The sequence below is a fragment of the Enterobacter sp. genome (assembly GCF_977039595.1).
Genome location: NZ_CDRQYH010000029.1, coordinates 1 through 48,506, shown reverse-complemented (window position 1 = coordinate 48,506; position 48,506 = coordinate 1). Strand labels below are relative to the sequence as shown.

The window sequence follows — 48,506 nt, the reverse complement described above, 5'->3', positions numbered from 1 at the left end:
GTAGCTGAACAGGAGGGACAGCTGATAGAAACAGAAGCCACTGGAGCACCTCAAAAACACCATCATACACTAAATCAGTAAGTTGGCAGCATCACCCAAAACGGCTTTCTTATACCTGTTTAATAAAATTTTAATAATCACACAACTGAATCATCCCGCTACTTCCCCCACATCAAAACGACATTGCCCTTCTCTCTGCGTTAAAATGCTGTATTATGCAAACCATTGCGACATTTTGCAGGAATGTACCCCCATGCACAAAACCGCTCGTCAACGCTACGTTCTGGATATCCTGAGCGAGCAAGGCCAGGCCAGCATCACCGAGCTGGCCGAAAAGCTGCAGGTTTCAGCCGATACCATCCGTCGGGATCTGACCGACCTGGAGAACCAGGGGCTGGCGCAGAAGAACCACGGCGGAGCCATCGCGTTGAATCTCTCCGCCATGAACCGTCAGGGCCGCAATACGCTGCTGCCGGAGACCAAACAGCGCCTGGGTAAGCAGGTCGCACAGCAGGTTCCACCGGGCTCCACCCTGTTTCTGGATGCCGGGAGCACGGTGATGGCCGTCGCCACCTTTCTTCAGGGGCCGCTCACCGTCATTACCACGTCACTGGATATCGCCCAGCACTTTAGCGACCGGGAAGACGTTGAGCTGATCCTGCTCGGGGGGAAATGGGACCACCAGCAGCGCCTGTTTGCCGGAAGCGCCACGTTATCTTTGCTGTCCCGCTATCGGGCAGATATTGCTATCCTCGGGGCGTGCGCCATTCATGCCGAACTTGGGTTGAGCGCCGGTAAAGAAGCGGATGCCGAGGTTAAACGCGCAATGCTGGACGCAAGCCACGTGCACTGGATTGTCGCCGATCATCTGAAAATTAACCGCTGCGAGCCGTATCTGGTTTCCGGGTTATCCAACATTCAACAACTCTTTTTAGATCGTCCCTGGCCTGAGCTTGGGGACTCTGGCGCATTGCAGGTCACGGTGTGCGCGAATTAACGTGGAGAAGGTCATGAGTAAAGTTCAAACAATCAACATTGCGCTGATCGGGTATGGATTTGTCGGGAAAACCTTCCATGCCCCGCTGATCCAGTCTGTGAACGGTCTTAAGCTGGCAGTTGTCTCTTCTCGCGATGAAGAGAAGGTAAAACGCGATCTGCCGGACGTACAGGTGGTCGCCACCCCTGAAGAGGCTATTCAGCATCCTGATGTTGACCTAGTGGTGATTGCCTCCCCCAACGCCACGCACGCCCCGCTAGCGACGCTGGCTCTGAACTCTGGTAAACACGTGGTCGTGGATAAGCCTTTCACCCTCGACATGCAGGAAGCCCGCGACCTGATTGCGCTGGCGGAGGAAAAGCAGCTGCTGCTCTCCGTCTTCCACAACCGCCGCTGGGACAGCGATTTCCTCGGCATTAAGCAGGTTATTGAGCAAGGCACGCTCGGCAAGGTCAAACACCTTGAATCGCACATTGACCGCTTCCGCCCGGAAGTGCGCGTGCGCTGGCGCGAGCAGAATGTCCCTGGGAGTGGCCTGTGGTTTGACCTGGGGCCTCATCTTATCGACCAGACGCTACAGCTCTTTGGCCTGCCGCAGTCGGTTCAGGGGAATATCGCGACGCTGCGCGACGGCGCAGAAATTAACGACTGGGCGCACGTGGTCTTAAACTACCCGGAGCATAAGGTGATTCTGCACGCCAGCATGCTGGTGGCAGGCGGTACGGCGCGCTTTGCCGTTCACGGGGACAAGGGCAGCGTGGTGAAGGCCAGAATCGATCAGCAGGAAGCACAGCTGCTCTCTGGGGTGATCCCCGGCAGTGAGTCCTGGGGCGAAGACAGCGACAGTATGGTGTTCTTCGGCGCTGACGGCGCGCCGCAGACGATCCCTACCCCAAAAGGCGATCAGCGACAGTACTATATTAACGTGCTTGATGCGCTACGCGGGGAAATCGCCAATCCTGTCCATCCTGTTGAGGCATTAGCGGTGATGGCCGTCCTGGAAGCGGCGGTGAAGTCGTCGGAGACGGGGTCAACTCAGGGGCTGGCGTTAACTGCCGAAGAGCGTGCTTTGCTGGGTTAAAAAACAAGCCGGGTGGCGCATCGCCACCCGGCAAGCGTTTAAGACTACGAACGCTTTTTCGGCATCATGCGCAGAAGGGTATTATCTTTCCAGAAATAGTGGTGCATCAGCGCCGCCGCGGCGTGCAGGCCAATCACAAAATAGCCCAGATTTGCCAGCGTTTCGTGCCACTCTTTCAGCACATCAACCAGGTCAAAATTTGACTCTGCCGCATGCGGCATCGCCAGGCCAAAAGCAAACCAGTCGCTGCCCCGGTTATACATCATCACAATTCCAATCAGCGGCAGCGCAATAAACAGCAGATACACCACCAGATGCCCCAGATGGGACATCCCCGTCACCATCGCTTTTGGCTTCGGTTGAATCGGTGGCGCGCGGAACTTCAGACGAACCAGAAGACGGGTCACCATCAGCACCAGGATACTGATACCGCATGAGACGTGGATCATGTTGATCGCCGGGCGCGCGGTGCGCGGGAAGAAACCTCTGAACTCCATGGCGCAGTAGGCGACGATGATTAACAGAAACACCAGCCAGTGGATGCCGATTTGCAGGCTTGTATATTTAGTGCGCATGTGATTTCTCGATTAAAAACAGTTACCGCGCCAACATAATCCCCTTTCCTTAAAAATTCATTAACTTTTCTGTATGGTTTTTCAAATACTTCCTCCCGCATGAAGCATCTTCAATTGCCGCCCTGCCCGTGATGGTCTAAGCCTGGATGAGTTCAAACTGTCGCATCGACACGTTTACAGGAGAACACCATGAGTAAAATTGGCATTAACGGCTTTGGACGCATTGGGCGCCTTGTACTGCGTCGCCTTCTTGAAACCCAGGACAGTAATACCGTCGTCGCCATCAACGACCTCACCTCCCCGAAAGTGCTGGCCTACCTGCTAAGGCATGATTCCAACTACGGTGGCTTCCCGTGGAGCGTGGACTTCACCGAGGATGCGCTGATTGTGGACGGTAAAACCATTGCGGTGTACGCCGAGAAAGAGGCGAAGCATATTCCGTGGAAAGCCGCAGGCGTGGATATCGTCGTGGAGTGCACCGGCTTTTATACTTCTGAAGAGAAATCACGGGCGCACCTGGACGCCGGCGCGAAGAAAGTGCTGATTTCTGCGCCTGCGGGTGACATGAAAACTATCGTCTACAGCGTTAATGACGACACCATTGACGCCAGTGATACCATCATCTCCGTCGCCTCCTGCACCACCAACTGCCTCGCTCCGCTGGCGAAAGCCCTGAACGATGCGTTTGAAATTAAGGTGGGCACCATGACCACCATTCACGCCTATACCGGTACGCAGGCGCTGGTAGATGGCCCGCGCGGGAAAGACCTTCGCGCCTCCCGAGCGGCGGCAGAGAACATTATTCCGCACACCACGGGTGCCGCCAAAGCCATTGGCCTGGTGATCCCTGCGCTCAGCGGCAAACTTAAGGGCCACGCGCAGCGCGTGCCGGTAAAAACAGGTTCGGTAACCGAGCTGGTGGCCATTCTGGGCAAGAAAGTCACCGTTGAGGAGATTAACGCCGCGCTGAAAAAGGCGACGCAGGGCAATAAATCGTTTGGGTATACCGACGAAGAAATTGTGTCGTCAGATGTGATTGGCTCGCACTATGGTTCGGTGTTTGACGCCACGCAGACGGAGGTGTCAGAGGCGGGAGAACTTCAGCTGGTGAAAGCCGTTGCCTGGTATGACAACGAATACGGTTTCGTCACTCAACTGGTGCGGACGCTGGATAAGTTTGCGGCGCTGTGATTTTTTCCCCTCATCCTAACCCTCTCCCCATTGGGGCGAGGGAATTGTTCCGTGCTCAGATGATTTTTCGCGTCACCTTCAGGACCGGATCCTGCTGCAGCTGTTTCCATGCGGCCATGACGGCCTCGGGGAATTCAACGTGAGCAATATAATCCCGCCCGGCCGGGCCATAGCCGTTGGCGTCATCATACAGGCGCGGCAGTTCCCCAAGAACCAGAGAAAGATAGCGGTCAACGGGCCACAGCCCGGTGTTGCCCTCACCGAATTCCACGCCCTCTTTTCCGTTTTGCAGCGTTGGCGTAAACCCGGGATGGCTTGTCCACTCCGGTGACTCGGACTCATCCCGACAAACGCGGGCAAACGTCGCCATCGTGCGGCGCTGCATCGTCGGATCCTGCACCACCAGCACCCGCCCGGTCGTTCGATGACGCTGTTTCAGCATGTTCCAGCTAAAGCGCGCGTTTTCACCGCAGTTGGTGGATTGATCCTCAACCCACAGATGCCCCTGCGGGATCTGCCAGAACTCCCGCGCAATGTCGGCAAGAATGCTTGCTTCGGCCCGCCCTGCGACCGGTACGGTGTGGTAACGCGGATGACTGGCGATGGCAGCATATAAAAAGGTGGTCGAATGCCCGATGCCGCCGCTAATCAGGAGCGGGATTTCTCTCTGAGCGGCAATACGGCAGGCCGCGTCAATGGTTGGGATCACCGCGTTTCCAGCCAGAATCACCGCATCTATCTCCGGGGCCTGACGCGTCACGCTCAGTTCGTCCTGCGCCAGCCATACGCCGACAGTATTGATGGCCGCCAGCGTGGCATCCGCCAGAAGGGGAAAATGGGGCTGAACCATGATGAACTCCTCACGTTGTTGAAGCGCCGAATTTATCATTTTCTGAAATAACCAGAAACATCCAAAAATCATCGGGTTGCACCTGCCTATTATGCTTTTGATTTCCAGCCTTACAAAACATTGTATTGTGCAGACGTTATGTAAAAGCACCCGGCGCTGCTTATTTCACCGTGATCTGACCAGTTTTATCCCCCCTTCGCTTGCCAAAAACAACATCCAACCCTAAGTTGCTTAACAATTTCACAACCTTTTTCATCATCACAGGTTGCACCTGAAGCGCGCCAGGTGACACCTCTCTCTCATCATCAACGTGGCGGGGTTTCAGGTCATGACAGAACATGAAAGTACGACGACGGTATTACGAAAAAATAAAAAGGTATTAATTGCCAGCCTTACCGGGAGCGCCATTGAATGGTTTGACTATTTTCTCTACGGTACGGCGGCCGCGCTGGTCTTCAATAAGATCTTTTTCCCGATGGTCGATCCGGTGATCGGTCTCATTCTCTCGTATCTCTCTTTCTCATTAACCTTTTTTATTCGCCCCATTGGCGGGGTACTTTTCGCCCATATTGGCGACCGCATCGGACGTAAAAAAACCCTCGTTCTAACCCTCTCACTAATGGGAGGTGCAACCGTCATGATTGGTCTGCTGCCCACGTATGAGATGATTGGCCTGTGGGCTCCCGCTCTGCTGATCCTGATGCGTATCATTCAGGGGATGGGCATCGGCGGTGAATGGGGCGGCGCGCTGCTGCTGGCCTATGAATACGCGCCAGAAAAACGTAAAGGCTTCTTCGGCAGCATTCCGCAAGCGGGCGTTACCATCGGCATGCTGATGGCAACCTTTATCGTTTCGCTGATGACTCTGTTCAGCGAGGAGGATTTTCTCTCCTGGGGCTGGCGTATCCCGTTCCTGCTGAGTTCGGTTCTGGTGTTGCTCGGCCTGTGGATCCGCAAAGATATTGATGAAACGCCCGATTTTAAGAGAGTCAAAGCGTCCGGTCAGGTGGCTAAGGCCCCGCTGCGCGATACGCTGAAGCATCACTGGCGTGAAGTGCTGATCGCCGCCGGTCTGAAGGTGGTTGAAACCGCCCCCTTCTACATCTTCTCTACGTTTGTTGTGAGCTATGCCACCAGCACGCTGACCTATCAAAAATCACAGGCGCTTGAGGCCGTGACGCTGGGAGCTCTGGTAGCGACCATTATGATCCCGCTGATGGGGCTGCTCTCCGATAAGGTAGGCCGTCAGCGCATGTACGCAATCAGCGTCTTCGTGCTGGGCTTGTTTATCGTACCGTGGTTTATGCTGCTCAATACCGGTACAACCTGGGGCATCGTGCTCGCGACGGTCATCGCCTTTGGCGTGCTGTGGGCCCCTGTCACGGCGGTGCTCGGCACGCTGTGCTCTGAAATTTTTAGTGCAAACGTGCGCTACACCGGCATTACACTCGGGTATCAGCTGGGTGCCGCGCTGGCCGGCGGTACCGCCCCGCTGATTGCCACCGGCCTGCTGGCAAAATATGACGGCGACTGGGTGCCGGTGGCCTGGTATCTTGCCGTCACGGTAACCATTTCCTTAATCGCGATTTTCTGCGCCTGCCGCGTTAAGCGTGCAACACTCATCCAGGCGCAGCCCGAACGTCTCTGACCGTTCCCGGCCCGTCCTGCGGGCCGCTCTTTTTCCTTAAATTTCCCTTCACCATTTGATTAACATGCGTAAATCATATTCACTTGAATTATCATTTGCGGCAGACGTAGAATCGCTAGCCCGCTAATTATTCAATCATTTCTAAGGTAAACGACGTTATGCGCCTGCCCGAACGCGACCCTTATGCTCCTCGCGAGTGGCAGCCACATGAGAAACCCGCCCTGCTGGGTTCGCCCTCCACGCCCGAACACAGTACGCCAAAACGCATTGCCTACGGCGTCGTGGGCCTGCTGGTCTGCCTGACGGGGGCGCTGGGGAATGCGGTGGTGACCGCCAACCTGCAAAATTTGCAGGGGACATTCGGCGCCTGGTCGACCGAAATCGCATGGCTGCCCGCGGTCTATGTGATGACCAACATCTCCATTAACCTGCTGCTGGTCAAATTCCGCCAGCAGTACGGTCTGCGCGCCTTTACGGAAGGGTTTCTGGTGCTGTACGTGCTGGTCACCTTTTTCCACCTGTTCGTTAACGATCTCAGCTCGGCGCTGATGGTTCGCGCCGCGCACGGCATGGTGGCCGCCGCGCTCAGCTCGCTGGGGATTTATTACCAGATCCAGGCCTGGCCTGCGAAGCACCGCCTGAAGGCGCTGACCATTGGCATCACCGGGTCGTCGCTCGCCATCCCGCTGGCGCGCCTGTTTTCAACCGAGCTGCTGCAGCTGGACGAGTGGCGCGGGCTCTATTTCTTCGAGCTGGGGCTGGCGCTGATCTCCCTGGCCTGTGTGATAGCCTTAAAACTGCCGCCGGGCGACCGGCGCAAGGTATTCGAGAAAAAAGACTTTATCACCTTCTTTTTAATGGCCCCCGGGATGGCCCTGCTCTGCGCCGTACTCTCGTTAGGCCGCCTTGACTGGTGGTTCGAAGCGCCGTGGATTGGCTGGTCGCTGGCGCTATCGCTGGTGCTGATTGTGGCGGCCATCGTCTTTGAACATAACCGCACTAACCCGCTGCTGAACACCCGCTGGCTGTCGAGCGGCAGCATCGTCCGCCTGGGGCTGATTATGCTGCTGATCCGTATCGTGCTGGCAGAGCAAAACACCGGTGTCATCGGCTGGCTGCAGTACGTAGGCTTACAGAACGAGCAGATGACGCACCTGGCGTGGTCTATTTTCGCTGGGATCGTCTGCGGAATTGTCACCAGCTGTCTCACCATCAAGCCGACGAAACTGGCGTGGCCAATCATCACGTCTCTGGCGCTGATGATTGTTGCCTCGCTGCTGGACAGCCAGTCCAACAACCTGACCCGCCCGGATCAGCTGATGGTAAGCCAGTTCCTGCTGGGATTCGGCAGCGCCTTCTTCCTGGCGCCCGCCATGCTGGCCGCCATTGGCGGCGTGATCGCCGACCCGCGCAACCTGGTCAGCTTTTCGGTGATGTTTGGCATGAGCCAGAACCTCGGCGGCCTGCTGGGCTCCGCGATCCTCGGCACCTTCCAGACCTGGCGCGAGAAGTACCACTCCAGCCTGCTGGCGGACCAGCTCACCACGCTCAACCCGCTGGTCAACGAGCGAATTCAGCTTTATACCCAGATGTATAAAAGCCTGATTGGCGACAGCGCGCTGCTGGGAACGCAGGCGATAACGCAGCTGCAAACGGTCACAACGCTGGAGGCGAATATTCTGGCTTATAACGATACTTATCTGCTGACGGCGAGCATCGCTGCCGCCACGCTGGTCTGGATTTTATGGCGCTTGCTGCGCCTGCGCATCACTGCCCGTCTGGCGCTGAAGAACGCCACCGGCAATAAATAATTGAAAGAGTTCTGGAGAGTTTATGAGTCAGCAGGATGCCGCCAAAGAGCAGGCCAACACCCGCAAAAATGTGCGCATTGTTTCCGTTTTCACCGCCGCCGCCATCGGTATCGTCGGCGTGCTGGTGATCCTTTACGCGTGGCAGCTGCCGCCGTTCACCCGCCACGCGCAGTTTACCGATAATGCCTACGTGCGCGGTCAGACGACGTTTATAAGCCCGCAGGTAAACGGCTATATCACTGAGGTCAAGGTTCAGGACTTTGAGCAGGTCAAAAAAGGCGACCTGCTGGTGCAGATCGATGACCGAATCTATCGGCAGCGCGTGCATCAGGCCGAGGCGCAGCTGGCGATGAAAATTGCCGCCCTGAATAACAACCTGCAGCAGCGTAAAAGCGCCGAAGCCGTCATCGCCAAAAATGACGCCGCGCTGAAAAATGCCCGCGCCCAGAGCCTGAAAAGCCAGGCGGATTTAAAGCGGGTGAAAGAGCTGACTTCCGACGGCTCGCTTTCCATCCGCGAGCGCGACGCGGCGCTTGCCAGTGCCGCCCAGGGCAGCGCCGACATCGACCAGGCGAAAGCCGCCCTTGAGATGTCGCGTCAGGATCTGCAGACGGTGATTGTGAACCGCGGCGCGCTGGAGGCGGATGTCGAAAACGCAAAAGCGGCGCTTGAGCTGGCGCAGATTGACCTGCAAAACACCCGCATCATCGCCCCGCGCGACGGCCAGCTCGGCCAGATCGCCGTGCGTCTCGGGGCGTATGTGACCGCCGGAACCCATCTCACCACCCTTGTGCCGCCTCAGCACTGGGTCATTGCGAATATTAAAGAGACTCAGCTCGCAGAGCTGCGCGTCGGCCAGCCGGTGAAGTTCACCGTAGATGCCCTGAACAACAAAGCGTATCAGGGCCGCGTGGAGAGTATTTCCCCGGCGACCGGCGTGGAGTTCAGCGCCATCACGCCGGACAACGCCACCGGCAACTTTGTCAAAATCGCCCAGCGTATTCCGGTGCGTATTGAGGTGCTCGGTAAGCCTGAGGACTCCGCCCTGCTGCGTCCGGGCATGTCGGTACAGGTGACCATTGATACGCGGGAGGCGAAGTAATGATCCTTCGTCCGATTGCCGCGCTGGCGGCGGCGGTCATGCTGGCCGGATGCCAGTCCGTCGACGTAAAACCGGCGCAGCCGACGCTGCAAATTCCTGCGCAGTGGCGCACCGTCTCTGGCCCTGCCAGCCCGGCGGAGCAGCTCTGGTGGCGCAATTTTCATGACAACCACCTCAACCGCTATGTGGATCAGGCGCTTAAGAATAACAGCGACGTGCTGATCGCCCGCGAACGAATTAACGAGTATCAGGCGCGGGTCTATGCAGCTGACGGGAGCCTGTTTCCTTCGCTTGACGCGGGCGTAACCGGGACGCGCGCCCGTTCGCAGTCCGCCGCGACCGGACTGCCGGTCTACGGCACTCTGTACAGAGGTAGCCTGACGGCGAGCTATGACGTGGATATCTGGGGCGTCAACCGCAGCACGGCCAATGCCGCCGAGGCTTCGCTGGCGGCGCAAAAAGCCGCCGCCGCGGCCGCGGATTTGACCGTCGCGTCTTCCGTTGCATCCGGCTACGTCACCCTGCTCTCGCTTGACGAACAGCTGCGCGTGACCGAATCCACCCTGAAATCGCGCGAAGAGGCGTTTAACCTCGCGAAACGTCAGTTTGAGACGGGCTACAGCTCGCGCCTGGAGCTAATGCAGTCGGATTCCGAACTGCGCTCAACGCGGGCGCAAGTTCCCTTGTTGCAGCATCAGATTGCGCAGCAGGAGAATGCCCTCAGCCTGCTGCTGGGAAGCAATCCTGGCGCGGTGGCTCGCAGTGAACGCTATGAGACGCTGACGCCCCTGAAGCTGCCGTCACAGCTGCCTTCTACGCTCCTGAACCGTCGACCAGATATCGTTCAGGCCGAACGACAGCTGGTTGCGGCGGATGCCTCGCTCGCGGCGTCGCGCGCCAGCCTGCTGCCGTCGATCAACCTGACCGCCACCGGTTCGGTACAGGATCGCACCCTTTCCGGCCTGCTGGACAACCCGCTTCAACTCTGGAGCGTCGGGGGCAGTATTCTCGCCCCGCTGTTGAACCGCCAGGCGTTGAATGCGCAGGTGGATATTTCTCAGTCCCAGCGTAACCAGGCGCTCTACGCCTATGAAAAAACCGTGCGTAACGCGTTTGCCGAAGTGAACAACAGCCTTGATGCGATAAGTCGCTATCAGGAACAGCTGACGGAGCTGCTTGCCCAGCAGGAGGTGGCCCAGGAGACGCTGCGCATTGCGCAGAACCGCAATCGCAACGGCTACTCCTCGTATCTTGACGTGCTGGACGCCCAGCGCACGCTGTACTCGGTTCAGACCAGCGTCGTGCAGGTGAAAAACAACCTGCTGCTGGCGCAGATTGATTTGTACAGAGCGCTGGGCGGCGGCTGGAATAGCGCGTAAACCCGGTTTGGGCGCTGATGCCCTCACCCCGGCCCTCTCCCACAGGGCCAGGAAGAAAACCCAAGGAGTCAATCTATGCAACAAAAATGGTCTGCCGTAGATAATTACATGATTTCTTCTCTTATCTCTGACGATGACGTACTGAATCAGGTTCTGGAAAACAACAAACGCGCCGGGCTCCCCGAGCACGACGTAGCGGCCAATCAGGGGCAGCTGCTGGCGCTGTTCGTGCGCATGACGCAGGCGCGGCGGATACTTGAGATCGGTACGCTGGGTGCCTACAGCTCAATCTGGATGGCGCGTGCGCTGCCGCCGGACGGTAAGCTGATTACGCTTGAGGCCGATCCCACGCATGCCCGCGTTGCGCGCGAGAATATTCAGCTTGCGGGGTTAAACGAACGCATTGGATTAATTGAGGGCCCGGCGCTGAGTTCGCTGGAAAATTTCGGCAACGTTCCCCCGTTCGACCTGATCTTTATTGATGCCGATAAGCCAAACAATCCCGGCTATCTGGAGTGGGCGCTGCACTATTCCCGCCCCGGTACGGTGATTATCGGCGATAACGTGGTGCGCGATGGCGAGGTCATTAACGGGCAAAGCGACGACGCGCGCGTGCTGGGGGTGCGGCGTTTTATTGAGATGATAGGGGATAATCCGCGTTTAACCGCCACCGCGCTGCAAACGGTGGGGGTTAAGGGATGGGATGGGTTTACGCTGGCGATTGTGAACGGGTGAAAATTGTGCGGGCTGATGCCCTCACCCCGACCCTCTCCCACAGGGAGAGGGAGAAAACCGGGCAAGGGTTTTAAGCTGAAATCTGCTCCATCGCCTGCAGAATACGCTTATCCGAAATCGGATACGGCGTACCGAGCTGCTGGGCAAAGAAGCTGACGCGCAGCTCCTCGATCATCCAGCGGATCGCCTGCACGTTTTCATCGTCGCGGCGGGCAGGCGGCAGTTTGTTGAGCCACTGCTGCCACGCCTGCTGGACGCTCTCCACTTTCAGCATCTGCGCGCGATCGCGGTGCGGATCGATGGCCATCTTCTCCAGCCGTTTTTCAATCGCCTGCAGATAACGCAGCGTATCGCCGAGACGATTGAAGCCGTTGCCGGTCACAAAGCCGCGGTAAACCAGGCCGGCCATCTGCGCCTTCACGTCTGACAGCCCGAGCGCCATGGTCATATCCACGCGCCCCTTCAGGCGCTTGTTGATATTGAACACGGTGGTGAGGATCTGCTCCACCTGCTTCGCGATGTCCACCACGGTGTCGTTCAGCTCCGCGCGCACCTTTTCATGCAGCTGGGCAAAGCCCTCTTCCGTCCAGACCGGACCGCCCGCCTCGTGGATCAGTTTGTCCACGCCGCAGGAGATGCAGTCGTCAATCAGATCCAGCACCTTGCCGTACGGGTTAAAGTAGAGCCCCAGCTTAGCCTTGTTCGGCAGCTTCTCGTGCAGATACTTGATCGGCGACGGGATATTAAGCAGCAGCAGGCGACGCAGCCCGCGCCACATCATCTGCTGCTGTTCCTGCGGGTTATCAAACAGTTTGATTGCCACGCTGTCGCGCTCGTCCACCAGCGCAGGCCAGGCTTTGACCTTATAGTTGCCGCGCTTCTGCTCGTAGCTTTCCGGCAGCTGACCAAAGCTCCAGATATGCAGCCCGCTCTGCTCGATGCCGTCGTCGGCCACCGCAGAAAGCGTCTCCTGAACTTTCCCTTTCAGGGACTCTTTCAGCTCGCTCAGCGAACGCCCTTCCAGCAGCTTTTTGTTTTTATCATCCACCACGCGGAAGCTGATTTTCAGGTGATCGGGCACCTGATCCCAGTTCCAGTCGTCGCGGTCGATGGTCGTCCCGGTCATGCGGCGGAATTCACGCTCCAGCGCGTCCAGCAGCGGCAGCTCCAGCGGCGTGACGCGGCCCAAAAACGCTTCCGCGTAGTTTGGCGCAGGCACAAAATTGCGGCGCACCGGTTTCGGCAGGGATTTGATCAGCGCAATCACCAGCTCGCGGCGCAGGCCGGGGATTTGCCACTCGAACCCGCTCTCGTCCACCTGGTTTAACAGCGGCAGCGGAATGTGGACGGTCACGCCGTCCGCGTCTGCCCCTGGCTCAAACTGATAGGTCAGACGCAGCTTGAGGTTGCCCTGATGCCAGAAGTTCGGGTAGTCGAGCTTGCTGACCGACTCCGCGCCCTCTTTAATCAGCATGCTCTTTTCAAAGTTGAGCAGGTCCGGCGTCTCTTTGCTGGCCTTCTTCCACCAGCTGTCGAAATGGCGGGCGGAAATCACATCATGGCTGATGCGCTGGTCGTAAAACTCAAACAACGCCTCATCGTCCACCAGAATGTCGCGGCGGCGGGACTTGTGCTCAAGCTCCTCCACTTCGGCGCGCAGCTTCAGGTTTTCACGGAAGAAGGCGTGCCGCGTCTGCCAGTCACCCTCCACCAGCGCGTGGCGGATAAACAGCTCGCGGCACAGGGCCGGATCGATCTGGCTGTAGTTGACCTTACGCGCGGCGACCACCGGCAGGCCGTAAACGGTCACTTTCTCGGTCGCCATCACCGCGCCCTGCGCGCGCTCCCAGTGCGGTTCACTGTACGAGCGCTTAAGCAGATGCTGCGCCACCGGCTCCACCCATTCCGGATCGATACGGGCCGCAATGCGTCCCCACAGGCGGCTGGTTTCCACCAGCTCCGCGACCATGGTCCACTTCGGCGGCTTCTTGAAAAGGCCAGAACCCGGGAAGATAGAGAACCGGGCGTTGCGCGCGCCGGTATACTCCTGCTTCTCGGCGTCCTTCATCCCAATGTGGGACAGCAGGCCGGTCAGCAGCGCGATATGGATTTCGCGGTACTCCGCCGGTTCGCTGTTCACCGGAATGCCCAGCTCTTTCACCACCTGGCGCAGCTGGGTGTAGATATCCTGCCACTCGCGCACGCGCAGGTAGTTGAGGAAATCCACGCGGCACTGGCGGCGGAACTGGTTCGAGGAAAGCGCTTTCTGCTGCTCGCCGAGGTAGTTCCACAGGTTCACGAAGGCGAGGAAATCGGACTCTTTGTCGTGGAAGCGGCGGTGCTTTTCGTCAGACGCCTGCTGTTTGTCCATCGGGCGCTCGCGCGGGTCCTGAATGGAGAGCGCAGAGGTGATGATCATCGCCTCGCGCACGCAGCCGTGCTTTTGCGCTTCCAGAACCATGCGCGCCAGACGCGGGTCGACCGGCAATTGACTGAGCTGGCGGCCCAGCGGCGTCAGCTTGTAGACCGTCGCCTGCTCGTCGGTGGTAATCGCCCCGAGCTCTTCCAGCAGACGTACGCCGTCCTGAATGTTGCGTTTGTCCGGCGCTTCGACGAACGGGAACGCCGCGATGTCGCCCAGCCCCAGGGCGGTCATCTGCAGGATAACGGACGCCAGGTTGGTGCGCAGAATTTCCGGGTCGGTGAATTCCGGGCGCGACAGGAAATCGTCTTCGGAATAGAGACGAATACAGATCCCTTCCGACACGCGGCCGCAGCGGCCTTTACGCTGGTTTGCGGACGCCTGAGAGACCGGCTCAATCGGCAGCCGCTGAACCTTCGTGCGGTAGCTGTAGCGGCTGATGCGCGCCGTGCCCGGGTCGATAACGTATTTAATTCCCGGCACGGTCAGCGAGGTTTCCGCCACGTTAGTCGCCAGGACGATGCGGCGCCCGCCGTGCGGCTGAAAGACGCGATTCTGCTCGCTGTTGGACAGACGGGCGTACAGCGGCAGGATCTCGGTGTGGCGCAGGTCGCGCTTGCTGAGCGCATCGGCGGTATCGCGGATTTCGCGCTCGCCGCTCATGAAGATCAGAATGTCGCCCGCGCTTTCGTTGCCCAGCTCGTCAACGGCATCGAAGATGGCCTGCAGCTGGTCGCGCTCGGTATCGTCCGCCTCTTCCACAATCGGGCGATAGCGCACTTCCACGGGATACGTGCGACCTGATACCTCGATGATCGGCGCATTGTTGAAGTGCTTCGAAAAGCGCTCCGGATCGATGGTCGCGGAGGTGATGATGATTTTCAGATCCGGGCGGCGCGGCAGCAGCTCTTTCAGGTAGCCGAGCAGGAAATCGATGTTCAGGCTGCGCTCGTGCGCTTCGTCAATGATGATGGTGTCGTACTGCATCAGCAGGCGATCCTGCTGGATTTCCGCCAGCAGAATACCGTCGGTCATCAGCTTGACCATGGTGTTATCGCTAACGTGGTCGCTGAAACGGACCTTGTAGCCGATGCAGCCGCCCGGCTCCGTCTGCAGCTCTTCGGCAATACGGTTGGCAACGGTGCGCGCCGCCAGACGACGCGGCTGGGTGTGGCCAATCAGGCCTTTGATCCCGCGGCCCAGCTCCATACAGATTTTCGGCAGCTGGGTGGTTTTCCCCGAACCGGTTTCACCCGCGACAATCACCACCTGGTGGTCGCGGACGGCCTCAAGGATGTCCTGTTTTTTCTGGCTGACGGGCAGGTTTTCCGGGTAGGTAATCGCCGGTCGCGCGGCTTCGCGCAGCAAGACTTTCCCTGCCGCCTGTTCAATCTCTTTCGCCATCTCCTGGTAAATGGCCTGCTGAGCATCAGGATTTTTAACCTTCTTAACGCCGTGCAGACGACGGGCGAAACGCTGTTTGTCGCGCAGCATCAGAGAATCGAGCTGTTGCAGGAGCATCGGGAAGGTGAATTTTTGTTGTTCTGTCATAGCGTTAAAGGGCAGTACACGCCCTGATAAATTCTCTTTTTAATGATTGCTATAGAGTACCACACTGACGCCTTTCGCGCCTTATTCAAAAAATTCGAACATAGGCTTCGATATATTGCGCTATCTCTATGGCAGGATTGTGAATAGAGTGTCAATAAGCAACGGGGCAACCCCCTTCAATCAAATGCAAAAACAGGAATCACCCATGAGCAAAGTATTAGTTTTGAAATCCAGTATTCTGGCAGGGTACTCTCAGTCTGGTCAGCTGTCTGATTACTTCGTTGAACAGTGGCGTGAACAGCATTCTGCTGACGAAATCACCGTGCGTGACCTGGCTGCAAACCCAATTCCTGTGCTGGATGGCGAGCTGGTTGGCGCGCTGCGCCCAAGCGATGCACCGCTGAGCCCACGTCAGCAGGAAGCCCTGGCGCTCTCTGACGAGCTGATTGCCGAGCTGCAGGCGCACGACGTTATCGTCATCAACGCCCCGATGTACAACTTCAACATCCCTAGCCAGCTGAAGAACTACTTCGACCTGGTGGCACGCGCTGGCGTAACCTTCCGTTACACCGAGAATGGCCCTGAAGGTCTGGTGAAAGGCAAACGTGCGATCGTACTGACCAGCCGTGGCGGCATCCATAAAGACACCCCAACCGACCTGGTTGCGCCGTACCTGAGCCTGTTCCTGGGCTTCATCGGCATCACTGACGTGAACTTCGTGTTCGCTGAAGGCATCGCCTACGGTCCTGAAGTGGCGACCAAAGCGCAGACCGACGCGAAAGCCGCTATCGACAGCCTGGTTGCAGCGTAAGACTTCACCCTCTCACCGCCCGGTGGGAGGGTTTTTCTTTTCCCCCGCATTTCGTTATCATCCGCTCCCACTCTCCAGCCGGGCGACCTGATGTCTGCGATCACTGATTCTTTTATTGCCCCACCGTGTCACGATGACATTCAGATCCTCTGGCAGGATGAACATCTGCTGCTGATCGATAAGCCTTCCGGCCTGCTCAGCCTCTCGGGAAAAAATCCGCAAAACCTTGATTCCGTTCACTATCGTCTGGTCCAGAGCTTCCCCGGCTGCACGCTGGTACACCGCCTGGACTTCTGCACGTCCGGGCTGATGGTGGTTGCGCGCAATAAGGCCATCAACGCGGCACTGTGCCAGCAGTTCAGCCAGCGTAGCGTGGAGAAAGTCTACAGCGCCCTGCTTTGCGGACATGTGGAAAATGACGAAGGTGTAATCGATGCGCCGATTGCCAAAGACCCGGCGCTGTTCCCGCTGATGTCGATCTGCGCCATCACCGGGAAACCCGCCCGCTCCCGCTACCGGGTGATGGAACGGTTTTATCAGGAGACGGGACTGCCGTTAACGCGGGTTGAACTTACTCCGGAGACCGGGCGAACCCATCAGCTGCGTATTCACTGCCAGCGGCTGGGGCACCCGATTCTGGGCTGCGATCTGTATGGTGGTCTTGACGTACCGGGCGCTGAAGGAACGCCCCGGCTGATGCTGCATGCCAGCGAGCTGAATTTTATTCATCCCATGAGCGGAGAGCCGGTTAACGCCCGTCACGCCGCCCCGTTCTGAACGCGTTTTACCACATCAAATCGTCAGGGATTTTGAAGTCCGCGTACGGATCGTCTTCGTCCTGCTCTTCCTGGCTGAGCGCGCTGTTTAACACGATGCTGTCGGCATCGCGCTGGGCAATTTTATCGGCCACCACCGCCGGGATAATTGCATATTCGCAGTCGCCGCTGGCGTTAATCACCAGACGGGCAATCGCCAGACGACCGTTGATCAGCTGAGCCTGGGTTTGCTTGTCGACTTCGATTTTTTTGATCAGATTACCGTCGGTGAAGTTAAAGGTGATGTTGCCTTTCGCCACGGTGATGCGGTTCATCTCAATCAGCTGCTTCACCTGCGCCTTAAACTCTTTCGCCATCACGGCCTGCTTCTGCTGCTCGCTCAGCAGCTTGTCACGCTCGATCTGCGCCTTCTTGTTCTCTTCTACCGCTTCCCGAGCCTCACGCGCCTGAACGCGTGATTTCTTTGCCGTGCGCTGCACTTTCGCCGCTTTCTTGCTGCTGACCAGGCCCGCTTTCAGCATCTGCTCTTGTAAGGTGAGTTTTGTCATGATTGTTTCTAAACCGGTTGGAAATTTTGGGGATTATAGCGGGAATTGCGGAGCGTGTGCCAGAGAAGTAGGCATGGCGTTTTGTTGCCTGACCCTTGTTTATTATTTATTCAGCGTTTACTAACGTTACAGCCGCAAAAGAGATTAAAAATTGTCAGGTCATTATCTTAAAAAAAATTAGCAGCGCAGAAATATGATGTGAGTTGAATATCTGTACCCACATCAGGCGTAGGCTGCCTTTGTCTAATTAAAAGACTAAGGAGAAAATATGGCCTTAAAAGGAACAATGCTGCTTAACGGTGCTGACTATGCGCCTTTTAACCTGCACGGCGTTGGCGTGTTTATGGCGCATTCCGGGCAGGGAATTTACAGAAACAATGGATTATGTGGTGCTGTTAAAGGCTCAGGTCCAATTCCTCCAGGGAAATACTGGATTGTTGACAGAGGGACTGGAGGTTTCTTTTCAGGGTTAAAAGCGAAGGTTCAGGATCGGTGGAACAAGGTTAGATCCGGGGCAGAATTTGGCCGCGATGAGTGGTTTGCTTTATACAAGGATGACTGGGGAATCGATGATGGCGCCTGGATTGATAACGTCTATCGGGGTTTATTTCGGCTGCATCCGGGTACGCTATCTGAGGGATGTATCACGATTGCCCATGATTCTGATTACGCATTGATCCGCAATGCTCTGATGAGTACGGACCTTATTCAGGTTCCCTGTATCCGTTCACTGATGGCACGCGGCTGGGTTGAGGTGATTGAAAGTGGCTACACCAACACTTGTCCGTAAATGGGGCATCAGGCTATTCAAAACGGTCTGGTTTCTATGCATCAGCATTATAGTAGGCCGCATATTGGGGCCCGCTGAACGCTATCTTGATCATGACGTGGCCTCATTTATATGTGATTTTATTTATGGCGACGTGAATGCTGAAACAATATATGACACATATGCCAATATCGATATTTTAATTGTACTGACCCTCGCGACTATTATTTATCGCTTAACAACACTGCTACTCAATAAAACAAGGAAATAAAGAATGCCAATTCCTCCCTACATGTGGCTAAAAGACGATGGTGGAGCAGATATTAAAGGTTCCGTTGATGTTCAGGACCGTGAAGGTAGCATTGAGATCATAGGGCTGAGTCATGGCCTTAACCTACCGGTAGACAGCGCTAATGGCAAGATCACCGGCACGCGACAACACTCATCCATGCGGATTGAAAAGGAGGTTGATAGCTCCACGCCCTATCTCTATAAAGCAGCATCTACCGGTCAGGCGCTTAAAAGCGCTGAAATCAAGTTCTATCATATTAATGATGCCGGACAGGAAGTCTGTTATTACACCGTGTTGATGGAGAACCTAAAGGTTACTGGTGTTAACTGCAGCGTGCCGAACGTGAAGATCGCTTCTAACGATAAAATAAACCATGTTGAAAGCGTAAGTCTGCAGTACGAAAAAATCACCTGGCGCATTGTCGATGGCAACATCATGCACAGTGACGCCTGGAACGAACGTCCTACAGCATAACGCTAAGGGGCGCGATGCCCCTTATTCTTACTATGCCAGCCTTTGCGCAATCCTGTTCATGAACTTCCCTCATGTTGCAGTGAAATTAAGTCACTTCCCCTGCGCCGCAGGCTCAGGCATAAATTATGCATTGGTAACTTCTTAGCAACATGAACTTAGGATGCATAACCACAATGAGCAAAGCTTTCACATATTCCCTTAAGCGCAGTTGCTTCGATGAGAATTACAACCCGTCTGAAAATACGCGTACGACCACCAACTTTGCCAACCTGGCGCGCGGGGAAAAACGTCAGGAAAACCTGCGCAATACGCTGGTGATGATCAACAACCGCTTCAACGCTCTGGCGCGCTGGGATAACCCAAACGCCGATCGCTATGCGGTTGAGCTTGAAATCATCTCTGTCGATTTGAACATTGGCGCGGAAAAGCCGTTCCCGGCTATTGAGATACTGCAAACCACTATTGTCGACAAGAAAAACAACCTGCGCATCCCTGGCATCGTCGGGAATAACTTCTCGTCTTACGTGCGGGATTATGATTTCAGCGTCCTGCTGCTGGAGCACAACAAGAACCAGCAGCACTTCAGCATTCCGGAAAAGTTTGGCGAACTGCACGGTAATATTTTCCGCCATTTTGTGAGTTCACCGGAATACAAAGAGAACTTCACAAAAGGACCGGTGATTTGCCTGAGCGTATCCAGCAAAGATACCTATCGCCGCACCGGCAACCAGCACCCCGTGCTGGGCGTGGAGTATCAGCCGGACGGCGAGTCGCTAACGGAACAGTACTTCGCGAAGATGGGCCTGAGCGTGCGCTACTTTATGCCGGAACACAGCGTGGCGCCGTTCGCCTTCTTCTTCACCGGGGATTTGCTGAGTGATTACTCCGATCTCGAACTGATTGCCACCATCAGCACGATGGAGACGTTCCAGAAGATCTATCGCCCGGAGATTTATAACGCCAACTCGGCGGCCGGGCTGTGCTACCGACCGGATCTGAACCAGCAGGATCACTCCTTAACCAAAATTGTGTATGACCGGGAAGAGCGAAGCCGTCTGGCGATTGAACAGGGTCGATTTACCGAAGAATACTTTATTAAGCCTTACAAACACATTCTTGAGCAGTGGTCTGATAACTACACGCTTTAATACATTAAAAAAGGTCTTTTATTATGAAAACATTGCTCCCGACTTCTACCGCTGGCAGCCTGCCAAAGCCGACCTGGCTTGCGCAACCTGAAACGCTGTGGTCACCATGGAAATTACAGGATCAGGAACTGCTGGCGGGCAAGCAGGATGCGCTGCGCCTGTCTCTGGATGAGCAGATCCGTGCGGGAATCGATATCGTCAGCGACGGGGAACAGACCCGTCAGCACTTCGTCACCACCTTTATTGAACACCTGAGCGGCGTTGATTTTGAGAACCGCCAAACGGTTCGCATTCGTAACCGCTATGACGCCAGCGTGCCGACCGTAGTTTCTGCGGTTGCGCGCCAGAAACCGGTCTTCGTCGACGATGCCAGGTATCTGCGTCAGCTCACGGACAAGCCTATCAAATGGGCCCTGCCGGGGCCGATGACCATGATCGACACCCTTTACGACGCGCACTATAAAAGCCGCGAAAAGCTGGCCTGGGAATTCGCTAAAATCCTCAACCAGGAAGCGCGTGAGTTAGAGGCCGCGGGCGTGGATATTATCCAGTTCGACGAACCGGCGTTTAACGTCTTTTTTGACGAGGTCAATGACTGGGGCATCGCCGCGCTGGAGCGCGCCATTGAAGGGCTGAAGTGCGAGACCGCGGTCCACATCTGCTACGGCTACGGCATCAAGGCCAATACCGACTGGAAAAAGACGCTCGGATCCGAGTGGCGCCAGTACGAAGAGGCCTTCCCTAAGCTGCAGACCTCTAACATCGACATCATCTCCCTGGAGTGCCACAACTCCCGCGTGCCGATGGATCTGCTTGAGCTGATCCGAGGTAAAAAAGTGATGGTTGGCGCGATTGACGTAGCAACCAACACGGTTGAAACGCCGGAGGAAGTGGCCGATACGCTGCGTAAAGCGCTGCAGTTTGTCGATGCGGACAAGCTTTATCCGTCAACCAACTGCGGCATGGCTCCCCTCTCCCGTCAGGTTGCTAACGGCAAGCTGAGAGCACTCAGCGCTGGCGCAGAGATTATCCGCAAAGAGCTTGGCGCGTAATCCCTTACGTTTGCCAGTAAAGCGGCGTACCAAAACGCTCAACGTAAAAATCAATTACCGCCCTGACGTTCAGGGGCGGATGTCGGGCATCAGGATAGATCGCCGCGATCGCCTGCTGTTCCGTATTGATGGCACACTCCAGCGCGGGCAGGAGCGGAATCAGCTCACCGCGCTGGAGCGGCTCGCTCACCAGCCAGTCCGGGAACAGCACGATCCCCATCCCGCCAAGCGCCGCAGCCAGCAGCGCTTCCGCATTATTCGAGGTCATCAAAGGCGTTACGGGATAGTGTCTCCACGCCTCGCCCGCCCTGCGCAACAGCCAGCGGTTAGGCCCTGACGATCCGCGATAGACAAGACAGTGATGGCGATTCAGATCGTCCGGCCCTTCAGGCGCACCGTACTTACGCACGTAGCCAGGCGACGCGGCCAGATGATACACCTGCTGCCCGAACACCCGCGCGTGAAAAGATGAGTCCGTTAGCACGCCAATCCGGAAGATCACGTCGGCGGCATCGCGGTGCGGGTCGATAAAATCATCGGTCAGCGTCAGCTCTACGCTCAGGCGGGGATAGCGTTCCGACAGGCCGGGAAGGCCGGGCGCAATGTGCTTCTGGCCGAAAAACACCGGTCCGTTAATGCGGATCGCACCGGACGGTTCCACCGCACGCGCGTCCAGCTCCCGTCGCGCCTCTTCCAGGTTTTCCGCCATTGACCGGGCGTAGCGGATAAACAGATGACCGCTTTCCGTGGGAATGACGGCCCGCGTGTTGCGATAGAAAAGCTGCTGCCCGAGCGCATCCTCAAGCTGGTGGATCACGCGCGATATCTGCGAGGCCGAAATGCCCTGCCGCCGCGCCACGACTGAGAAATTCTGCGCTTCATACACGTCGATGAAGATCAGCAGCGTGCGAATGTTGATATTGCTGGCGTCAACCATTAATGCATTTCTCGCAAAGGTGTTTCCACCATTATGGCATTTTTCTCACTGGACAACCCACGTAATCTTCTTCGCCTGAAAACGGAGGAAGAAGAATGCAGTTGGTTTTGATTTTACTGGTGATTGCTGGCGGGATGGGCCTCTCCGTCGAGGCGGGGCTGCTGGGACCGCTGGGTGGAAAGGTTGGGGATTTATGGGCGACGTTCAGCATTTTTGGCGTCGGTGCCGCGCTGACGTTTCTGCTGATGCTGTTTTTCAGCCCGCGCAACAGCCCGTCGTTTTTCTCACAGCCCGGCTGGCAGCTGCTCGGCGGCGTGCTCGGTCCGGTATACGTGGTCATCCTGACCGTGGCGACACCCGCCATCGGCATCGCCATGACCATGATTGGCATTCTGGCCGGCCAGGTCTTTAAAAGCCTGATCATTGATCACTATGGTCTGCTGGGTTCGCCGCACAGGAAGATAAACGCAAAGCGCATTATTGCACTGGGGTTCATCATTGCGGCACTGGTTCTGGCGCACAGGGGTAACGTATGACACTGATTATGATTCTTCTGGCCGTCTGCGGCGGCGCAACGCTGAGCATTCAGGCCGCCATTAACGGCCAGCTCGGCAGCAGCGTGGGGGTATTTAAAAGCGCGTTTCTGACCTTCTCCGTCGGCGCGCTGGTGACCGCCCTGCTGATTTTCTTCTTTGAGCCTAAGCAGGCCGTCAGCCTGCTGGACGTGCCGAAATGGCAGCTTCTCGGGGCAATGTTTGGCGTGCCTTATATTGTGATTATGGTACTCGCCGTGCAGCGCATCGGCACCGCCGTCGCCACGGTGGCGGTGATATTCGGCCAGCTCACCATGAGCATGTTAATTGATAACTTTGGCTGGCTGGGTAATGCCGCTATTCCCTTTTCGCCGAGCCGTCTGGGGGCGGTAGTCTGCCTGGGGATTGCTCTCTGGTTCATCTACTCGAGCAGTAAAATTCACAGCACCCGCGACTAGACTCATGTCTTACGGGTAAAGAACAGCGTTACCGTGGCGACGGTGACGCCCAGCTTCTTCATCTCGGTTTTATTAAACAGATGGTTCTCGTCCTGCAGGTACATCCAGTCGTCAAAGTTCAGTAGCCAGGTGCTGCCGTTGGCCTTCACGTTCATGCTGTAATGCCAGTTGAACGCGTTGCCTGCGGCCTGCCCCGTTGCTACCCCTTCAATATCCCCCGCCGTGCCCTCATAGCGATCGTTCCCCAGGCGCCGGATATGCCAGACTCGCTGCTGCTTCTCACCGTCGTCATAAACGAAGTGCTCGTTGAGCGTCAGCGTATCGCCAATCACATCCCCGGCAATCTCAACGTGAAAGCGACGGATCTGCTTGCCGCTGCGATCCTGCACCATCCCCCACGCTTCAGTTTTACCCTGGAAGTAGTGGAAGATATCCAGCCGCGGCTGCTGCTGGCGGTACTCGGTCACCTCCGTGCTACAGCCCGCCAGAAGCATCGTCAATGCCAGCGCCATCATCAGGAAACGTTTCATTTTTGGCCTCCGATTAACTGCTGACGCAGTTCAGGGTATTGCGTGCGGGGATCGAGCCAGATGGCCAGAAAGCGGGTGCTGAACGCTTCTGACTGGCGTGGTCCCAGGGGAATAAAGGTTTTCTGAAGGGTCGGGTCGCGATACCAGAACTGCCCCTGCTTATCGTTGAGAACAAACGCCAGCTGTGAGCCCTGTCGGACATCAGGCCACAGCGACTGGAGCATCCGCAGCCAGGCTTCGCTTTGCGCTTCCTGCGCCAGGATACCCTGCGCCTGCCACTGGTCGCGGGTCGCCTCGACCAGTTCATCGCGATCGATGTCGCGCGCATAGGTAATAATCAGCGCCTGATCCTGGTCCTCCCGACCGTAACGCCCGTCCGGAGTACGCAGCTGGGAGGTATAGACCGTGAACGGCCCCCAGGTAAGCGTGGCGTCGCCCACCTTCCGCCACGCCAGCCAGTCGGCGGCCTGGCCAACGGGAACAACCAGCGTCAGACAAAGCAGCAAAAATGCAGCTCTCATTTTTGTCTCCCCATCAGCAGGTGGAAAAACAGCATCAATACCAGCCACCCCGGCGCCATCCAGCTGACGACGATAAAGGTTGGCTCCAGAAACGTGATGGCACCCAGCCGCTCGCCAATCAGGTACGCTACCGGGCCTCCCACGGCGGCAAGCAGGGTCAGCAGCCAGCCGGGCAACGTGGTGGTGCGCGTAAGCTGCGTCCAGACGGTGGCGAACATCAGCCATAATGCCACCATCCATAGCGGCATCAGGGCATCACCCGTGAAGGCGATCAGCCCCGTCAGCGCCCAGAGCGTATCCAGCAAACTGCCCGCCGCGGCCAGCCCAATGGCGTAAAAACGATATACAGACGGCAAGAGCAGGCACGCCAGGATCGCCAGCCCGAGCCAGATAATCAGGCCCTGTTCGCGAAAGAGCACCACCAGCGCCCAGTAGAGATCGAACGCGACGGCCAGCAGGAAGACCTGAAGATATCGTCTCATACGCGCTCTGCGGTCAGCTGCACCACGCTAATGGTGCGGGCGTTAAACCCGGCTTCACAGTAGCCAAAGTAATAAAGCCACATGCGGCGGAACCGGTCATCAAAGCCGAGCTTTTCAATCTCCTGCCAGGCGTGGACAAAGCGCTGCCGCCAGTGCGCCAGCGTGCGGGCGTAGTCCGGCCCCATGTCGAAGAGATTGCGCACCACGAAATCGGTGTGGCGCGTCATCAGCTCGTTCATCGCGGTGATGCTCGGCAGGAAGCCGCCGGGGAAAATGTAGCGCTGAATAAAATCGACGCTTTTGCTGTAGTCGCGATAGCGCTGGTCCTGAATGGTGATGGCCTGAATCGCCATTCGTCCCCCCGGGCGCAGCCGCGCCTGACAGGTCCGGAAGAATGTAGGCAGATAGCGTTGCCCGACGGCTTCAATCATCTCTATTGAGACCAGCTTGTCGTACTGCCCGGTGAGGTCGCGATAGTCGCAGAGCAGCACCTCAACACGATCCTGCAGTCCGGCGCGGGCGATCCGCTCGGTTGCCCAGACGTATTGCTCCTGCGACAGCGTGGTGGTAGTCACCCGACAGCCATAATGACGGGCCGCGTATTCCGCCATCGCCCCCCAGCCGGTGCCGATTTCCAGCAGGTGGTCGGCCTCGCTAAGCGCCAGCTGGTCGCACAGGCGCGCCATTTTGGCCTGCTGAGCCGTCGTGAGATCCTGCTCGTCTGCGGTAAAGAGCGCGCTGGAGTAAAGCAGTTCCCTGTCCAGAAAATGGGCATAGAAGGTGTTGCCCAGGTCGTAGTGGGCGGCAATATTTTCACGCGCCTGCGCGCGGGAGTTACGCCGCGTCCAGTGGCGCAAACGCTCCAGCGGTCGGCCAAGCAGCCGGAACCCTTTCTCAAGACGGCCAAGCACCTCGCCGTTGAGGGCCAGGATTTGCAGAAGCGGCGTGAGCTGCGCGGTTTCCCATTCGCCGTCCATCCAGGCTTCAGCGGCGGCAAGGCTCCCGCCCGTTAAGACGCGCCAGTAGACGGCGGGCGTGAGGATCTGCACGTCGGCGTGCAGCGCGGAGGATGTCTCGCCAAAATGGAAGGTCTGCGCCCCTTCACGCAGGGTGAGCGAACCACCGCGGATGCCGCTTAACAGACGAAACAGCAGCCATCGCGCGAGGCGGGCGTTGCGCGGGATATCGGGTTCTAACGCAAAGACGGGATCGGTCATGAGCGTTCACTCCTGCTGACGGGATGGTTATACAGCGGCACGCGCTTGAGCCACAGCCTCAGCGCCTGCCAGTAAATGGCGAAAACGGTTTTCAGGGTCATAAGCGGGATGCGCAGCAGCAGCGCGCGCAGTGCCGGACGGGTCAGCGGCTCCCGGCGCAGGGCGAGCGTGGCGTCGAACACCTTCGCTTCCTGATGATTTTCAATGTGCATATGCAGCGTGTTATCCGGATCGTTGAAGCGCCAGTGGTAGATCATGTCCATCGGGTTGAAGGGGGAAACGTGAAACGCTTTTTCCGTGGGCTGTGCATTCTGTCCGTTGACGGCATAGTAATGACGTTCATTCCACGGCGTGTTGCGGACCTCCGCCAGCACCCAGCGCAGCGTCTCCTTCTCGTCATAGCAGTAGTAAAAGTTGACCGGATTGAAATGAAAGCCGAAATAGCGCAGCTGCGTCAGGAGCATGACCCGCCCGTCCGGCCGTTCTCCGGTCAGGCTCTCCAGCCTGCTGAGCACGTTCTCTTTAAGCGGCGTGCCGAGCGGATAGTCCGAGTCGTGGAACGAGGTGGCGGCAAAGCGATTGTGCCGTACGCCGACGGACGGCAGCAGCGGCAGTTCATCGAGATCCAGCCAGGCCATAAAGACGCTGTAGCTGAATTCGTGGTTTTTCGGCTGGAGGCGGCGGTGGCGTAATACGCCGTGGTAGAGGCAGCTGTTCATCTTAGTTCCCCTCTCCGGCCGCTATCGCATTGACCACGTCCAGCGCGCTGCGCACGCCATCCTCATGAAAACCGTTGTACCAGTAGGCCCCGCAGTACCAGCTCCGGTTATGACCGTTGATCTCGCCGCGCCGCGCCTGCGCCCGCCAGCTTTGCGGGTTAAACAGCGGATGTTCATAAACGAAGCGTTGCAGAACGAAGCGTTCATCTACCGGCACGTCAGGGTTCAGGGTGACGCAGAAAAGCGGGCTGCCCGCAGGCAGCCCCTGCAGAATGTTCATGTTGTAGGTAACACAGGCGCTCGCCTGCTCCTGCGCGCTCAGGCGGTAGTTCCAGCTCGCCCACGCGCGCGGCCGCACCGGCAGCCAGCGCGGGTCGCTGTGCAACACGACCTCGTTGCGCTGCCAGCCAATATCGCCCAGCACCTCGCGCTCTGCGGAGGTGGGATCGTCAAGCATCGCCAGAGCACTGGCGGAGTGGCAGGCAAAAATCACCCGATCGAAAGTATGGCTGCCGTTTTCAAGCTGAAGCGTAACCCCTTGCTCGTGGCGGCTCACCCGCTGCACCGGTGAATTGAGATGCAGCGTCAGCCGATCGCCTAATTTGTCCAGCATCGCACGGATATACTCTCGCGAGCCGCCCGGCACCACGTACCACTGCGGGCGATGGGTGATATCCAGCAGCCCGTGATTCTGGAAGAAACGTAAGAAAAGCGGCAGCGGGAAGCGCTTCATCTCCTGCAGAGAGGATGACCAGATGGCGGCTCCCATCGGCAAAATATAGTGGCGCGCAAAAAACGGCGTAAAGCCGTGCTGGTCCAGAAACGTCTGCAGCGTGGCGTTCGGGTCCACCACCCCGTCCAGCGCCTGTTTTGCCAGACGATTGAAGCGGACGATCTCGCCGAGCAGACGCCAGAACGCCGGGTTCACCAGGTTGCGGCGCTGGGCAAACAGCGACGTCAGGGTGTGACCGTTGTACTCCAGCCCCGTTTCGGGGTTGTGTACCGAAAAGCTCATCTGCGTTTTTTGCCCGCTGATGCCCAGCTCGCTGAGCAGGCCCATAAAGCGCGGATAGGTGCGGTCGTTGTAAACGATAAAACCGGTATCGATCGCGTATGTGCCCTGGGGCGTCGTCACATCAACCGTTGCGGTATGGCCGCCCGGTGTGGATCCCGCTTCAAACAGGGTCACCTGATGATGCCCGGCCAGGCGCCAGGCGCAGGTCAGTCCGGCAATGCCGCTGCCGATAATTGCAATGTTCATGAGCGCACCATCCTGCGCAGCAGCGTGCGCTGTAGAAACGCAGGCAGCCCGGAGAGCAGCCGCAAAATGAAGCCAAACCCGGACGGAAACGCGATGTGCATTTTCCCGGCCGCCAGACCGATACGGATCGCCTTCACCGCCTCGTCGACGGTCACCCTGCCCGGCATGGCGAAATCGTTTTTTTGCGTCAGGGGCGTATCGACAAAGCCCGGGGAAACAACCGTCACGGCAATGCCTTTTGGCTCCCAGTCCAGGCGCAGGCTTTCGGCAAACCAGCTCAGCGCGGCTTTGGACGCGCCATAGGCCTCTGCACGCGGGAAGGGAAGCCAGTGGGCCATCGAACTCACCAGCACCACGCGGTTACCGGCAACCAGCTGCGGCTGTAGCGCCTCAAGGCAGTTCACCGGCCCGAGGAAATTGGTGTTCATGACCCGCTCTACCAGCGCTGCGTCCACCACGCCCCCGTCGAGGTATTCGCAAGTACCGGCGCAGAGAATAATCAGATCGGCGTAACTGCCGGTCAGCGCCTGGCGACAGGCGTCCCGGTCCGTCATATCGAACAGACGAACGGTAAGGTTGGGGCAGGTCTGATGCAGCGCTTCCAGACGCGCCGGATCGCGCCCGCAGGCAATCACATGGTAGCCGTCAGCGGCAAAGGATTTTGCCAGCCCGGCACCAATGCCCGAGCTTGCGCCGGTAATCAGCACCGTCTTCATGATTTAACCCTCCGCTTCACGCCGCGTACCGCCCAGCCCAGCAGAGGGAGATGCTCGTAGATCATCTCTCCCGCATCGTAGTAGTCGCGCTGGCGCGTGATGAGATCGTTTTCCGTCTCCACCACCGAGCACCCCGGCAGATCGAGCGGCTCACCTCCGGCAATGCGCGGATGCGACCAGTGCATCACCCAGGTGACAACAAACCGGTTCCCACTGCACAGCGGCGGATCGATAGAAAAACGGCAGTTCTCGACGTTGGCCAGCAGATGGGTGAAATAGCGCTGGAGCGCAAAGATACCGTCATGCTCGCCGAACGGATCGACAAGCGTGGCGTTTGAATGGTAAAGCCCGACCAGCGCGGACGGCGGCTGGCTATCCAGTGCGGCGTAGTACTCAACAAACCGACTCACGACAGAGGGCAAAGTGCTCATGGGTCACATCCTGGCTGTAAACAACGTGGCGTAATCGCATACTTAAAACTTACACAATTAACGTTATTTGTCCAAGTTTGTGCAAATTTATTTTTTATTAAGCAGAAATATCAACAAGTTGAAAGCCATTCTTTTGGCGAATTTTCAGGCCGGATGAGGCTTCGCCATCACCCGGCTTTAACTTTCAGGATATCCTTAAGGCAAATTTATCGGTCTTCATCCAGGCTTATTCTTTTTAATTCATAAGGATGCCTGACATGAAACGCTTCTTTCTCTCCCTTTTCTCCAGCCCGGAATCCTTACTGCAGGTGATGAGCCAGCAGGAAATTATTGAAGCCGTCGAAGATGGCGACCGCATCATTATCGACCAGGACGGAAACGCCTCCGTGAACTACAAAAGCAACGAGGTGCGGCAGGATTTTCTGCGTCACGTCAACATGCTGAAGAGGGCCTGATATGGGAACGGCGATATTTATGGTGCTGATGGTCTGCGGGTACTGGTACACCAGCCGCGACCTGTCGACCCGCTTTAAAATCAAGCGTTCCTTCGGCTGGGACGTCTATTTTCTTGTGGCGCTGTACGGCTGTATTTTCGTTCTGCAGGGGGTGATTGCTACGGGGCTGCTCTGGCTGCTGCTGCTCGCCCTTTCCGCCGCCAACAACGCTTTCCACTTTGCCTCACCGAAATACACCGACTGGCAAATCGACTTTATGAACTGGAGTTTTTTGGGCATTCAGGCGCCGGTGGTCGTGATGCTGGCGTTCGCCATCCTGTTTTGCCTCTACCGCTCTAACTGGGCAGGCAGCGCCAGGCTGGACGGCGAAAGCCGGAAAAAGCTCTACAAACGTCTGGCACAGGCGAGCGGGATTGAACAACTGCTCTATCAGTGTATGGAGCAAGGCGAGCTGGCGCAGGTCACGCTCCGCTCGAGGCGGATATACGTGGGTATGATCCACACCGCGACGCTGGAGTATGAAAAAACGGCCAATATCGTGCTGATCCCGATGTTGAGCGGGTACCGGGATGCGAATACGATGAACCTGCGCATCGAGAATAATTACAGCAGGTGGTATGCGGAGCATGACATTACGCTCGACTCTGAACCCCGCAGCGCCATGTCATTCCGCAAGGTGATTTTACTCAATCAGATTGAGAGCATCTCACTGTTCGATCCCGCAAGCGCCAGCGCGCTGTCGCTGGCACAGCGGGACGAGAGCCCTGGCCCTAAAGAGACATCCCCATAATTTTGAGTACGCTCTGCTGGGAAGCGTACAGGACAAAAGGCGAATGACACATCATTTGCGGTGGTATTCACGGTTGCGCAGTCTGATAAAGATCCCAGCGGTTGCCGTAAATATCTTCAAACACCACCACCGTACCGTACTCTTCCTCACGAGGTTCTTCGCAGAAATGAACGCCTTTTGCCTTCATGGCATGGTAATCGCGCCAAAAATCATCCGTCTGAAGGAACAGGAAAACTCTGCCGCCGCTTTGATTACCGATAAAACCTTCCTGCCTCTCGTTAGAGGCACGAGCCAGCAGGATATTGCAGTCGCTTTCCGGGTTAGGTGAGACGACTACCCAGCGTTTTCCCGGTTGGGGCGTATCCTCTACGAGGGTAAACCCCAGCTTGTCGGTGTAGTACTCAATGGCGCGATCGTAGTCATCAACCACAATAGCTACGCAGCCAAGGCATCGTTTCTGTGTTCTCATTTTTTCGTTTCCTTTGCACAAATGGGTTACGGATAACGCTATTCCATTGAAGCGTGCTGACCGCCAGGATTACAGGCTTGCGTAAGCCTCACGTTTTTCTGCCCATTTCAGCATGGCATCAAGCGCCGGGCATAATGCCTGCCCCCAATCGGTGAGGCGATACTCTACTTTCGGTGGCACTTGAGGGTAAACCATCCGCGAAACGATACCGTCGGACTCGAGTTGTCGAAGTTGCTGCGCCAGCATCTTTTGGGAAATACCGGGGATCAGTTTTTCGAAATCAGAATAGCGCTGCACTTTTCCGTCGAAAAGATGAAAAAGAATAATTAATTTCCAGCGCCCTTCCAGCAACCGTAATACTTGCTCCACGCCGCTTGCGGCAGATTCCGGACTATATAACTTACTCATAATTTAGTAACTCACTTTTTCGTGCGTACTTGTTAATTACTCAGTCTATGTTGAATATACCTGTACTGTAAATAATGGGAGCGAAAGTCCATGTCATTAGATATTGATTTTAAAGGCAAGCGCGTGCTTGTTACCGCTGGCACGAAAGGGCTAGGCAAAGCAGTCGTCGGACTTTTAAAACAACTCGGTGCAACGGTATTTACCACGGCGCGCCACGATCCAGACGTAAATATCGCGGATACTTTCGTAGCCGCTGCTCTTACTACAGTCGCTGGGTGTGCCTCAGTCGCATCCGCAGTGCAGGAACAGATGGGAGGTGTCGACGTAATTATCCATGTTGCAGGCGGTTCAACCTCACCCGGTGGCGGTTTTGCTGCACTTGGCGAAGACGAGTGGCAGCAGGAGCTCAATCTTAATTTGTTACCTGCAGTACGCTTAGATCGCGCCCTGCTTCCCGGAATGCTTGAGCAGGGAAATGGGGTGATTATTCACGTGACGTCTATCCAGCGCGAACTGCCTTTACCGGATTCAACAACGGGTTATGCGGCGGCTAAGGCAGCCCTCTCAACCTACAGTAAAAGTCTTTCAAAGGAAGTCTCTCCGAAAGGTGTTCGGGTGGTGCGCGTTGCCCCCGGCTGGATCGAAACTGAAGCGGCAGTGGCACTGGCGGAGAGACTGGCAAAGCAGGCAGGAACAGACTATGAAGGTGGCAAACAGATCATTATGAAGGCGTTAGGTGGAATACCGCTCGGACGCCCTGCCCGACCGATTGAGGTTGCCAACCTCATCGTCTTCCTCGCTTCATCGCATGCTGCGAGTATCACAGGTACTGAATTTGTGATTGATGGCGGCACCATTCCAACAGTGTAACGCGGATGCTTAATCGACTTGGTGCAAGAGTTGATTAAGCACCGGAATCTCACTGGCCGGTCAGTTCCGCTAAGACCCTTTTTAACGCATTTATTATCGTTTCTGTATCCATGCCCATTTGCGCATGAATAATTGCGCCGTCAATGAGCAACATGATTTCATTGACGACGCGCTCATCAGCAATCTTCGTCAGCAACGCAATAATCTTCTTTGTTTCGATTTTATGATCGCGGCAAATCTCTTTTATTTCGCTTTGAATCTCTTCGGATTTGGCTTCCGCGCTGGCGTTAATAAACGCGCAGCCGTGGAACTCGGGCGAAATAAACCATTCATAAAGGGTAGCCGATAGAGCGTCCGCAGGCGTCTGGCCTTCAACGAGATGTCGACGAAGCGTGGCCTCAAACCAGTTAATCCATATTTCATGTCGATAGTGTAAATAGGCGAGAATAAGCAAGCTCTTACTCGGAAAATGGCGATAAAACGTCACCTTAGTAACTTTTGACGCTTTAATCAGCGTGTCCACCCCCGTCGCCCTGAAGCCAGTGGAATAAAAAAGATCGTGCGCCGTGAGTAATATTTTATCTCTGACGCTGATTTTTGTCTCGTTACCTGCGGGTTCGGTTTTCATTTTTTCGACAGCCTTAAAAAGAGTGTTGACAGCGTTATTTTTCAGGCATAGATTACCGCAAGTAGACAGACCTGTCTACATAAATCATACTGAGGTAATCGCCATGAACACTCGTCCTCCTTTACCGCCCTTCACTCGTGAAAGCGCCATCGAAAAAGTCAGGCTGGCAGAAGATGGCTGGAACAGCCGCGATCCGGCGAAAGTCGCGCTTGCCTATACGCTGGACACCCAATGGCGTAACCGCGCAGAGTTCGCCACCAACCGTGAAGAAGCCCAGGCGTTTCTGGAGCGGAAATGGAAAAAAGAGCTGGAGTATCGTCTGATTAAAGAGCTCTGGGCATTTACGGATAACCGGATCGCGGTGCGCTATGCCTACGAATGGCATGATGATTCCGGCAACTGGTTCCGCTCTTACGGCAATGAAAACTGGGAGTTCGAGCCGGACGGCCTGATGAAGCGCCGCTTTGCCTGCGTAAACGATATGCCGATAAAAGAATCCGAGCGGCTGTTCCACTGGCCGCTGGGCAGACGCCCGGACGATCACCCTTCGCTGAGCGATCTTGGCTTATAGGATTTTCGCACCACTCCGGGCCGCCCCGGAGTGGTGACTTTACAGCGCGCCGAGCTGTTTCATCAGCGTCAGGTTGTCCTCAATGTGCCAGTTTGCCGCAATCTTACCGTCAGCGACTTCATAAATATCCGTAGCGATAAAATCTATTTTCTGCCCCTGTCCTTTCAGCTTGCCAAATGTCCCGGTGAAGGTGCCGTGAAAATGTAAATGCGAAACCACGCGATCGCCTGAAATAATCATTTGCTCAACGTCACAACGCAAATCAGGCACGGCTGTCCGAAACGCCCTGGAAGCTAGAATAGCGCCCTCGGGACCTTGCTTACGTCCTTCCGGGGGCGTTTTATCAATAAAGTTTACTGCCAGGGCATCACGCGCCAGAGTTTCATTACCGGTGTTCCAGAACGTGGCATATTTTCTGGCAGCAGCTTCATTCGCCTTTAATTGTGCCTGTGACAGACTGTTGTCCACAATAAGCTGTTTCGGCTGCAGCCATTTCCCCTGCGAGGAAATAGCATTGCCCGACAGACCAGCAAAAATAAGCGCCGCGATAGCGGGACGAAAACACGTCGTATATTTCATGTTGTTTCTCAATAGAGTATTACGCCACCCGCAGACGATGCCCTGCGGATCAAATTAATGAGGGTCAGTTAATTAACGCCCCGCCCTCAATATCAATAATCGATCCCGTGACAAAGGGATTATCAATGGCGAAAAGATACCCCTGCGCGATGTCCTCCGCCCTTCCCCAGGCCTTGGCTGGCAGGGTTTCCGCCGCGCCGACGAGCATTTTTTCCCGCGCGGCGGCGTCCATCCCCGCATACGCTTCCGTGTCGGTCAGCCCCGGACTGACGACGTTGACGCGCAGCGGTGAAAGCTCTTTCGCCAGCACTTTTGTCGCAGCCTCAATGGCGGCATTCATCGTTGTTTTTACGATGGCGCCCGCCACGGTGCGGCGCGCCACGAAACCGCTGGTGAACGTCAACGTACCGCGGGGGGCAATATTCCCGCTGAGATAGCGAGCGACATTGAGGCTTCCCCAGAATTTTGTATCAAAGGCCTGCCTTGCCGCACGGAGATCCAGTCCGGAAAGCAACCCGCCCGGCGCCTGTGAACCCGCCGTGACGACAACATTATTGACCTCGCCCAGCGTTTCACCGAGCGCAACAAGCTCTTCCTCACGGCTGATGTCCAGCACGAGGGTGTGAACGGACGCGGCGTGGGCGCTCAGCCGCTGTCGCGCGGCGTCCAGTTTTGCGCTGTCGCGTCCGGCAAGAATAATCTCCTCACCGCGCCCGGCAAGCAGGCTGCCCACGGCGAAACCGATGCCGGAAGCGCCGCCGATAATTAAGGTTTTACGGGTCATAATGTTTCCTCCTGTAGAGCGTACGTTGGGTAATCGGTATATCCCGTGCCGGTACCGCCAAACAGCGTGGCGGGGTCGCGCACCTGGGCAAGAGGCAACTGGTTTGCCAGCCGGTGGGGCAAATCGGGGTTGGCAATAAACGGTCGGCCGAAGGCAATCAAATCGGCATAGTCGGCAGCAAGGATCTTTTCAGCTTTATCAAGGTCATAGTTACCCGCGACGATAAGAGTTCCGCTAAAGGTCTCGCGAAGGGACTGACGGAAACGCTCGGGTACCTGAGGGGCATCATCCCAGTCGGCTTCCGCCAGATGGATGAATGCAATACCTTTTTGTTCACACCAGGCCGCAAGCGCAAGTATGGCTTCAGAGACCTGCGGGTCGTTCATCCCGCGCTGGGTAATAAATGGGGAAAGGCGGATGCCCGTGCGCTCGTGACCAATCGCCTCGGCAATAGCGCTTAACACCTCCTGGGCAAAACGGATGCGGTTCACCAGCGTGCCGCCGTACTCATCCGTGCGTTTGTTGGAGGTTTGGCGCAGGAACTGGTCTATCAGATACCCGTTTCCGCCGTGGACCTCGACACCATCAAACCCGGCCTGAACGGCATTCAAAGCGGCCTGGCGATAGTCCGCGACGATGTTCTGAATGTCCTTGCGCGAGAGTGTTCTCGGCTGCGGGCAGTCAACCATCTGGCCTTCCCCACGCTCATTCACCACCCACACCTGCGCATCCGGGGCCAGCGCTGACGGGGCGACGGGCTGACCATCCTGGTGAAAACTGGCGTGCGACATTCGCCCGACGTGCCAGAGTTGCGAAAAAATCACTCCGCCCGCCTGATGCACGGCGCCCGTCGTGAGTTGCCATCCCGAAACCTGTTCAGGCGAATGGATGCCGGGTGTCCATGAGTATCCCTGGCCCTGAGGCGAAATCTGCGTGGCTTCCGTGATGATTAATCCCGCGCTGGCACGCTGCCGGTAATACTCTGCCATCAGCGCGGAGGGGATATTTCCCGGCTGAAGGGAGCGTGCGCGGGTCATCGGCGCCATGACGATACGATTTTTCAGGTCCAGCGAACCCAGCCTGTAGCGTTCAAAAAGTGAGGTACGTTGCATGATTTTATCCCTTATGGTTTGGATAAAATCACTTTACAGTCCGCATCTGATTTTGATAATTACGCTAAAAGCAGATGCACTTTTCGGAAAATATGAATAATGGGTAAACTCGAAGACATGGCTTTACTGGTGGAAGTTGCCGAGGCCGGAAGTCTTTCCGCCGCCGGACGACGCCTGTCGCTTTCCCCCGCTACCATGACGGCCAGGCTGAAGGCGATTGAGGAGCGTTACCAGACGCGCCTGTTTCACCGCTCAACGCGATCCCTCACCCTGACCCGCGCCGGGGAAGAGTTTTACCATGCCGCGCTGCGCGTGCTGGAAGAGATGCATCATGCCGAGTCGTTACTGACGCAAAAAGAGGGCGTGCTCAGCGGCAATATTCGCCTTTCCGCGCCCTCGGATTTTGGCAGACAGTATCTTAGCCCCGCCATCATTGATTTTTCCCGGCGCCATCCTGACGTTAAATTTTTCATTTCGTTAAGAGAACACGTTGAGGATCTGGTCGCTAACCGGCTGGATATGAGCGTGCGTTTTGGCAACCTGCCGGACAGCAGTCTTGTTGTCAGAAACATCCGCCCGAACCGTCGGGTGCTGGTTGCCTCCGGGGCGTATCTTAACGACCACGGCGTCCCCGTCACGTTTGCCGATTTAGCCCGGCACCGGTGCCTGGCGCTGGAGTCGCAGGGCGTGGTGATGAACGAATGGCGCTTTGAAACTAAAGGTGAGGAAAGCATTGTTCGCGTTGAGCCCGCCATGGTGTGCGACGACGGAGCATTGCTTCGTCAGTGGGCGCTCAGCGGAGCGGGCATCGCGGGGAAATCGTGGTGGGACGTCAAAGACGACGTTGAAACCGGAAGGCTCACGGTGCTGTTTGCCGACAGCTTCACCGGGTTTAGCCGATACGATCGCAAAGATGTCGGGCTGCAGCTTGTTTACCCCCAGCGCAAACTGCAGCCGCTTCAGGTAACGGCGTTTAGCCAGTTTTTTCTCGACTGGCTTAAAAAACATTAACGTAAAAAACAGTGATACACTTACTCCACCTAGCCGATTGTCCCGTCTTTACGGCGTAAGGTAGCACAACTGTAACCAAAATACAAAATGGTCACTCGTTGCCAACCATGGCCCGTCACGCTAAGCTTACATAATGACTAAAACTATGAACGCCCCATCAATACGTGGTCCACTTGACCATTCTGTCAGAGAGCAAATCGTCGAAGCGGCCTTTGAGCACTTCGGTCACTACGGCTATGAAAAAACCACCGTCGCCGAACTGGCTAAATCCATTGGTTTTTCAAAATCCTACATTTATAAGTTCTTCGATTCCAAACAGGCTATTGGCGAAGTGATCTGCGCTAACCGCCTGGAGCTGATCATGGCGGCAGTGCTTTCCGCCATTGAGGATGCGCCGTCAGCAAGCGAAAAACTCCGCCGTCTTTTCAAGGCGCTCACCGAGGCCGGAAGCGAGCTGTTTTTCCACGATCGTAAGCTTTACGACATCGCCGCCGTCGCCGCGCGCGAGCAGTGGCCGTCGACAGAGCGGTATGCAGAAAGCCTGATGAAGCTGATTGAGAGCATCATTATCGAAGGCAGGCAGGCCGGAGAGTTTGAAAGAAAAACGCCGCTGGATGAGGTCACTCAGGCTATACACATGGTGATGTGTCCTTTTATTAATCCCGTTCAGCTGCAGTACAATCTCGAAATGGCTCCCACCGCGGCGGTGCTTCTCTCTTCACTCATTTTAAGAAGCCTTGCCCCCTAATCTGTGACCATTGACATTTTTAGTCACTAGTCAGAGAATGCGGAAACCGTCCTGTTACGTCGAAAAGGTTTCCCATGCTCAGGCTCACTTCAGCCCGCGTTGCCGTTTGTCTCCTGCCGTTTGCCCTGGTGGCATGCGGCGATATTTCCGCAAGTGACGATCCGCGTACAAAGCCACCGCTTGTCCGATCCGCATCCGTCGAGCTTGCGAACAATAGCGCCCGCGCCTTCACGGGCGTGGTGGTCGCAAGAACGCAAAGCGACCTGGGCTTCAGAGTTCAGGGCAAAATCCTTGAGCGACTGGTTGATACGGGCCAGACCGTCAAACAAGGTCAGCCCTTGCTGCGCCTGGATCCGGTTGACCTGAAATTACAGGCTCAGGCGCAGCAGCGCGCGGTGGATGCTGCCCAGGCGCGGGCGAGAAAAGCCACCAGCGATGAGGCGCGCTATCGCGGACTTGTGGCGTCCGGCGCCGTTTCTGCCTCGGAGTATGACCAGATCAAAGCGGCAGCCGATACGGCCAGGGCCGATCTCAGCGCCGCCCGCGCGCAGGCCAACGTGGCGCAAAACGCCACGGGATATGCCGTCCTGCTGGCGGATTCAGACGGCGTGGTCATGGAGACGCTCGCCGAGCCGGGTCAGGTCGTCAGTGCCGGACAGGTGACGATCAGGCTTGCCAGAGCGGGACAGCGTGAAGCGCTCGTGCAGCTTCCGGAAACATTGCGCCCTGCCGTCGGCAGCGAAGCGCAGGCCACGCTTTATGGCAATGAAAAACACCCGGTCACCGCAACGCTGCGCCTGCTTTCTGACTCGGCCGATGCCGCGACCCGCACGTATGAAGCCCGCTACGTGCTGGATGGCCTGCTGGCGAACGCGCCGCTGGGGTCGACCGTCACGCTGAACATTCAGGACAATAAAGCGGAAGGTCAGGTCATGCAGGTCCCGCTGGCCTCACTCTATGATGCAGGAAAAGGTCCCGGCGTCTGGCGCATTTCAGCCCAGCCCGCAAAGGTCGCATGGACGCCCGTCAAGGTGCTGAGCGTGGGTGAAGATGCCGTGCTGGTCACGGGCGGCGTGAAGCCCGGTGAGAAGATTGTTGCGCTAGGCGCACATCTTCTGCACGAAGGTGAGGTCGTCAGGCTCGCGAAACAACGCAATAACGCCCTGGCGGAGAACACGCCATGAGCGGAAGCCGCTTCAACCTGTCCGCGCTGGCCGTCCGCGAACGTTCCATCACGCTGTTTCTGATCGTTCTGGTCACGATTGCCGGAATTTACGCCTTCTTTGGGCTCGGGCGCGAGGAAGATCCGCCCTTCACGGTGAAGCAAATGACGGTGATAACCGTCTGGCCGGGTGCGACCGCGCAGGAGATCCAGGATCAGGTCGCGGAGCCGCTGGAAAAGCGCCTGCAGGAACTCAAATGGTATGACCGTACCGAAACTTATACCCGTCCCGGCATGGCATTCATCACGCTGTCGTTGCAGGACAAAACGCCGCCAGCCGAAGTGCAGGAGGAGTTCTATCAGGCGCGTAAAAAACTTGGAGATGAATCGCAGCGTCTCCCGGCGGGCGTCATCGGCCCGATGATCAATGACGAATTCTCGGATGTCACCTTTGCCCTCTTTGCCCTGAAAGCAAAAGGCGAACCGCAGCGGCAGCTGGTACGCGATGCCGAAGGCCTGCGCCAGCAGCTTCTGCACGTTCCCGGCGTGAAGAAAGTGAACATTATCGGCGAACAGGCCGAGCGGATTTATGTCGCCTTCTCCCACGACCGCCTGGCGACGATAGGGCTCTCACCCCAGGATATTTTCAATGCCCTCAACAGCCAGAACGCGTTGACCGCGGCGGGTTCGATCGAGACCCGAGGAGCGCAGATTTTTATCCGCCTTGACGGCGCGTTCGATGAACTGCAGAAAATCCGCGATACGCCTTTTGTCGCTCAGGGCAAAACCCTCAAGCTGTCAGATGTGGCAACGGTTGAGCGAGGCTACGAAGATCCCCCGACGATGCTGATACGCAATCAGCATGAACCCGCCCTTCTGCTGGGCATCGTAATGCGCGAAGGCTGGAACGGTCTGGCGCTGGGTAAAGCGCTGGATGCGGAAACGGCAAAAATTAATGATAGCCTGCCGCTTGGCATGTCCCTGACCAAAGTCACCGATCAGTCCGTCAATATTCGCTCGTCGGTCGATGAGTTTATGATCAAATTCTTTGTCGCACTGCTTGTGGTCATGGTGGTTTGTTTTGTCAGCATGGGCTGGCGCGTGGGGGTAGTCGTTGCGGCGGCGGTCCCGCTGACGCTGGCGGTCGTCTTCGTGGTGATGGAGGCCGCGGGAATAAACTTTGACCGCGTCACGCTGGGCTCCCTGATACTCGCCCTCGGCCTGCTGGTTGATGATGCCATTATCGCCATCGAAATGATGGTGGTGAAGATGGAGGAAGGTTACGACAGAATCAAAGCCTCAGCCTACGCCTGGAGCCATACCGCCGCGCCCATGCTGGCCGGAACCCTGGTGACGGCGATTGGCTTTATGCCGAATGGGTTTGCCCAGTCGACCGCCGGGGAATACACCAGCAATATGTTCTGGATTGTCGGCCTCGCCCTGATTGCATCGTGGTTTGTCGCGGTAGTGTTCACGCCCTATCTTGGGGTGAAGATCCTGCCGGCGATCCCCAAAGTAGAAGGGGGTCATGTCGCCATCTATAACACGCCTCGCTATAACCGTTTTCGCCAGCTGCTTGGCCGCGTTATCGCCAGAAAGTGGCGCGTGGCCGGGTCCGTGGTCGCCATTTTCATTCTGGCCGTGCTCGGCATGGGGCTGGTAAAAAAACAGTTTTTCCCGACCTCCGATCGCCCGGAAGTGCTGGTTGAAGTACAGATGCCCTACGGCACCTCAATTGCGCAAACCAGCACCGCCACCGCAAAAATAGAAGCTTGGCTGGGCCAGCAGCCGGAAGCCAAAATCGTCACGGCCTATATTGGTCAGGGGTCGCCCCGTTTTTATCTGGCAATGGCGCCTGAACTGCCCGATCCCTCTTTTGCGAAAATCGTGATCCTGACGGACAGCGAGACGTCACGCGAGGCGCTCAAGTTCAGGCTCAGGGAGGCCGTCGCCAGCGGTCTTGTGCCCGAAGCCCGCGTGCGGGTGACACAGCTGGTATTCGGCCCTTACTCGCCCTTCCCGGTTGCCTGGCGCGTGTCGGGCCCGGATGTCGAACAGGTGCATGACATCGCTGATAAGGTGAAAGCCGTGCTCCAGGCAAGCCCGATGATGCGAACCGTCAACACCGACTGGGGGTCACGCGTTCCCGTCCTGCATTTCACTCTCGATCAAAACCGCCTGCAGGCGACCGGCTTAACCTCCAGCGCCGTTGCCGATCAGCTTCAGTTTCTGCTTTCAGGCGTGCCTGTCACCTCCGTGCGGGAAGATATTCGATCGGTAGACGTCGTTGCCCGCGCGGCGGGCGATATCCGTCTTGATCCGGCAAAAATCGAAGGCTTTACCCTGGTCGGCAATGCGGGACAGCGCGTGCCGCTGTCTCAAATTGGCAAGATAGAGGTCGGCATGGAAGACCCGGTCCTTCGCCGTCGCGATCGCACCCCGACAATTACCGTGCGGGGCGATATTGCCGACAATCTTCAGCCACCGGACGTGTCGGTCGCCATCATGAAGCAGCTCCAGCCGATCGTTGATGCGCTGCCGGCCGGATACCGTATTGACATGGCGGGTTCGATTGAGGAATCGGGCAAAGCGACGCAGGCGATGTTACCGCTGTTCCCAATCATGATAGCCCTGACGCTGCTGATCATCATTTTGCAGGTGCGCTCACTCTCCGCGATGGTGATGGTGTTCTTAACCGCGCCGCTGGGGCTGATTGGCGTCGTGCCGACCCTGCTGATATTTAATCAGCCGTTTGGCATTAACGCGCTGGTCGGTCTGATCGCCCTTTCCGGCATTCTGATGCGCAATACGCTGATCCTGATCGGTCAAATCGATCATAACCAGAAGGACGGTCTCGAGCCGTTCCAGGCGGTGGTTGAAGCGACGGTCCAGCGCGCACGCCCGGTCTTACTGACCGCCATGGCGGCCGTGCTGGCGTTCATTCCCCTGACGCATTCGGTATTCTGGGGCACGCTGGCCTGGACGCTGATCGGCGGAACGCTGGGCGGGACGATCATTACGCTCATCTTCCTGCCCGCAATGTATGCGATCTGGTTTCGGATCCGCCCCGCGGAACAACGCGTGCAGCACGTTGCTGAAAACGTGTAAACTACCATGAGTAGATAACACTTCTGAGGAAAACATGGTTGTTAAGCGCTTAAGAAAAGAGGATCGCCGCGTGCAGCTGCTGGAGGTTGCGCGAGGGATCGTGCGTCAGCAAGGCACGGAGGCGCTGACGCTTGGCTACCTGGCCGAGCGGGCCAACGTGACCAAACCTATCCCCTACGACCACTTTGGCGATCGTGAAGGGTTGCTGATGGCGCTGTACAAGGATTATAGCGATCGGCAGCTGGCGAAATTCCGCGAGACGCTGGCAGTCGACAGCAAAACGCTGGAGAAGACGATCCGCTTTTTCAGTGCCGCCTATATCGACTGCGCCATTACTGCCGGGCCTGAAACCGGGCCAATCGCCGCGGCGCTGTCCGGTTCTCGCGCGCTGCAGACGTTTCGGGAAGCATGCGTGGCCGAATGTGCCGACTGCCTGCGCACCGCGCTTTCCCCTTTTATCGTCTTAAAAGGCGTTCAGGGGGAAGCGGTACTGACGGCTATTATTGGCGCGGCGGAGGCGCTCAGCACCGCGGCGGGCAACGGCGTGCTCGCCCGGAACGTGGCGGAAGATACGCTCAGCGGCGCCATGACCGGGGTGCTGGAGACCTACGCGAATAGCACAAAATGATCGCCGGGGGCGGATTGACACCTAAGTTACCAATAGTAATATAGGCGTTACTTCTCCCCCATCTGGAGGTCGCTATGTCTGCAACACATGCCATTAAAAACGCGCTGATCGTGACGGCACACCCGATCGACAATTCATTATCCCATACGCTGGCAGCCCGTATTGCCGGGAAATTACGCGAGGAAGGTACGCAGGTTGAGATCGCCGATCTGCATGCTGAAGGGTTTAATCCGGCGATGACCCGCGCCGATCTCGATTTGTATCACGGCGATCCGAGCGCCCTCCCCGACGATATTCTGCGCGAGCAGCAGCGCGTCGAGCGCGCGGATATGCTGGTATTCGTCTTCCCGGTGTACTGGTGGTCGGTTCCCGCGCTGTTGAAAGGCTGGTTCGATCGCGTGTTAACCCTGAACTGGGCGTATAAGGTGGCCGACGACGGCCGGATTGTGGGCAACTTACGGGATGTTCCCGTCCGCCTGATTGCCACTGGCGGTAGCGATCTCACCGGATTTGATAAACACGGCTATTCGACGGCGATTCAGACGCAGATAATCGAAGGCGTGTTTGGCTTCTGCGGGTTGAAGAACGTTAAGCTCGATATCCTTTACCAGGCAGACACGGCGACGCCCGAGCAGGTTGACGTATTCCTGAGCGAGATCGGCAACCTAAAATAATATCGGCTATCCATCCAGCAACGGCGTGCCTCCTTCGCCATAAGGAGGCACGAGTTTTCGATGTTACTAACCGTCAGAGATCCTGCTGGCAAACCGGAACTCTCTTTCTTGTGATTATTCAAAAAATAACGAGAAAAGGCCAATCGTCATCACTACACTCATAATCACCTGAATCAAGATAATAAAAAAAGCGATCACACCCAATACCGTGATTTTTCGACGCAGAATGAAAGTTATGCCGGAAAGTACAGCACTGAACAGAATGGCTTTAAGTATATAGGAAAGCGGCACCATGGCCGGGTGACCGGTCTGCACTCCAACAAGCCCAATGAGACCCAGTAGAAAATTACCGCAAATTCCCCATCCCCAGAAAGTCATCGGTAAGCTCATCTGTCCCGCGACTAATCTTTTCAACATACGCACATCCTTTTTGTGATTTTTTTATTGAAACACAACGGTTTTTATCCAGTCTCTCGCACAGTTGGATTGTGCAATAAGTCGAGCCGACAAATACGCAACTACCAAATATGCTGATATGATTTTGTTCATCTTTACATGCATATTGATGGTATTGAAAAGAACTATCGGCAGCAAATTTTTAAAGTTTAACGGCTCGTCCGGATATGATTTAAAAGATATATCAGCGAAGGTCATAACATGTTTACGTCAGTTCAGCCAACAACCATCCTCACCACCACCGGAACCTTCGGCGGTGCGAGCGTATCTGTAGCAAACGACTGACAAACAGAACCTCACTCCCCGCCGGCCAGGACGGGGAAATCTCTCTCCGTTCACCACCCTCTGAATGGAGAAAGAAAATGGTTTCATCTGACAGTGCTCTCTTGATTATCGACATGCAGCAGGGCCTCTTTCGGGGCCCGGTTTCCCCTTGCTCCGCCGATGCCGTTCTGGCCAATATCCGTCTGTTAATCACCAACGCGCGACACGCTCAGGCGCCCGTCTTTTTTGCCCGCCATATTGGACCAGATGATTCACCGCTCTCAGAAAATGGGCCGTTAACACAGCTCATACCCGAGCTGGACGTCCAGGAGCAGGATATGGTTTTCACCAAGCGCTATCCCAGCTGTTTTCGGGATACGGTATTGCTGCGAGAACTTAATCAGAGAGGCATCAAACAGCTGGTCATTGCCGGGATGAAAACAGAGTTTTGTGTCGATACGACCTGCCGGGCCGCACCGGGGCTGGGTTTCAGGACGGTATTGATTTCAGATGCGCATACCACAATGGATAATGACTATTTATCCGCCAGCGATATTATCGCCCATCACAACAGCACGCTGTCAGGCCCGTTTGTGACGCTGTCGACTGCTCGTGACTGGCTTTTTAGTACGGTGAGTTGACTCAGGTGATCGCTTACCTCATTACCCGGCTCGCCTTTCCGCGCGCCGGGCACATAAGAGAATAATTACAGGGTGAAACCACCGTCACCCACCTGTGCCTGAGCGTACCATTTCATCAGCTTCCCGGTGCCGGGCTCGTTTTCTGCAGGTGACCATGGGGCGGTATCGTGCTCGGGCACGGGCTGATAACCCCCGTGCTTAACCTCAAAAATGACGCCGCCTTTATCCAGCGACAGCACGGCATGCCAGATACCGGCATCCATCTCCAGCACCTTGCACTCTTCGCCTAATACGACGCGCCGGGTCACGCTACCGCTGTCATCAAAGTTCAGCACCAGAAAGCGACCGCTCAGCGCCGTCAGCAGTTCAAAGGTGTGTGGATGGCGATGGGGACGAACATAGGTGCCGGGCTCCATTGCAATGGCCAGGCGCTGCACCGGGTCGCTAAGCTCAGGATGTAAATTGCGATGCGCGCGTAAGCGAGGGGAATTAGACGCCTGCTCGCTTTGCTGCTGCAGGTCACTGAAAGTAATCTGTTTCATATACGCCTTTAGTTATGTGGGCTGTCTGCGGCAACCCGGTTGCCGCAGGACGTTATACCATCCTGAACGGTCGAGGAGCGATGGGATTTGTGAAACAAATCACTGCCGGGCGAGTGGTCGATCCCCCGGCAGGAAGCTCATCAGTAGAACTGACATGAAAACCGCCATTCCCCTTCTGATGACCGGTGAAAGTAACCGATACCGTTATCCGCCCACATCCAGTTTACTTTTTCTTCGGACCCAACCTGAAAAACAAACTCTTCGATTCCCACACCGTGTTGTATCTCAGTCGGAAATCCCCCTACCTTGGTTCCCCTGTAGCGATTGAAATCTTCAAAAAAACTCTCACTGGCCTGCTCATCATCATTTACGCAAGAGAGATCAATAATATCCCAGGCATCTTCCCATCCAGGAGCATCGTCAATGACACTCAGCCATTGAACTGGAAACGGCCGATACGGCGTGTCCAATTCAGGCAATGGCTGAAGCCCTTCGAGGCTGGCATACTCGCGAATTAACCATCCTTCACCGTGCGGTTCGTCAAAGGGATGTTGTTCCACATTGTGAAACAACACCAGAAGGGCTATGCCCTTCAACTGGTCAGGAATAACAGGAAGCTCGTCGACCCTGATCTGAAGAAGTGGAAACATGGGTTTGCCCTTCCAGGTGGGTAATCCTTCATCTGCGCGAGAAACGCCCTTCAGAAACCATGACGTAATGGGGTCTTCAGGCGGCCGGAACCCACCGACCTGCGCGACCGATGCGGGTCTTAGCCTGGTCCGGAGTTCTTCTAAAACTGACGCACTCTCTAATCTCATGTCTGCTCGCCTCTGTAGACGGTTGTCGGACAGATATTCTGCTGATCATTGTAAGTTAATCATCACATCTGGAGAATCTCATTGAATAATAAAACCTATGTTGAGTAAAACTCACATTAATTCCCACTATTTCTCGTTTTTCAAACGTAATCTCATTGAAATACCATCCCTTCATTCCCGGTCTCTTCCTGACCTGGAACAGAGAGCGAAACTCAAATAATAAATACACCTGCATGCATATGGAGTACGTATGACACTCGATGTTTTATTTCATCTAATGAAAATGATCTCACCTGAAAAAAACATCGCGGGTGAAAATATTCATGCGTTAATAACGTTACTTTCGTCAGAAAACGATACCGCTGAGATGCTTTCGCCCTTTATTCATCGACTGCATCTTCTGTCTTTCGCCCAAAGCAATCCGGGTAACGCTGAAGAGTTGCTCTCTGCGCATTTACCCAAAGACGACGGGATCCTTCCGCTGCTTGACTTTGCGGACTGGCCAAGGGTGCATTACGCCGCGTCAGGCGAAGTTCAGACGGCTGAATCTGAGGAGTACTTCCGTGAAATGACATCGGCTGCCAATCTGTTACGCTCTGCGCTGATCGACGCTGAACGCGCAAAGGGAACGCCTGCGCTTTATATACTGGATAAATTACTCAACCTGAACAGCGCCCTGCCGGATAGATATAAAAAGATGGCAAATATCCCCTACGCATAAACACGTTCAATATGCGGAATATCTCGCAATTAATATTCCGCTATTTATTAAACCCGCTTTTCATTGAAATCAAGACAGACGATATCCAAAGAAGGCACCACAGGCGCATTAAGGTTAAGCCAGGCCAGCAACCGTTCAATGCTCTCTCCTCTGAGCGAATTTTTGGGCCAGACAAGATAGTAGCCGTCACCGGTTGCGATGGCTTCCCTGAAGGGCAATGCGAGCAGCCCGCTTTTCAGGGCTTCAAGCGTGAGTCGAAGATCGGCTATAGCAACACCATGTCCGTGCATGGCCGCAAGGCTTCCCTGCTCCAGGGTGTCGAACACGATCCCGCCGCTCATGTCGAGTCCGGGGAATAAGCCCGTCCTTTTAAGCCAGCGTCGCCAGTCTCGTCGGTCCGGTGAGGGGTGGATAAGCTCGCACTGGGCAAGCTGATGCCGCGCAGACTCCAGCAAAGACGGGGTACAAACCGGAATAAGCCATTCACTGAAGAGCAGCCTGCTTTCTGTTGACTCGCCGAAATAGCCATTACCGAGGAGGATCGCACAATCGTAAGGTTCCCGGCTGAAGTCAACCGTGTCGAAGTCCATCCAGACGCTGGCAATTTCGATTTTCGGCTTCGCATGGTTCTCGCGAAAAGATTTAAGCACATTCAGAAGCCATCGCATCGTCAGGGAGCTTGGTGCTTTGAGTCGCAGAAGGTGGTTTTCACTTTTAAATGCGCGACAGGCCCACTCAATATTCGAGAAACTCTCGCTAAGCTGACCGGCCAGAATACGCCCGGCGTCGCTGACCTCCACTCTCGGCCCCTGTCGTTTAAACAGCTCGCAGTCGAACCACATTTCAAGCGTCTGGACATGCCTGCTGACCGCTCCCGGCGTGATATTCAGGACTTCAGCCGCTTTACTGAAGGAGTTCAGCCGTGCGGCAACTTCAAACGCGCGCAGCGCATACAGTGGCGGTAAAGACATACGTTCCCTTTCTGTAAGGTGTAATCATGCAGTTTTTGTATTATCGGCACACGGTGACGTTTCATCCCATTCCTCAGCCGGAAACGCCAGCAGCAATTCCCTCAGCAGGGACTCAAGCTGCGCGCGTTGCGCGTCCGACAAGTTGCTCAGTAGCGCATTCTGCGTTTCCGTGTGCACGACCAGCGCCTGTTCGATACGAGCCTGCCCGCGCGGCGTCAGGCTGACGAGCGAGCTGCGCTTGTCATCGGGATCGGCAATCCGCGTGATAAGCCCTTGTTGTTCAAGACGGTTGAGCCGGTTCGTTATCGCCCCTGAGGTGATCAACAGCGATGTATACAGCTGCGTGGGCGAAAGGCAGTACGGCTCCCCGGCGCGACGCAGCGTGGCGAGGACGTCAAACTCGCCCTCGCGAAAGCCAAACTGCGCCATCGCCTCCGCCCATTCTTTTCCAAGATGCTTCATCAGCCGGAGCATTCGGCCAAAAATTTTCATCGACGAGGCGTCCAGCTCCGGCATGGCGCGGCCCCACTGGCCGACGACGAAATCTACATGGTCTTTCATTTTCACCTCTAATGGGGTGGGTATTTATCCTGTTGTGCGGTACATCTTACGCAAAAACACATTTTATCTTAACGTTAAGATAAATGCTCGCGGCGATTTGCCCGGGCAATTCACACCCGAAAAGGATTCCATGTTGAAACGCACATCGCCATTACTCTTCGCCGTTATCGCTTTCATCGTCGGGCTGAACCTTCGCCCCATTCTGGCCTCGGTTGGACCACTGTACCCGTGCTGCAGCGCGAAGCGGGGCTGACCGCGACGCAATTTAGCCTGCTGACCACCCTGCCGGTGGCGATGATGGGACTCGCCGCCCTGTGTGGTCCCTGGCTTTTGGCCACAGTCGGCGCCGTACGGGGAATTATGTTCGGGCTGTTCATCCTGCTGGTAGCCTGCGGCTTTGTTGAATAAATCAGATTTCGGGTAAGTCTCCCCCGTAGCGGGTTGTGTTTTCAGGCAATACGCACGCTTTCAGGCATACCTGCTTTCGTCATTTTGTTCAGCGCTCGTACCAGGGCCAT

At 56.3% G+C, this 48,506-nt stretch carries 52 protein-coding genes and 1 pseudogene; 29 read left to right on the top strand and 24 right to left on the bottom strand.

The window, feature by feature from the left end; all coding sequences use genetic code 11:
• Window positions 1-253 precede the first annotated feature (253 nt).
• Window positions 254-997, top strand: a complete 744-nt coding sequence (locus ACWYRJ_RS11145; RefSeq protein WP_111964663.1) for a DeoR/GlpR family DNA-binding transcription regulator — start codon at window positions 254-256, stop codon at window positions 995-997.
• 13 nt (window positions 998-1,010) lie between these two features.
• Window positions 1,011-2,078 (top strand): oxidoreductase, encoded by a 1,068-nt coding sequence (locus ACWYRJ_RS11140; RefSeq protein WP_223582202.1) that lies wholly within the window; start codon window positions 1,011-1,013, stop codon window positions 2,076-2,078.
• 44 nt (window positions 2,079-2,122) lie between these two features.
• Here the strand turns inward: ACWYRJ_RS11140 and cybB are convergent, their stop codons facing one another.
• Window positions 2,123-2,653, bottom strand: coding sequence for a cytochrome b561 (cybB, locus tag ACWYRJ_RS11135; protein WP_111964665.1), 531 nt, complete (start codon window positions 2,651-2,653; stop codon window positions 2,123-2,125).
• A 189-nt stretch (window positions 2,654-2,842) separates the two neighbouring features.
• Between cybB and gap the strand changes: the two genes are divergently transcribed.
• Entirely contained in the window at window positions 2,843-3,844 is a 1,002-nt protein-coding gene (gap, locus tag ACWYRJ_RS11130; protein ID WP_023311641.1) for a type I glyceraldehyde-3-phosphate dehydrogenase, read from the top strand.
• A gap of 55 nt (window positions 3,845-3,899) precedes the next feature.
• Here gap and ACWYRJ_RS11125 read toward each other — a convergent pair whose 3' ends face one another.
• The gene (locus ACWYRJ_RS11125) at window positions 3,900-4,694 is read right to left on the bottom strand and encodes a YdcF family protein (RefSeq protein WP_455507893.1); all 795 of its coding nucleotides are present in this window, start codon (window positions 4,692-4,694) and stop codon (window positions 3,900-3,902) included.
• 328 nt (window positions 4,695-5,022) lie between these two features.
• Here ACWYRJ_RS11125 and ACWYRJ_RS11120 point away from each other — a divergent pair, with 328 nt between their 5' ends.
• The 5 genes from ACWYRJ_RS11120 to ACWYRJ_RS11100 all read left to right on the top strand — a co-directional run bounded on the left by ACWYRJ_RS11120 (window position 5,023) and on the right by ACWYRJ_RS11100 (window position 11,369).
• A complete protein-coding gene (locus tag ACWYRJ_RS11120; RefSeq protein WP_111964740.1) occupies window positions 5,023-6,342 on the top strand; it encodes an MFS transporter in 1,320 nt (439 codons plus the stop codon).
• A gap of 158 nt (window positions 6,343-6,500) precedes the next feature.
• Window positions 6,501-8,153 (top strand): MFS transporter, encoded by a 1,653-nt coding sequence (locus ACWYRJ_RS11115; RefSeq protein WP_064790983.1) that lies wholly within the window; start codon window positions 6,501-6,503, stop codon window positions 8,151-8,153.
• 22 nt (window positions 8,154-8,175) lie between these two features.
• Window positions 8,176-9,255 carry an HlyD family secretion protein gene (locus ACWYRJ_RS11110; protein WP_111964667.1) on the top strand — a complete coding sequence of 360 codons (1,080 nt, stop codon included), beginning with the start codon at window positions 8,176-8,178 and terminating at the stop codon, window positions 9,253-9,255.
• Window positions 9,255-10,634, top strand: a complete 1,380-nt coding sequence (locus tag ACWYRJ_RS11105) for an efflux transporter outer membrane subunit (RefSeq protein ID WP_455507892.1) — start codon at window positions 9,255-9,257, stop codon at window positions 10,632-10,634. Before ACWYRJ_RS11110 ends, ACWYRJ_RS11105 begins: the two co-directional genes overlap by 1 nt.
• 75 nt (window positions 10,635-10,709) lie before the next feature.
• Window positions 10,710-11,369 (top strand): O-methyltransferase, encoded by a 660-nt coding sequence (locus ACWYRJ_RS11100; protein WP_455507891.1) that lies wholly within the window; start codon window positions 10,710-10,712, stop codon window positions 11,367-11,369.
• Window positions 11,370-11,439: 70 nt separating this feature from the next.
• On the opposite strand, the gene hrpA is transcribed toward ACWYRJ_RS11100, so the two are convergent.
• A complete protein-coding gene (gene hrpA, locus ACWYRJ_RS11095; protein ID WP_455507890.1) occupies window positions 11,440-15,342 on the bottom strand; it encodes an ATP-dependent RNA helicase HrpA in 3,903 nt (1,300 codons plus the stop codon).
• A gap of 205 nt (window positions 15,343-15,547) precedes the next feature.
• Here hrpA and azoR point away from each other — a divergent pair, with 205 nt between their 5' ends.
• A complete protein-coding gene (gene azoR / locus ACWYRJ_RS11090; RefSeq protein WP_455507889.1) occupies window positions 15,548-16,153 on the top strand; it encodes an FMN-dependent NADH-azoreductase in 606 nt (201 codons plus the stop codon).
• A gap of 90 nt (window positions 16,154-16,243) precedes the next feature.
• Complete coding sequence (locus ACWYRJ_RS11085) at window positions 16,244-16,930, top strand: RluA family pseudouridine synthase (RefSeq protein WP_455507888.1); 687 nt, start codon at window positions 16,244-16,246, stop codon at window positions 16,928-16,930.
• A gap of 7 nt (window positions 16,931-16,937) precedes the next feature.
• Here ACWYRJ_RS11085 and ACWYRJ_RS11080 read toward each other — a convergent pair whose 3' ends face one another.
• Window positions 16,938-17,477 carry a DUF2058 domain-containing protein gene (locus ACWYRJ_RS11080; protein WP_111964672.1) on the bottom strand — a complete coding sequence of 180 codons (540 nt, stop codon included), beginning with the start codon at window positions 17,475-17,477 and terminating at the stop codon, window positions 16,938-16,940.
• A gap of 268 nt (window positions 17,478-17,745) precedes the next feature.
• Here ACWYRJ_RS11080 and ACWYRJ_RS11075 point away from each other — a divergent pair, with 268 nt between their 5' ends.
• The 4 genes from ACWYRJ_RS11075 to ACWYRJ_RS11060 all read left to right on the top strand — a co-directional run bounded on the left by ACWYRJ_RS11075 (window position 17,746) and on the right by ACWYRJ_RS11060 (window position 21,212).
• Complete coding sequence (locus ACWYRJ_RS11075) at window positions 17,746-18,267, top strand: DUF2778 domain-containing protein (protein ID WP_455507887.1); 522 nt, start codon at window positions 17,746-17,748, stop codon at window positions 18,265-18,267.
• Between the two features lie 253 nt (window positions 18,268-18,520).
• Complete coding sequence (locus ACWYRJ_RS11070) at window positions 18,521-19,012, top strand: Hcp family type VI secretion system effector (RefSeq protein WP_111964675.1); 492 nt, start codon at window positions 18,521-18,523, stop codon at window positions 19,010-19,012.
• A 173-nt stretch (window positions 19,013-19,185) separates the two neighbouring features.
• Entirely contained in the window at window positions 19,186-20,160 is a 975-nt protein-coding gene (locus tag ACWYRJ_RS11065; protein WP_455507886.1) for a DUF1852 domain-containing protein, read from the top strand.
• Window positions 20,161-20,183: 23 nt separating this feature from the next.
• Window positions 20,184-21,212: a methionine synthase gene (locus ACWYRJ_RS11060; protein WP_111964677.1), complete on the top strand. Its 1,029-nt coding sequence runs from the start codon at window positions 20,184-20,186 to the stop codon at window positions 21,210-21,212.
• Between the two features lie 4 nt (window positions 21,213-21,216).
• Here ACWYRJ_RS11060 and ACWYRJ_RS11055 read toward each other — a convergent pair whose 3' ends face one another.
• Window positions 21,217-22,149, bottom strand: a complete 933-nt coding sequence (locus tag ACWYRJ_RS11055; protein ID WP_455507885.1) for a LysR substrate-binding domain-containing protein — start codon at window positions 22,147-22,149, stop codon at window positions 21,217-21,219.
• A gap of 95 nt (window positions 22,150-22,244) precedes the next feature.
• Between ACWYRJ_RS11055 and ACWYRJ_RS11050 the strand changes: the two genes are divergently transcribed.
• Together ACWYRJ_RS11050 and ACWYRJ_RS11045 are read left to right on the top strand one after the other, a co-directional pair.
• On the top strand, window positions 22,245-22,685 hold the full coding sequence (locus ACWYRJ_RS11050) for a DMT family transporter (RefSeq protein WP_455507884.1): 441 nt from the start codon (window positions 22,245-22,247) through the stop codon (window positions 22,683-22,685).
• Entirely contained in the window at window positions 22,682-23,140 is a 459-nt protein-coding gene (locus tag ACWYRJ_RS11045; RefSeq protein WP_455507883.1) for a DMT family transporter, read from the top strand. Before ACWYRJ_RS11050 ends, ACWYRJ_RS11045 begins: the two co-directional genes overlap by 4 nt.
• A 2-nt stretch (window positions 23,141-23,142) precedes the next feature.
• Here ACWYRJ_RS11045 and ACWYRJ_RS11040 read toward each other — a convergent pair whose 3' ends face one another.
• The 8 genes from ACWYRJ_RS11040 to ACWYRJ_RS11005 are packed head-to-tail and all read right to left on the bottom strand — an operon-like array spanning window position 23,143 to window position 29,017.
• Complete coding sequence (locus ACWYRJ_RS11040; RefSeq protein ID WP_111964680.1) at window positions 23,143-23,670, bottom strand: DUF3833 domain-containing protein; 528 nt, start codon at window positions 23,668-23,670, stop codon at window positions 23,143-23,145.
• Entirely contained in the window at window positions 23,667-24,191 is a 525-nt protein-coding gene (locus tag ACWYRJ_RS11035) for a hypothetical protein (protein WP_115874994.1), read from the bottom strand. Before ACWYRJ_RS11035 ends, ACWYRJ_RS11040 begins: the two co-directional genes overlap by 4 nt.
• Window positions 24,188-24,673 (bottom strand): DUF2878 domain-containing protein, encoded by a 486-nt coding sequence (locus tag ACWYRJ_RS11030; protein WP_008502325.1) that lies wholly within the window; start codon window positions 24,671-24,673, stop codon window positions 24,188-24,190. The genes ACWYRJ_RS11035 and ACWYRJ_RS11030 overlap by 4 nt, the downstream gene beginning before the upstream one ends.
• The gene (locus tag ACWYRJ_RS11025) at window positions 24,670-25,890 is read right to left on the bottom strand and encodes a class I SAM-dependent methyltransferase (protein WP_455507882.1); all 1,221 of its coding nucleotides are present in this window, start codon (window positions 25,888-25,890) and stop codon (window positions 24,670-24,672) included. Before ACWYRJ_RS11025 ends, ACWYRJ_RS11030 begins: the two co-directional genes overlap by 4 nt.
• On the bottom strand, window positions 25,887-26,609 hold the full coding sequence (locus ACWYRJ_RS11020) for a DUF1365 domain-containing protein (RefSeq protein WP_111964684.1): 723 nt from the start codon (window positions 26,607-26,609) through the stop codon (window positions 25,887-25,889). Before ACWYRJ_RS11020 ends, ACWYRJ_RS11025 begins: the two co-directional genes overlap by 4 nt.
• Before the next feature lies 1 nt (window position 26,610).
• Window positions 26,611-27,870, bottom strand: coding sequence for an NAD(P)/FAD-dependent oxidoreductase (locus ACWYRJ_RS11015; RefSeq protein ID WP_111964685.1), 1,260 nt, complete (start codon window positions 27,868-27,870; stop codon window positions 26,611-26,613).
• Window positions 27,867-28,586 carry an SDR family NAD(P)-dependent oxidoreductase gene (locus tag ACWYRJ_RS11010; RefSeq protein ID WP_455507881.1) on the bottom strand — a complete coding sequence of 240 codons (720 nt, stop codon included), beginning with the start codon at window positions 28,584-28,586 and terminating at the stop codon, window positions 27,867-27,869. Before ACWYRJ_RS11010 ends, ACWYRJ_RS11015 begins: the two co-directional genes overlap by 4 nt.
• Entirely contained in the window at window positions 28,583-29,017 is a 435-nt protein-coding gene (locus tag ACWYRJ_RS11005; protein ID WP_115874988.1) for a nuclear transport factor 2 family protein, read from the bottom strand. The genes ACWYRJ_RS11010 and ACWYRJ_RS11005 overlap by 4 nt, the downstream gene beginning before the upstream one ends.
• A 257-nt stretch (window positions 29,018-29,274) precedes the next feature.
• On the opposite strand from ACWYRJ_RS11005, the gene ACWYRJ_RS11000 reads away from it, so the two are divergent.
• Window positions 29,275-29,472 carry a hypothetical protein gene (locus ACWYRJ_RS11000; protein WP_023311615.1) on the top strand — a complete coding sequence of 66 codons (198 nt, stop codon included), beginning with the start codon at window positions 29,275-29,277 and terminating at the stop codon, window positions 29,470-29,472.
• A gap of 1 nt (window position 29,473) precedes the next feature.
• A complete protein-coding gene (locus ACWYRJ_RS10995) occupies window positions 29,474-30,262 on the top strand; it encodes a hypothetical protein (RefSeq protein ID WP_455507880.1) in 789 nt (262 codons plus the stop codon).
• 67 nt (window positions 30,263-30,329) lie between these two features.
• Here ACWYRJ_RS10995 and ACWYRJ_RS10990 read toward each other — a convergent pair whose 3' ends face one another.
• Both ACWYRJ_RS10990 and ACWYRJ_RS10985 read right to left on the bottom strand, forming a co-directional pair.
• Window positions 30,330-30,731, bottom strand: a complete 402-nt coding sequence (locus tag ACWYRJ_RS10990; protein WP_325813425.1) for a VOC family protein — start codon at window positions 30,729-30,731, stop codon at window positions 30,330-30,332.
• A gap of 69 nt (window positions 30,732-30,800) precedes the next feature.
• The gene (locus ACWYRJ_RS10985) at window positions 30,801-31,139 is read right to left on the bottom strand and encodes a winged helix-turn-helix transcriptional regulator (RefSeq protein ID WP_115874985.1); all 339 of its coding nucleotides are present in this window, start codon (window positions 31,137-31,139) and stop codon (window positions 30,801-30,803) included.
• Window positions 31,140-31,229: 90 nt separating this feature from the next.
• On the opposite strand from ACWYRJ_RS10985, the gene ACWYRJ_RS10980 reads away from it, so the two are divergent.
• Window positions 31,230-32,009: an SDR family oxidoreductase gene (locus ACWYRJ_RS10980; RefSeq protein WP_455507879.1), complete on the top strand. Its 780-nt coding sequence runs from the start codon at window positions 31,230-31,232 to the stop codon at window positions 32,007-32,009.
• A 49-nt stretch (window positions 32,010-32,058) separates the two neighbouring features.
• Here the strand turns inward: ACWYRJ_RS10980 and ACWYRJ_RS10975 are convergent, their stop codons facing one another.
• The gene (locus ACWYRJ_RS10975; RefSeq protein WP_455507878.1) at window positions 32,059-32,637 is read right to left on the bottom strand and encodes a TetR/AcrR family transcriptional regulator; all 579 of its coding nucleotides are present in this window, start codon (window positions 32,635-32,637) and stop codon (window positions 32,059-32,061) included.
• 103 nt (window positions 32,638-32,740) lie between these two features.
• Between ACWYRJ_RS10975 and ACWYRJ_RS10970 the strand changes: the two genes are divergently transcribed.
• Window positions 32,741-33,208 (top strand): nuclear transport factor 2 family protein, encoded by a 468-nt coding sequence (locus tag ACWYRJ_RS10970; RefSeq protein WP_111964691.1) that lies wholly within the window; start codon window positions 32,741-32,743, stop codon window positions 33,206-33,208.
• A 39-nt stretch (window positions 33,209-33,247) separates the two neighbouring features.
• Here ACWYRJ_RS10970 and ACWYRJ_RS10965 read toward each other — a convergent pair whose 3' ends face one another.
• The 3 genes from ACWYRJ_RS10965 to ACWYRJ_RS10955 all read right to left on the bottom strand — a co-directional run bounded on the left by ACWYRJ_RS10965 (window position 33,248) and on the right by ACWYRJ_RS10955 (window position 35,683).
• Window positions 33,248-33,787, bottom strand: coding sequence for an ester cyclase (locus ACWYRJ_RS10965; protein ID WP_111964692.1), 540 nt, complete (start codon window positions 33,785-33,787; stop codon window positions 33,248-33,250).
• 64 nt (window positions 33,788-33,851) lie between these two features.
• A complete protein-coding gene (locus ACWYRJ_RS10960) occupies window positions 33,852-34,571 on the bottom strand; it encodes an SDR family oxidoreductase (RefSeq protein WP_271367821.1) in 720 nt (239 codons plus the stop codon).
• On the bottom strand, window positions 34,568-35,683 hold the full coding sequence (locus tag ACWYRJ_RS10955; RefSeq protein ID WP_455507877.1) for an alkene reductase: 1,116 nt from the start codon (window positions 35,681-35,683) through the stop codon (window positions 34,568-34,570). The genes ACWYRJ_RS10960 and ACWYRJ_RS10955 overlap by 4 nt, the downstream gene beginning before the upstream one ends.
• A 99-nt stretch (window positions 35,684-35,782) precedes the next feature.
• Here ACWYRJ_RS10955 and ACWYRJ_RS10950 point away from each other — a divergent pair, with 99 nt between their 5' ends.
• From ACWYRJ_RS10950 to ACWYRJ_RS10925, 6 genes are all read left to right on the top strand, one after another.
• A complete protein-coding gene (locus ACWYRJ_RS10950) occupies window positions 35,783-36,694 on the top strand; it encodes a LysR family transcriptional regulator (protein WP_455507876.1) in 912 nt (303 codons plus the stop codon).
• 133 nt (window positions 36,695-36,827) lie between these two features.
• Window positions 36,828-37,442 (top strand): TetR/AcrR family transcriptional regulator, encoded by a 615-nt coding sequence (locus tag ACWYRJ_RS10945; RefSeq protein WP_115874978.1) that lies wholly within the window; start codon window positions 36,828-36,830, stop codon window positions 37,440-37,442.
• 74 nt (window positions 37,443-37,516) lie between these two features.
• Window positions 37,517-38,626, top strand: a complete 1,110-nt coding sequence (locus ACWYRJ_RS10940; RefSeq protein WP_455507875.1) for an efflux RND transporter periplasmic adaptor subunit — start codon at window positions 37,517-37,519, stop codon at window positions 38,624-38,626.
• Window positions 38,623-41,712: an efflux RND transporter permease subunit gene (locus tag ACWYRJ_RS10935; RefSeq protein ID WP_455507874.1), complete on the top strand. Its 3,090-nt coding sequence runs from the start codon at window positions 38,623-38,625 to the stop codon at window positions 41,710-41,712. The genes ACWYRJ_RS10940 and ACWYRJ_RS10935 overlap by 4 nt, the downstream gene beginning before the upstream one ends.
• Before the next feature lie 34 nt (window positions 41,713-41,746).
• Window positions 41,747-42,340, top strand: coding sequence for a TetR/AcrR family transcriptional regulator (locus ACWYRJ_RS10930; RefSeq protein WP_223582161.1), 594 nt, complete (start codon window positions 41,747-41,749; stop codon window positions 42,338-42,340).
• A 74-nt stretch (window positions 42,341-42,414) separates the two neighbouring features.
• Window positions 42,415-43,014 (top strand): NAD(P)H-dependent oxidoreductase, encoded by a 600-nt coding sequence (locus tag ACWYRJ_RS10925; RefSeq protein WP_455507873.1) that lies wholly within the window; start codon window positions 42,415-42,417, stop codon window positions 43,012-43,014.
• Window positions 43,015-43,128: 114 nt separating this feature from the next.
• Here the strand turns inward: ACWYRJ_RS10925 and ACWYRJ_RS10920 are convergent, their stop codons facing one another.
• On the bottom strand, window positions 43,129-43,431 hold the full coding sequence (locus ACWYRJ_RS10920; protein ID WP_455507872.1) for a hypothetical protein: 303 nt from the start codon (window positions 43,429-43,431) through the stop codon (window positions 43,129-43,131).
• Window positions 43,432-43,832: 401 nt separating this feature from the next.
• Between ACWYRJ_RS10920 and ACWYRJ_RS10915 the strand changes: the two genes are divergently transcribed.
• Window positions 43,833-44,375, top strand: a complete 543-nt coding sequence (locus ACWYRJ_RS10915; RefSeq protein ID WP_455507871.1) for a cysteine hydrolase family protein — start codon at window positions 43,833-43,835, stop codon at window positions 44,373-44,375.
• A gap of 65 nt (window positions 44,376-44,440) precedes the next feature.
• Here the strand turns inward: ACWYRJ_RS10915 and ACWYRJ_RS10910 are convergent, their stop codons facing one another.
• On the bottom strand, window positions 44,441-44,917 hold the full coding sequence (locus tag ACWYRJ_RS10910; protein ID WP_455507870.1) for a WbuC family cupin fold metalloprotein: 477 nt from the start codon (window positions 44,915-44,917) through the stop codon (window positions 44,441-44,443).
• A 140-nt stretch (window positions 44,918-45,057) separates the two neighbouring features.
• The gene (locus ACWYRJ_RS10905; RefSeq protein ID WP_149366831.1) at window positions 45,058-45,735 is read right to left on the bottom strand and encodes a DUF1963 domain-containing protein; all 678 of its coding nucleotides are present in this window, start codon (window positions 45,733-45,735) and stop codon (window positions 45,058-45,060) included.
• 250 nt (window positions 45,736-45,985) lie between these two features.
• Here ACWYRJ_RS10905 and ACWYRJ_RS10900 point away from each other — a divergent pair, with 250 nt between their 5' ends.
• Window positions 45,986-46,456 (top strand): hypothetical protein, encoded by a 471-nt coding sequence (locus tag ACWYRJ_RS10900; protein WP_455507869.1) that lies wholly within the window; start codon window positions 45,986-45,988, stop codon window positions 46,454-46,456.
• A gap of 47 nt (window positions 46,457-46,503) precedes the next feature.
• Here the strand turns inward: ACWYRJ_RS10900 and ACWYRJ_RS10895 are convergent, their stop codons facing one another.
• Window positions 46,504-47,427 (bottom strand): LysR substrate-binding domain-containing protein, encoded by a 924-nt coding sequence (locus tag ACWYRJ_RS10895; protein WP_127730698.1) that lies wholly within the window; start codon window positions 47,425-47,427, stop codon window positions 46,504-46,506.
• A 24-nt stretch (window positions 47,428-47,451) separates the two neighbouring features.
• On the bottom strand, window positions 47,452-47,988 hold the full coding sequence (locus ACWYRJ_RS10890) for a MarR family winged helix-turn-helix transcriptional regulator (protein ID WP_455507868.1): 537 nt from the start codon (window positions 47,986-47,988) through the stop codon (window positions 47,452-47,454).
• 130 nt (window positions 47,989-48,118) lie between these two features.
• Here ACWYRJ_RS10890 and ACWYRJ_RS10885 point away from each other — a divergent pair.
• Window positions 48,119-48,381: pseudogene (locus ACWYRJ_RS10885) on the top strand (MFS transporter); the annotation flags it as partial.
• Window positions 48,382-48,506 lie beyond the last annotated feature (125 nt).

What these genes read in the sequence shown, in the direction of transcription:
- cybB (WP_111964665.1), bottom strand. Translation starts at nt 2,653, where the DNA reads ATGCGCACTAAATATACAAGCCTGCAAATCGGCATCCACTGGCTGGTG.
- ACWYRJ_RS10910 (WP_455507870.1), bottom strand. Translation starts at nt 44,917, where the DNA reads ATGAAACAGATTACTTTCAGTGACCTGCAGCAGCAAAGCGAGCAGGCG.
- ACWYRJ_RS11080 (WP_111964672.1), bottom strand. Translation starts at nt 17,477, where the DNA reads ATGACAAAACTCACCTTACAAGAGCAGATGCTGAAAGCGGGCCTGGTC.
- ACWYRJ_RS10950 (WP_455507876.1), top strand. Translation starts at nt 35,783, where the DNA reads ATGGGTAAACTCGAAGACATGGCTTTACTGGTGGAAGTTGCCGAGGCC.
- ACWYRJ_RS11025 (WP_455507882.1), bottom strand. Translation starts at nt 25,890, where the DNA reads ATGACCGATCCCGTCTTTGCGTTAGAACCCGATATCCCGCGCAACGCC.
- ACWYRJ_RS10990 (WP_325813425.1), bottom strand. Translation starts at nt 30,731, where the DNA reads ATGAGAACACAGAAACGATGCCTTGGCTGCGTAGCTATTGTGGTTGAT.
- ACWYRJ_RS11125 (WP_455507893.1), bottom strand. Translation starts at nt 4,694, where the DNA reads ATGGTTCAGCCCCATTTTCCCCTTCTGGCGGATGCCACGCTGGCGGCC.
- ACWYRJ_RS11045 (WP_455507883.1), top strand. Translation starts at nt 22,682, where the DNA reads ATGACACTGATTATGATTCTTCTGGCCGTCTGCGGCGGCGCAACGCTG.
- ACWYRJ_RS10900 (WP_455507869.1), top strand. Translation starts at nt 45,986, where the DNA reads ATGACACTCGATGTTTTATTTCATCTAATGAAAATGATCTCACCTGAA.
- ACWYRJ_RS11035 (WP_115874994.1), bottom strand. Translation starts at nt 24,191, where the DNA reads ATGAGAGCTGCATTTTTGCTGCTTTGTCTGACGCTGGTTGTTCCCGTT.
- ACWYRJ_RS11000 (WP_023311615.1), top strand. Translation starts at nt 29,275, where the DNA reads ATGAAACGCTTCTTTCTCTCCCTTTTCTCCAGCCCGGAATCCTTACTG.
- ACWYRJ_RS10920 (WP_455507872.1), bottom strand. Translation starts at nt 43,431, where the DNA reads ATGTTGAAAAGATTAGTCGCGGGACAGATGAGCTTACCGATGACTTTC.
- ACWYRJ_RS10965 (WP_111964692.1), bottom strand. Translation starts at nt 33,787, where the DNA reads ATGAAATATACGACGTGTTTTCGTCCCGCTATCGCGGCGCTTATTTTT.
- ACWYRJ_RS11120 (WP_111964740.1), top strand. Translation starts at nt 5,023, where the DNA reads ATGACAGAACATGAAAGTACGACGACGGTATTACGAAAAAATAAAAAG.
- gap (WP_023311641.1), top strand. Translation starts at nt 2,843, where the DNA reads ATGAGTAAAATTGGCATTAACGGCTTTGGACGCATTGGGCGCCTTGTA.
- ACWYRJ_RS10895 (WP_127730698.1), bottom strand. Translation starts at nt 47,427, where the DNA reads ATGTCTTTACCGCCACTGTATGCGCTGCGCGCGTTTGAAGTTGCCGCA.
- ACWYRJ_RS10960 (WP_271367821.1), bottom strand. Translation starts at nt 34,571, where the DNA reads ATGACCCGTAAAACCTTAATTATCGGCGGCGCTTCCGGCATCGGTTTC.
- ACWYRJ_RS11010 (WP_455507881.1), bottom strand. Translation starts at nt 28,586, where the DNA reads ATGAAGACGGTGCTGATTACCGGCGCAAGCTCGGGCATTGGTGCCGGG.
- hrpA (WP_455507890.1), bottom strand. Translation starts at nt 15,342, where the DNA reads ATGACAGAACAACAAAAATTCACCTTCCCGATGCTCCTGCAACAGCTC.
- ACWYRJ_RS11100 (WP_455507891.1), top strand. Translation starts at nt 10,710, where the DNA reads ATGCAACAAAAATGGTCTGCCGTAGATAATTACATGATTTCTTCTCTT.
- ACWYRJ_RS10925 (WP_455507873.1), top strand. Translation starts at nt 42,415, where the DNA reads ATGTCTGCAACACATGCCATTAAAAACGCGCTGATCGTGACGGCACAC.
- ACWYRJ_RS11020 (WP_111964684.1), bottom strand. Translation starts at nt 26,609, where the DNA reads ATGAACAGCTGCCTCTACCACGGCGTATTACGCCACCGCCGCCTCCAG.
- ACWYRJ_RS11105 (WP_455507892.1), top strand. Translation starts at nt 9,255, where the DNA reads ATGATCCTTCGTCCGATTGCCGCGCTGGCGGCGGCGGTCATGCTGGCC.
- ACWYRJ_RS10970 (WP_111964691.1), top strand. Translation starts at nt 32,741, where the DNA reads ATGAACACTCGTCCTCCTTTACCGCCCTTCACTCGTGAAAGCGCCATC.
- ACWYRJ_RS10975 (WP_455507878.1), bottom strand. Translation starts at nt 32,637, where the DNA reads ATGAAAACCGAACCCGCAGGTAACGAGACAAAAATCAGCGTCAGAGAT.
- ACWYRJ_RS11060 (WP_111964677.1), top strand. Translation starts at nt 20,184, where the DNA reads ATGAAAACATTGCTCCCGACTTCTACCGCTGGCAGCCTGCCAAAGCCG.
- ACWYRJ_RS11110 (WP_111964667.1), top strand. Translation starts at nt 8,176, where the DNA reads ATGAGTCAGCAGGATGCCGCCAAAGAGCAGGCCAACACCCGCAAAAAT.
- ACWYRJ_RS10955 (WP_455507877.1), bottom strand. Translation starts at nt 35,683, where the DNA reads ATGCAACGTACCTCACTTTTTGAACGCTACAGGCTGGGTTCGCTGGAC.
- ACWYRJ_RS11030 (WP_008502325.1), bottom strand. Translation starts at nt 24,673, where the DNA reads ATGAGACGATATCTTCAGGTCTTCCTGCTGGCCGTCGCGTTCGATCTC.
- ACWYRJ_RS11115 (WP_064790983.1), top strand. Translation starts at nt 6,501, where the DNA reads ATGCGCCTGCCCGAACGCGACCCTTATGCTCCTCGCGAGTGGCAGCCA.
- ACWYRJ_RS11055 (WP_455507885.1), bottom strand. Translation starts at nt 22,149, where the DNA reads ATGGTTGACGCCAGCAATATCAACATTCGCACGCTGCTGATCTTCATC.
- ACWYRJ_RS10935 (WP_455507874.1), top strand. Translation starts at nt 38,623, where the DNA reads ATGAGCGGAAGCCGCTTCAACCTGTCCGCGCTGGCCGTCCGCGAACGT.
- ACWYRJ_RS10915 (WP_455507871.1), top strand. Translation starts at nt 43,833, where the DNA reads ATGGTTTCATCTGACAGTGCTCTCTTGATTATCGACATGCAGCAGGGC.
- ACWYRJ_RS10905 (WP_149366831.1), bottom strand. Translation starts at nt 45,735, where the DNA reads ATGAGATTAGAGAGTGCGTCAGTTTTAGAAGAACTCCGGACCAGGCTA.
- ACWYRJ_RS10980 (WP_455507879.1), top strand. Translation starts at nt 31,230, where the DNA reads ATGTCATTAGATATTGATTTTAAAGGCAAGCGCGTGCTTGTTACCGCT.
- ACWYRJ_RS11065 (WP_455507886.1), top strand. Translation starts at nt 19,186, where the DNA reads ATGAGCAAAGCTTTCACATATTCCCTTAAGCGCAGTTGCTTCGATGAG.
- ACWYRJ_RS11005 (WP_115874988.1), bottom strand. Translation starts at nt 29,017, where the DNA reads ATGAGCACTTTGCCCTCTGTCGTGAGTCGGTTTGTTGAGTACTACGCC.
- ACWYRJ_RS10890 (WP_455507868.1), bottom strand. Translation starts at nt 47,988, where the DNA reads ATGAAAGACCATGTAGATTTCGTCGTCGGCCAGTGGGGCCGCGCCATG.
- ACWYRJ_RS10940 (WP_455507875.1), top strand. Translation starts at nt 37,517, where the DNA reads ATGCTCAGGCTCACTTCAGCCCGCGTTGCCGTTTGTCTCCTGCCGTTT.
- ACWYRJ_RS11015 (WP_111964685.1), bottom strand. Translation starts at nt 27,870, where the DNA reads ATGAACATTGCAATTATCGGCAGCGGCATTGCCGGACTGACCTGCGCC.
- ACWYRJ_RS11040 (WP_111964680.1), bottom strand. Translation starts at nt 23,670, where the DNA reads ATGAAACGTTTCCTGATGATGGCGCTGGCATTGACGATGCTTCTGGCG.
- ACWYRJ_RS11070 (WP_111964675.1), top strand. Translation starts at nt 18,521, where the DNA reads ATGCCAATTCCTCCCTACATGTGGCTAAAAGACGATGGTGGAGCAGAT.
- ACWYRJ_RS10945 (WP_115874978.1), top strand. Translation starts at nt 36,828, where the DNA reads ATGACTAAAACTATGAACGCCCCATCAATACGTGGTCCACTTGACCAT.
- azoR (WP_455507889.1), top strand. Translation starts at nt 15,548, where the DNA reads ATGAGCAAAGTATTAGTTTTGAAATCCAGTATTCTGGCAGGGTACTCT.
- ACWYRJ_RS11145 (WP_111964663.1), top strand. Translation starts at nt 254, where the DNA reads ATGCACAAAACCGCTCGTCAACGCTACGTTCTGGATATCCTGAGCGAG.
- ACWYRJ_RS10985 (WP_115874985.1), bottom strand. Translation starts at nt 31,139, where the DNA reads ATGAGTAAGTTATATAGTCCGGAATCTGCCGCAAGCGGCGTGGAGCAA.
- ACWYRJ_RS10930 (WP_223582161.1), top strand. Translation starts at nt 41,747, where the DNA reads ATGGTTGTTAAGCGCTTAAGAAAAGAGGATCGCCGCGTGCAGCTGCTG.
- ACWYRJ_RS10995 (WP_455507880.1), top strand. Translation starts at nt 29,474, where the DNA reads ATGGGAACGGCGATATTTATGGTGCTGATGGTCTGCGGGTACTGGTAC.
- ACWYRJ_RS11075 (WP_455507887.1), top strand. Translation starts at nt 17,746, where the DNA reads ATGGCCTTAAAAGGAACAATGCTGCTTAACGGTGCTGACTATGCGCCT.
- ACWYRJ_RS11140 (WP_223582202.1), top strand. Translation starts at nt 1,011, where the DNA reads ATGAGTAAAGTTCAAACAATCAACATTGCGCTGATCGGGTATGGATTT.
- ACWYRJ_RS11050 (WP_455507884.1), top strand. Translation starts at nt 22,245, where the DNA reads ATGCAGTTGGTTTTGATTTTACTGGTGATTGCTGGCGGGATGGGCCTC.
- ACWYRJ_RS11085 (WP_455507888.1), top strand. Translation starts at nt 16,244, where the DNA reads ATGTCTGCGATCACTGATTCTTTTATTGCCCCACCGTGTCACGATGAC.